Source organism: Pseudomonas sp. TWP3-1 (assembly GCF_049896625.1).
GTDB lineage: Bacteria > Pseudomonadota > Gammaproteobacteria > Pseudomonadales > Pseudomonadaceae > Aquipseudomonas.
This window is the reverse complement of record NZ_JAFCUQ010000006.1, coordinates 114,327-170,317: the sequence shown is the minus strand read 5'-3', so window position 1 is coordinate 170,317 and position 55,991 is coordinate 114,327. Positions and strand designations below refer to the sequence as shown.

Genomic DNA, 55,991 nt, shown 5'->3' with positions numbered 1-55,991 from the left:
GGCTCGCGAGCGGACGTTCATCTCCGGCGCCGTAGGGCCCGACCTGAAGCAGCGGCATGGCCACCTTGTCGAGAGCCTGAGCGACCTTCAGGACGATATTCGACTGTTGGTCATCGGGCGAGTGGGTGAAGACAGCACGCACAACGCTCACACTCTTGGCAGCCAGATTGAAGCAGTTGTCCGAACTATCCATCGGCCCATTCTGATTACAAGCAGAAAGTTTAAACAACCCGAGAAGGTCATGCTTGCATTTGACGGCAGTCCTACTGCCCATAAAACCGTGCAGATGCTTGCCTCCAGCCCACTGTGCGAAGGCCTGCCGATTCATATCGTTATGGTTGGAGCAGATTCTCAAAACAACCAGAACGAGCTTGAGAAAGCACGCAGCACACTTGCGTTGTCCGGCCTAGAGGTTCAGGCCGAGATCCGGTCAGGCGAGGTAGAGTCAGTTCTGCATGCTTATCAAGCCGAGCACGCCATCGACCTCCTGGTCATGGGGGCGTACGGGCACTCACGCATTAGGCAGTTTTTGGTAGGCAGCACCACTACGACGATGCTGCGAACAGCTTCTCTCCCCGTATTGCTGCTCCGCTGAACCAGCGTCCCGACCACAGTATTTCCAAACTCCAGAAATACTGTGGTTACCCTGGGCGATGATTACCTGATCGAGTCGTAACGAGACCCCATGCAACTCATAACCGAAATTATTCATCCAGAGCTGAAGTCCACACAGGGCAGAGTATTCCGTCGTCATGCTGCGCGCGGCATCGTGTTGCGTGATGAAAGGATCCTGCTGCTGTTCACTGAACGTTATAACGATTTTAGCTTTCCTGGCGGCGGCCTTGATGCTGGCGAGGACATTGTCACAGGCCTGAAGCGTGAGCTTGAGGAAGAGACCGGTGCCCGTGAGATTCAGGTACTCCAGCACTACGGTTATATCGAAGAATACCGGCCTTACTGGAAGCCACAATATGACCTGATGCACATGACGTCGCATTTTTATCTATGCGAAGTAGCGTCCCAGCTAGAGCCCGTCAGAATGGAAAGCCACGAAATCGCTAATGGAATGCGGCCTGTCTGGATCAACCTGCATGAGGCCATATCGCACAACGAAGCCGTGATGCAGCGTCAGGAGTCATCGATGGGGCAGTCAATTCAGCGCGAAACGTTCATGCTGAAAAAAGTCGCGTCCGAGTTGATGCCGCCAATCAGCCGTTGAGGGGAATATCTCAGCAGCTTATGGCGTAAAGCACGATGACAACACTTCGCGAGACGATGTTCCGGCCACAGAATTTCTGTCAGGTAGAAACTCCGTGGCCGGCTCGCTTACGCTTATTTAGAAACGGTGGCTGCGACAATGGCAGGCGCAGCGCTGCGGCGCAAAATCAGGACACCACCTATCGCAGCCAATGTCGAACCGATCAACACACCGACTTTTACCTCGTCAATCAGGTGAGCTGATCCAGCAAACGCCAGGTTGCCGATGAACAGGCTCATGGTGAAGCCGATGCCACACAAGAGCGCAACGCCGTAAAGCTGTGCCCAATTGCTGCCTTCCGGCAGTTTGGCCAAGCCCATACGAATGGCCAGAGCAGCCAATAGGAAAATGCCAATCTGCTTGCCCACCAACAAGCCGAGCGCTACACCCAGCGGAACCGGATCGACTAGGTTTTCCATAGAAATGCCTGCCAGTGAAACACCGGCATTGGCGAAGCCGAAAATTGGCACCACAGCAAACGCTACCCACATGTGCAGCTTTTCTTCTAGGAACAGCAGTGGAGACCGAGCTTCCTCTTCAGGTTTACCCATTGGAACGCACAGTGCTACAGCGACACCCGCAAGGGTGGCATGCACCCCCGACTGCAGTACGAAGAACCACAGCACACCACCGACCATCAGATACGGGAACAATCTTCTGACGCCCAGTCGATTCATTGCGATCAGAATGACCAGGGTTGCAAGCGATGCCAGCAACATCGGCATGGAAAGACCAGTGCTGTAGAAAAAGGCGATGATGACTACAGCACCCAGGTCGTCAATGATCGCCAAGGCGGCGAGGAAGACCTTCAGCGACGTAGGGACTCGCTTACCTAGGAGCGACAAGACGCCCAAGGCGAACGCGATGTCGGTAGCGGCTGGGATAGCCCACCCCTTCAAGGTCTCAGAATTACCCCAGTTGATTGCGATGTAGATCAGCGCAGGCACAACCATGCCACCTATGGCACCAAATCCCGGTAGTGCGCGCTGGCCCCAAGTGGAAAGCCCGCCTGCCAGAACCTCTCTTTTGATCTCAAGGCCGACCATCAGGAAGAAGATCGCCATCAGGCCATCATTGACCCAATGCTCCACAGACATGCCCAACCAGACACTGTGCAGCGCTGCAAAGTAGCCTTCGGACAGAGGCGAGTTAGCCACAATCAGAGCTGCCAAAGCGGCGCCCATCAAAACCAGACCTCCAGCGGATTCCGATGACAGGAAACGGGCTAAAATTGCAGCCGCTCTAGGCGTTTCTAAGGGAATTCTGTGGTTGGTCATTGATGCCCTTGTAGTTGATCGAAAAGGGGATATTTTAGCATCTGAGCGGCTCGGTTACGGGCAAACAAACAGCCTGAAACAGTTCACCACTTGAATCCGCAACTCATCATCACAGCTCGTCAGCGGAAAGTAATTTCAGTCCCACTATGCCCGCCAAGATGAGGAAGAAACAAAGGATTCGCAGCATGCTCCGATCTTCGCCGAGCATCGTAATCCCATATATCGCAGTACCCAATGCACCAATCCCCACCCACACCGCATAGGCCGTACCTACCGGGATAGTGCGGGTAGCAAGCGACAGTAGGTACATGCTCAGGCAAATAAAAGCTGCGCAAAAAATGCTTGGCCACAATTTAGTGAAGCCATCAGTACGTGGTATGGCAGCCGCGTAAAAAATCTCACAACCACCGGCGAGCAACAAAAATATCCATCCCACAAGACCATCCTTACTGAAAAATTGCGCTATCGGTTATCCAGTTAATACATGCCCCATAGAGGCGCTAGAACCGAATGCTATTTTCGTGCCCGCCGCCCCAAAACTGTGAGAGCCAAAAGCCTAGGGCTTCTTGGCTATGACCAGCAGCCCCGCCACGATCAGGCCCGCGCCTGCAATCATGCGCAACGTGATGACCTCTTTGAGCACTAGGGCTGCGAGCAGCATGGCAACGACCACGCTACCTTTATCGATCAGTGCAACCGTGGCGACATCCCCTACTTTCAGTGCCTTGTAGTAGAAGATCCATGACAAGGCAGTGGTGACGCCAGACAGTCCTAGCCAATACAGATTTCGGCTTGTGATGTTGGCCACTTCCTGTGTCGGAACAGCCCAGGCCGCGAATACGAGTACAAAGGTACACACGAACAGGGTGCGAACTGTTAGACCAAGCTCAGCTGAAATGCCTGCGAGTCCCATCTTGGCGATCACAGAAGTAAACCCGGCAAAAAACATTGAGATGAAGGCATAAGCCACCCATTTTTCCATGCGTGTATTTCCCTGAACATTTGATGTTGCAAGCGACTGAGAGGCCAATCACAAGTCACATGCCCCTCAGCACCTACTCCCGGCTGACGCAGTCAATCTTGCGGATGACTTATTTCGGTATGTACGCCGCTACCGACTTGCGAATCTCTTCCCGCGCTTCATCTGCGCTCCCCCAACGGCCCATCTTCACCCACTTACCCGGCTCCAATGCCTTGTAGTTTTCGAAGAAGTGCTGGATCTGTGCGAGGAGTAATGCAGGGAGGTCAGAGCATTCCTTTATGCTGCTGTACATAGAGCTGAGTTTTTCATGAGGCACCGCGATCACCTTGGCATCCGCCCCAGCTTCGTCCGTCATGTACATCACACCAACCGGGCGACTACGAATGACAACGCCAGGTGATACTGGGTAAGGACAAATCACCAAGACGTCGAGAGGATCGCCGTCATCGCTGAGCGTATTTGGTATGAACCCGTAGTTAGCCGGGTAGAACATCGGCGTGCTGAGGAAGCGGTCAACGAAGATCTGTCCGCTTGGCTTGTCCACCTCGTACTTGATCGGCGAGTGGTTTGCAGGAATCTCGATAACAGTGAAGAAGTCATCGGGAATCGCGTTACCAGCTGGAATGTCCGCGTAGCTCATGCTCATATCTCCAAGCGTCTATGAAAGGCTAAGGCCGCTGACTTTTTGCCAACGGATACACGTGATTCGATTTTTACGCTGACCAAGCCAACAGATTTCCCGGCTACAGGACGAATGATTTCCTGATCGCATCCAAGTCAGTCCATGGTCGCGGAGATTTCGAGCTGTCCTCATCACAGTCAAAGTGGTGTGCGAACGGTTGATCACTCAATGTCTCGGGCTGCTGCGCCGCGCACTTTCTACAAATGACAATGCCGCCCTGGATTCTCCATCTCCTGTTCCAGTCGACTAGCCTCTCTGACGGAGTCATTACGTCTCTCTCGTTTCAATCTGGTTGGACTCAAACCGGTGGACATCACCGCACGAATGCATCATGTCCTGCATAAAACGCACGGCTTCCCAGGTGCTCTTCTATTCGCAGAAACTGATTGTATTTCTCGACCCGCTCCCCCCGGCATGGAGCACCTGTCTTGAGATGGCCAGTGCCCATGGCGACTGTCAGATCAGCGATGAAGCTGTCCACGGTCTCCCCACTGCGATGAGAAACCATTGCTCCCCAATTTGCCCCGTAGGCCATTTCAATGGCGGCTTTGGTCTCAGTCAGGGTTCCGATTTGATTGGGTTTGATCAGTACGGCATTGGCGACGTTTTCTGTGATACCTCGCTGAATCCGTTCGACATTGGTGACAAATAGGTCATCTCCAACCAACTCGATCCGGTCACCCAGCGCAGTATTCAATAGCTTCCAGCCCGACCAATCGTCTTCCGCGAGGCCATCTTCCAGCACCGCAATCGGGTACTGGTCGACCCAGGAGGAATAGAGGCTAATCAGCTCTTGGGCGTCGACCTTACGACCTTCCGAACGCAGATGGTAAAGACCGTTTTCATAGAAGCCGCTGGATGCTGGATCGATAGCGATCTCGATCTGAGATCCAGGGGTATAACCGGCCCTTTCAATTGCCTTAATGATCAGCTCAACGGCATCTGAGTTCTTCTTCAGTGCCGGCGCAAAGCCGCCCTCATCTCCGACCGCTGTTGAGTAACCGGCGTCCTTTAGCACCGCTTTCAGCTCGTGATACACCTCAGCGCCCCACCGCAAGGCTTCCTTGAAACTGCCAGCCCCTGTAGGTGCAATCATGAATTCCTGAAAGTCAGGGCCTTGCCAATTGGCGTGAACACCGCCATTGAGAATATTGAACATCGGGACGGGCATTCTTGCTGCTTGCTCGGCGCCCAGATATTGGAACAAGGGCACGTTCATCGCAAAAGCCGCCGCTCTGGCAACGGCGAGGCTTACGCCCAAGATAGCGTTTCCTCCAAGCCTGGATTTACCAGAGGTTCCATCCAGCTTAATCATCAGATGATCAATCTGTTCCTGGTCAACCGCATCCAGGCTCCTCAAAGATTCATGTATTTCGGTATTCACATTGCTAACGGCCTTTAACACTCCTTTGCCGGAATACCGCTGTGTATCTTTGTCACGTAATTCAACTGCTTCGTGAGCGCCTGTAGAGGCACCGGACGGTACTGAAGCCCGGCCCATGGCGCCGCCCTCCAAGGTGACGTCGACTTCAACGGTAGGGTTACCGCGTGAATCGAGAATTTCACGTGCATGAATGGCCTGGATTTGCGTTTTCATTGATCTTCTCCAAGTAACGATTCGGGAACGTCATTAACCATTTGAATCCGTTGAGAGGCCTCTATGTCGGACGTCAGCTCTCCATGAGTATCCTGAACAGCTGCACTGACGACACCGCAATTGCGGGAACTAGAAAGCCTCCAATAATTAGTTCAGGAATCTCTCCCACCAAGGGCATGAACTGCCCTCCCTTGGCCATCTGGAAAAGCTCCAGCATTTGGTTCGACGCAACCATCACAGAGCAGCAGTACGCAGTCTGGGCTTGCAGCCTAGCCCGCCTTTGATCTAGCAGATGAAAAGTCAGCAACGACACTCCAATGCTTACGATGAAAAGCACGGCGAACTCATACACGGATCCTGTAAGAAACCTGCCCATCACAAGCCCGAATACGATGCTCAGCATCACAGCGATCATGGGGTCTCCCAATTCTCTAAAGTTGTTTTAATGAGCTGACGTCGGTGAGCTCCATTTCGCAATCTCATCTTTGGATTGCCCACCTCCATTGCGCTCATCACGCTCAATGTTGCTGTGCTCTCAGCTCGTAGCCCGGTACGCAGGTGCGGGCTACGTCTGCCTTGCAGGACTTCTCACTGGGCATGCGCATCGTGACCAAGCCGCCTTCGAGCGACGTGACGATGTACCAGCCCTCGCTTGATACCTTTTGGCTGCCTGCGATGCCCGCCAGAAAAAGCGACCAAAAAACCAGTCCTATGAGGAGCGGCCTGTTGTCACAAGCCCAGTTAGCGGGGGCTGGCTGTGGACGTAGGTTATAAACTCGGTACATGGCGTTTATCCTTTTTTTGTTAGTTGTCCAAAACGATTTGTTTTTAGTTTTCCGCCTGGCCCACTCGACCGTACTCGATGGGCAATTTGATATAACTCAGCGAAAACGCCTCCCTGGCCAATGCCTCTAGCAACTTGTCGCATCCAGGCTCATCAGTGGATATCGTCACCGTGACCGGATGATCGGCACCGCTGAGGAAATGTGCGGTATGCAAATGCCCCAAATGATCTAACCCCTCTGTACCGCTCACCAACGTCGCACCCAGCGCGCCCTCTCGCTTGGCGAACTCGACCAACCACTCGCCCAGTGGAAGGTGCTGGTAGTTGGTACTCTGTTCAGTGAAAAACGTCAGTTGAAAGCCTTTCATGGCAACATCCTCTAAGGTGGTAAGAGCGACCGATGCTGCGGTCGACCATGCCCTTTCATTTACGAGCTGTTTCCTCAGGATGAATTACGACGCGTCACTGAGCGGTAATTCGCATAAGAGAAGAACTGCTCGCACCCTGCGTAATTCGTCAGCGTGATCGCGCAGGAAGGCGCGCAGCTTGTCCTCTGTATCTAGCAATTCCAGGCATTGGGGATGACGCATATCACCCAGCTCCGGGTGATGATGCGAGATGCGATGCCCCGGCAAATAACCTGCAGAAATCGTCTTGAGCATGACCTGCTCGATTTTTGCTTTTTGAGCAACTTTAAGGAGGCGCTGGGCTAGCGCAGGTGCGCTTAGGTGGTGCCAGAAGCTGGTAACCCGAGCCCGACTAGCGCCAGGGAAATAGAGTTGCAAAGCTGTCAGGCGATCTTGACGATCCTCGGTCATTTCTCTTCTCCCTCAAGAGCCATTTTCCGCTCGTTTTCAGATTTGGTTTGTGCGTGGAACTGCTTGATATCGGAGAGCCGGATTTCCTCCGGCAGCGGACGGTGATGCTTGCTGTGACCAACGCGCTGTGCGTGATAGATCCCGGTGTGTCCGGATACGAGGTAACTGGCGATACAAGCAATGGCCGCGAGGGGGGCGATTTCAGGCCCGAACAGTTCCATTGCCATGACAATGGTTGCCAGCGGCGTATTAGCTGCACCAGCGAAGACGGCGACAAAACCGATACCAGCCAGCATGCCGAAGGGAAGATGTAACAGGGGCGCTAGTGCGTTCCCCAGGGTGGCGCCAATGTAGAACAGCGGTGTGACTTCGCCGCCTTTGAAACCAGTGCCCAGTGATACGACGGTGAACACCATCTTTCCAAACCAATCCCAAGGAGCCATTGGCATTTGAAAGGATTGGATGATGCTTGGAATGCCTAAACCGATGTACTTATCGACGTCGATGTAATGATTGTCAGTGAGCGCCCACACAGCGATTGCGATCAGCAGGCCGCCAGCAAAGGGTCTTAACGGTGAATAGGTGATAAGCCGTTTAACGACCGCACCGAGCTTATGGGTGGCCGTCGCGAATAGCAGGCCAGTGAGGCCAAAGATAATCCCCGCTGCTACCACAGCCATGACGCTCCAGAGCTGCACCGGAACCACTTCGCCAATGACGTAATGCGTGTGAACCACTCCCCAGGCTTGCCCCACCTGGTCAGCAACGATTGCCGCAACCACACAAGGGAAAAGCGCGTCGTAACGCATACGTCCGATGGCCAACACTTCAAGTCCGAACAAAGCCCCCGCGAGAGGTGTTCCGAATACGGACGCAAAGCCAGCGCTGATGCCGGCCATGAGAATTACCCGGCGATCTTCGCGACGTAGCCGGAATACATGCGTCAGTTGGTCGGCAAGGGCTCCACCCATTTGCACTGCCGTTCCCTCACGTCCCACAGATGCACCGAAGAGGTGGGAAACCACGGTTCCGATTAGCACCATCGGCACCATGCGCAAAGGGATAATCTTTTTAGGATCGTGGATCTCATCAATGATCAGGTTGTTTCCGGCATCAACCGGTTTACCCATCAAATGGTAAGCGAGCCCCACGGCGAAGCCAGCAACTGGAAGTAGCCAGATCGCCCAGCGGCGAGTTTCCCGCCATTGGGTAGCGTGATCTAAAGAGAAGAGGAATAGCGCTGAGGCAGAACCCGCCAACAGAGCGACGAGACCTGCAAGCGCAAGCCATTTTGCTATGTAAGGCAGTAAGTCGAGTTGTTCAGGTCGTCGGAGTTTAGACATTTGGCCAGCCACAAAAAAGTAAGTGGGCCTGACCAAAAAGGGAATCTGAGCGCGAACGCCTACGGACCTGATTGATCAGGTTTCTGTAGGCATCATCAGCTGCTACGGGCGCAGCGGTTGGTTAATGGAGGAATGCCATCTCCAATGAATCGATCTTATCTAGCCGCGATGAAAATGTAAAATCTTGTTACAGATGCCGCAGACTTGGTCAGGGAAGATGCTGTGTCGGCGGGCATTTCCCTGAAGAGCGTTGAGGTAGCTCACCCCAAATCTTTAGCAGGTTTTGGTTGGTTTGACTCAATCTCGCCCTGGCCGACAAAGCCTATCTCAATGGGTGACTTGATGTAGAACAGGCTAATCTGCTCTGCCTCTAATCTCTGAAAAAGGCTGTCGCACTCGTCCTGCGTGATGGCGAGCTGAATTTCCACCGGTTCATCAGCCATCTCAAAAAAATGCGCGGAATGTAACTTACCTGTGTGGCCGAAACCCTCAATTCCTGTTGAAAGAGTCGCACCCCGAAGCCCCAGATCTTTCGCCAGATCAACAACCCAATCCCCCAACATTTTTCCTTTATAACGGCGATTTTGTTGAGTAAAGAAAACGACTAGAAAGCCTTTCATGATTAGCACCTCAGCTTGAGCTCAAATATTGATATGTCAGCAGTCCGAGCGCAGTCATAGCCAGCGATCCCATGACATGGACACCGATGGCACCCAACGCCCAAACAATCCTACCTTCCTGAATCAGCGTCAGCGTTTCTGCGGAAAACGTAGAGAAGGTTGTAAGACCACCGCAAAAGCCAGCCATGATCAGTAGGCGCCACTCTTGGCTGATCGAAGGATTCGAAGCGAAGAATGCCAATGCGAGACCGATGATGTAACCGCCGACAAGATTGGCTACGACTGTCCCAGGAGGAATTGTCGGGAACAGCGCATTCAGGCGTATACCTAATCCCCAGCGTATCCAAGCGCCGAGGGACGCTCCTATGGCTATCGCAAACAGTGATTTCAGCATCGCTTCAGTCCTTACCAATAAATTGCGATAGAACGGAAAACACAAGGAAGCTTGGGATGCGGAAAAATATAGGATGGGGAATCATGTCCTGTCCTCGATTGGGACAGGAGCGCACCTACGCACCCTGTCCAGGGTTCACGTAGGCATCATCAGCACGAAGGCGGTTTAAGGAGGAATGCCATCTCCTGATCTGATCCTATAGCATCCTTACCCAAGGCATCAATAACCTCATTAAGCGTCAAGACAAGCTCGGCAGACGCCTAAGTTCAAAGTACATGGTTTAGCAACCATCCAATTAATCCACAACTCAAGACGACCAACCACGGAGGAGCCCTCCAAAACATCAGAGCGACGAGGGCTATCAGCGCCAATCCAAAGTCTTGGGTTTCTAATATCGCACTCGTCCAGAACAGGCTATACAACGCCGCCAGAAGAAGCCCGACCACTCCCGCATTAACCCCAGCAAGTGCCGCCTGGGTGCGCAAGCTATGCCGTAGTTTTTCCCAAAATGGCAACACTCCAATCACGAGCAGGAATGAAGGCGCAAAGATAGCGATGAGGCACACCGTAGCGCCGAGCCAACCAGATGGCTGGCCGCTCATGGACGCTCCGAGAAAGGCTGCGAAGGTAGAGAGTGGCCCAGGTACAGATCATTTTGTGCATTTCGACCTGACCAACCACCTAGATAGGCATCTACTCAGAACGCATGCTAAATGACTGAATCGGTGCTCTAATCCCGCCCATGCTGTTTCATTCCCGTTTTCGAGCTCGACTACGAATTTACAATCAGGATCATCGGCATGCGCTTGTCAGACTTCATTATTAAAAACCTAGAGCCCATTCTGCAGGCTTGGGAAGACTTCGCCAGAACCATTGAAGTGCCTGGCCAAGAATTGGACTCAAAGGGTCTGCGCGATCACGCAGAACAGATGTTGCGCGCAATAGCCCTAGACCTTCGCACAACCCCGCCCCCGCAAGAGCGAATTGCCCAATCCCAAGGCAATGATCCTGTGGAGCAGTTGGAAACGGCTGCCGAAGTCCATGCGGTAACGCGTTTACTGGTGGGCTTCACACTGGATCAAATGGTATCGGAGTATCGGGCCTTGAGGGCGAGCGTGCTCAGTCAATGGCTGGGGCAGATGAAGGCAGGAACGTTCTTGGATGTGGACGATATGATCCGCTTCAACGGAGCAATTGATCAAGCGCTGGCCGAGTCTATCGCTAGTTATTCGCGTGCAGTGGAAGCCTCACGCAACGTTTTTTTAGGCATTCTGGGGCACGATTTGCGTACCCCACTGGGAGCCATTTTACTGGGAGCCGACGTGTTGCGGCGCTCGAAAAAGGTTGAGGGGCGAGAGGCTAAAGTTGCATTGGGAATATTCACCAGCGTAAAGCGAGCCAGCCGAATTGTTAGCGACTTGTTGGATCTAACACGTTGCCAAATGGGCCCTGGAATTCCTGTCAAGAAGGTCGAGATTGACTTAAAGCCGCTATGCATACGTATCGTGGAAGAGATCCGCACATTTCACCCAAGCGCGGACATCATCTTTAGGGCAGAAGCGTCAGCTCTTGGTGAGTTTGATGGCGCTCGAATGGAGCAAGTGTTTTCCAACCTACTCAGCAATGCTGTGCAACATGGCGACCATGAATTCCCTATCGAAGTATCGCTCGATAGTTCTGATGGGAGCGTTTTATTCGTCGTCCACAATCGCGGCGAGCCAATACCGGAGCATGTTTTACCGTTTATCTTCAGTCCCATGGGCCGCTTCTCTCAGCAAGCTACGCTCGATGCAGGCCATAGCGCTGGCTTGGGATTGGGCCTCTACATCGCTTCCGAAATCGTTACCGCACACTCCGGCTCTATAGATGTGACCTCCGACAAGCTGCACGGAACCACTTTTCTGGTAAAAGTACCTGCCGGTAAACGCTGAATTTGTGTTTGGTAGCCAGACTTCACTATGGCTGCGGCATCAAATGATAACTTTCACCCTATAAAAAATGGGCCTGCAAGGAGAGCTTCTAAACTACAGGGCCTCTACATTGATTTGACTGATACTACCTCAACATATTTGTACTTCTTCCTAGCAGCCTTCACAGCCTCTTGCTCAGCAAGCAACGAGCTCAACGTATCAGCCTCGTGAATCAACTCGATCATTTTCCCTTCAAACTCGTTACCAACGCGTAACGTGACCCTCAGCCTGGGCGTGAATGCTTTTGCCACTTTCTTCTTCGCTGCTGGAGTGACCACCGGTTTGGCGAGCACAACTTCTTCCACAGGCTCCTCTACTAGAGGAACAGACACCTGATCTTCGGGACGTGGCGTACCGAATAACGCACGACGCATTTCTTCTTCAGTTAGTTCAGAGTTCATAGAACATCTCAAAGGGGGTGGTAATCAGCTCGACGAATTCTACTAGGATGGCTGCTCCAGCGTGTCCACTGGAAGCATGTATGAATCATGTTGTGTGCTTCCCTGCTGGCCGATGCGCGAATTTTGCCGCAGGCCAGAGAGGGGAACTACTTTTTCAACATGATCAGCCAATACCGGTCTTTCACCAACATTGGATCCCAGCCGAATATCGCGGCAATTCCAAAAAATTAGAGGAGCAGAATTCGCAGAACAATCGACAGTCTATCCTTCAAGACTTGACCTCATTGATCAGGGCGCTGATGCATGAACTCACTCTGGATCGCACTGGCCATTTTCACGTGCCTAGTGGCTTCATCGCTTCTAATGATGTATTGGTATCCTAGGCTGGCGGCCCACCACCGTGATGACGACACCAACACCGTCATTCGCTTGGTCGCCAACATTTTTGTAGTTATGACTTCGCTGGTCTTTGGTTTGATGATCAACTCTGCCAAAAACACCTTTGAGTCCATTGACGCAAACTTCCATGGGTATGCAACCAGCCTGATAATTTTTGACCGGACTCTGCGTGGCTACGGAGAAGCGACACAAGATACAAGGAGCCGTCTGATCACTTACCTTGAGCGTGCTATCGAGACCCCATATCGAGGTGACGAAGCATTGCAGCACCGGAATAGTGAGGCGGCCAAATACTTGGACGATATCGGGAAATCATTGACCGGTATAAAACCCCCGGATCGCTTCCATGAAACGATGCTTCAGGATATCCGTCAGCAGTACCATTCGCTCATTGAGCAACGCTGGAGGATCGTCGAACAGTCGGAGGGGGCGATTCCGGGCCCTTTGATCGGTATGCTGGTCGCTTGGTTGACACTCATTTTCGCCAGTTTTGGATACCGCGCACCACGGAACTCGATGGTAATTGGAATGTTCATCATCTCTTCATTGCTCATCGCCGCTTCTGTTTACCTTGTATTGGACATGGATGTGCCGTTCCACGGCCCTATCCAGATATCCGACGCCCCCCTGCGTAGGGCGCTCGCTGTCATGCAGCTCTAGGTGGTTCGTTGAGCACTTACACGCAAATCAAAGCTTTGACCAAAAGGCGGACGTTGGCCTTGAATCGCCGCCGCTCACTCCAGCCAGTGACTGACCGGATGGAAAAGACGTGAAGTCTAGCGCCCCTGTTCTTAAAGGGGCTCCGTTTACCAGGAGTTTTTTCTACATCCCCCTCAATTGGAGCCAAATACCCAAGTAGCTTATTCGACGTCTGAATTAATAATCCTTCTTCATTGAAGCGTATATTTTGGTGTAACTTCACAACACTAATTACTTAGGAGGCTCCCATGTCTAAGCTCGCAGAATTCCGCCAACTCGAAAAACACCTTGCCGAACAACTCCAAGCGCTTGAAGCCCTCAAGGGTGATGCCGGCCTTAAAAAAGAAATCGAATTCGAAACGAAGCTTCGCGATTTGCTCGCAAAATATAGCTACAGCCTTAAGGACGTAATCAACCTGCTAGATCCACAAGCAGGCCGTCGCGCTCCAGTAGCCGCGACGAAAGCCGGCACCCGGAAAGCTCGCCAAGTGAAGGTCTACAAGAACCCTCATACTGGCGAGGTTATTGAGACTAAGGGTGGCAATCACAAAGGCCTAAAAGAGTGGAAAGCTAAGCATGGTTCCGACACCGTCGAGTCATGGCTGACCAGCTGATTTTGAATTAAGTAAAAGGGCCCTAATCGGGCCCTTTTCTGTTTTCGTCTGCAGTACGAAAATACGTCGAGTTTTTGCCCGTTCCACGCAGGTGAAGGAAATAGGAAACGTAGGCAAGAGTTACTTAGCTATCCAGCAGGCAGGGGCCCCGCTCACCAAGCGCGACTTTGGCGGCTTGTCCGTTTCCTCTACCTATTTTCAACTGCGACGTGTCACCCGGAGCCTTCGATGCCTAACTTTCTGGATACGTGGAACGGTAAGCTGGTCTGTGATGACTTTGCCGGTTACAAGGCCAGCTTTGAGCTGGGCATCACCGAAATCGGCTGCATGGCTCATGCACGCCGCAAGTTCTTCGACCTGCACGTGGCGAATAACAGCCCGGTGGCGGAGCAGGCGCTTCACTCGATTGGCGGGCTGTACGAAGTCGAGCGACACACCAGAGAAATGAGCGACGAAGACCGTTTGCGATTACGCCAGGAAATGGCGGTACCCATCGCTGAAAAACTGCATGAATGGATGCTGGCCCAGCGTGAACTTGTGCCCGAGGGCTCGGCTACGGCCAAGGCCTTGGATTACAGCCTTAAGCGCGGGGTAGCGCTGACGCGCTACCTGGAAGATGGGGCTGTACCCATCGACAACAACCAGATCGATAACTTGATCCGGCCGTGGGCGCTTGGGCGATCGAACTGGTTGTTTGCTGGGTCGCTGCGCAGTGGCAAACGGGCGGCAGCGATCATGAGTCTGTTCCAGTCAGCACGCAGCAATGGGCATGATCCGTATGCTTATCTCAAGGATGTGCTCACGCGGCTGCCCACGCAGCGGGCCAGCGAAATCACTGATTTGTTGCCGCATAAGTGGGTAAATAGTCTGGGATAATCCTACAGCTGCTTCTCCATAACGATGGTGCGCTCCGCCCCATGAAACTCGTCGCGGATTTTCTGATAACCCAACGCGGTATAAAACCTTTCAGCTGTAATCGACGATGGCACACGTACAGCTCCAACTCCTGCACTGGCAGCAGTTGTATGAATGACATCCATCAAATGCCGCCCGATACCGCCTTTCTGGTGCGCCGGGTCAACGAAAACACTTCTGACCACATCACCGTCGAGACCGGCAGTGCCAATAATGTTTTCGCCCAATAAGTCTACGAAGACCCTACGCTTCGTAAGCTGTGTGGTGATGGCCTCAGGAGAAAAGCTCTGCTCAACCTGAGCGATCACGTCAGGCGGATAGTCCTGTGAATTTGACTCACGCAGGGCGGCTATAACTACGCGGCTTATCGCTGCTGCATCTCTGCTCGTGGCGGGACGAACGTGACATTCCATGCTGAGACCTCAATCCTAAAGGATTACATCTTAGCGCATCGCAATGTGCCTTCCCCGGACGCTTACTATGGGGCGGAAGATACCCCATTTCCTTTTTCGATCTCACATTCATCTGCGCCCGGTGTGTGGCCGGTTAGGAGCTTTGTTAGTGCATGGAAGTCCTAGCGATAGAGGCTATCGCATCCACAAATAGGCGGACACCATCGCCCATGGCGCTGGGATTATGAAGGTGTGTTTGCTGGCCGCTTACCGACTAACACTGCTTCGTATCAGAGCACCTTGAGGTCGAAGGAAATACGATGTTTAGAACGAACGACACCAGCATGGTAACCGTTCGGCGAACCCACCTAAGCAGTTAGTAATCAGCCAGATGTAGTGTCACTAGACGTTCCTAATTCATTTCGCTGGCAGGCTTCGTCAACACGGCGCTTTCATGGTTCGTCGTCCCAATAATTAAGCGTAGTCCCGGGCCGCTGCACAGCGGTGAACGCGCGCGCTCCATTGATTGTGACCATCGCCTGATATTTCCCGGAATCCGGGTATTGGCAGACTTCGGGGGTTTCTCGGGTGCCAATGGACAGGTACTTCAGCGGCGCATCCGAGGTGTTGATGATCTGATGCGGATACTCGGGGCCGGCCGGAATGAAGATGACATCGCCGCTTCTGATCGGCAACATTTCGCCCGCTACACGCAGGGTGCCAAACCCTTCCAGGATGACGAACATCTCTTCCTGAGCATAATGAAAGTGGTAGGGGCAAGAACGCTTGCCTGGCGCGACGATGTCCACCGACGCACCTAGTTTCTGCGCGACAGTGTCAGTGCCGAGGCGCGCGCCATGGCTCTCGTAAAGAGGGTCGCGGCGCTCGTATTGCAGCGGCACATCATTGAAATTGCGAATCATGCGCGCAGTTAGAACACAGGCGGTATTGCTCATTACTCACTCCCGAAATTATCTGTCCGGGCATCCCGCCTCGCGTAGCTAACCGGGTTGCCATTTATGCGGCAGCAGCTCTTCAATTTCACATGCCAGATACGTAAGCATGCACCGAAGTCACTATGCATGACCCAGGTTGATACCCACTGAGGGTGGTCAGTGCCATTGGCACTGAAAATACAACAGCCCTCACCAGCCAAACTGCTGACTAACCTCCATCCGATATGTCACGCGAGGATGATTAGTGGTCTTCAGTAGGTTAGAGACCTGGCCATTCTTGTGATGCTGTCCTGCACCCACTGCTCTGCCATGGCGGGCGTAGCAGGGATAAAAAGGCGCGATTCACTGACCGCCTTGTCACGATGCATTGGCATCGAGTAACTGGTGGGCATAGTCGCTGGGGGCTCTTCTATCTTCGCCATCTCTAGGTTTCTCAGCGTGATGCGATACCAACCGCTTCCAAATGCGGCCACTTGGAAGCATGAAAGGAGCAGTTTAGAAAAATGAGTGGGAGACACGAAGTAGAGGCCAGCCGGACGACCTTCCACAGGCGCGCTCGCATCAGCCTCAATGAAAAGTAACCCGTCGTCGAAAACCCGCCATGTTGTATCCCCCGACTTCAAACCAGTGAACGATTTGTCGTCCAAATCTTCATAGCCCTGCTTAAATTTCGCGAGCCCCAGATTATGAAATTTTTGAAAAATCTCATCACGGCGCTGCGACGCTTCGTGCACAGCATGACTCTCGATAGGCTGCGGTAAGAATGCGAACTCAAAGCGTGGTGCGTATGAATGGCTTCCGTAAGCACGGGAGTTTGAAGCCCCATTTAGGCGTTCTAGAAACTCCTTTTCGGGCACAGAGCTTTTGGACTTTTCCATCCTGGTAAGGCCTTGGATGATCGCCGTTAATAGCTCCTGCGGCCCGGAGAATGAGGCGCGAAAGAAACCTAGCTTGTAGTCAGATACTTCGCTGACGAACACGGCCTGCTTTTCATCAAATTCCGTCTGCTGAATGAAGACTAAGATCGGTTTCCGTCTGCTGACTGCCTGGCGAAATTCCTGTTGGGTTACTGACAGACTCGGCTGAGGCTCGTAGCCGTAGTTAGCGCCCAAAATGAGAACGAAGAGGTCGCACTGATCAACCTCTGTCAGGCATGCATGCTCGGAGGAATAAGTACGGGCTCCAAAGTGCTCGCTCATGATCGGCTTCATATCCAGAGCTTCCACGGCATCCTTGGCAGCCGCTCTAAATTGCTCAAACCCCCTCACTACCGAGCTTATGAATACCTTCATCTGTTCCTCCTCAAAGTGCCGACCTATGTGCCGTTTGGACTACTGTCTGGTGGGATGGTTTCTACTAGCCAAGGCGTGGGTGCCTATGAACGACGTAGCAGCATGATTGCATCCGTAATTCCTTGAGCATTTGTGTCCAGCGTTTCCATTGCTGCAACTGCGTTGGCAGGGGCATCTACCGCACCGTTTTCTAAGAGCCAATTAGTGACCTCTTCAATAGCCGCACATATCGCATGTTGGTTGTGCAGCAGCAGTGTGAGCGCATCGGCTGCAGCTATATTCGCTTGAGAACTATCTGGCATCGGTATCTTCCTTGAGTAATTGGTGCGGAAGGCGGTAAGCAATCACATCAGCGATCATTGAGCGCAACAGCAAGGTCATTGGTGGGGGAGACAGATTTGCTGTCGTTGTGAGGAGGCGGAGTGAGCTATAACACGTTCATACTCAATCCGGTTGAGCGTGCCCTCCTAGAATTTTGAATGCATTGTCTAGGTCAACGGGAGCCCCATGCCAATGCCGGCGATTAAAGACTGCGCGTCCCAGGGTAATTTGATCCGCAAGTTCGGTCTCCTGCGCAAAGAGTTGGAGGGCAGCACGCTCGTAATGTTTGACATGTCCAGTGGCGGAAAATCGCGAATGTCCCGCTGCCCCGAGTTGAACACTTCAGCGTCGTGATCGACTTCGTGCCGTATTGGTCTGCCTCTCCCGACGCTCAGCCGTTTAGACGGTTGGGGGGAAGTGCGCAACTTCTTGCGCACTCGAATGTGGATAACCATGTGGACACATCCTTACAGCCCACGTAATCCGTTCTGTACAGACGAGTGCGCAACTTCTTGCGCACTACTGCGCAAGAAGTTGCGCACTTCAGACCTAAAATCCGAGCAAAAAACGTGCAAAAACGCGATCCATTGCGGCTTCATCCCCGGCTCCCGGGGACTTTACCAAAGCTGGCACGTTCCTTGATTGAAGCGCAAGCACCCACCGGGCGATTTCGCCTCAGGGCACTCTGAATTTCCAGCAAGGAGCACACTCATGGCTACACCAGCGTATATGTCGGTTACCGGCGAAAAACAAGGTCTGATCACTGCCGGCGCGTTCACCGCTGACTCCGTTGGCAACACCTACCAGGAAGGTCACGAAGACCAGGTCATGGTTCAGGCGTTCAGCCACGACGTGATTATCCCGCGTGACCCGCAATCCGGTCAGCCAACTGGTCAGCGCGTTCACAAACCAGTTGTGATCACCAAGGTCTACGACAAGGCTTCGCCGCTGCTGCAAGCCGCTCTGACTTCCGGCGAGCGTATGAGCGAAATCGTTATCCAGTGGTTCCGTACCTCGGCTCAAGGCACCCAAGAGCACTACTACACCACCAAACTGGAAGACGCGATCATCGTCGCCATCAACAACAAAATGCACAACTGCCAGGATCCAGGCAATTCGCACTTCACCCACCTGGAAGAAGTGCAGTTCACCTACCGCAAAATCACCTGGACTCACGAAGTATCCGGTACTTCGGGTTCCGATGACTGGCGTGCTCCAGTCGTTTAATTACGGCTGATTGATGCACTTGCCTGGGCTGGCGCTGCTGGCCCAGGCGTTCAACCAATAAAGAATTTTTCACCAATAGCCCACCAACGGGCTGTTGCGCGTCGCAGCATTGTGCGAGGAACAAGGGATGTTCTCACCGGCTAACCAGCCTCATTTCAACCTGACTGTCGATGGCGTGGAAAACGATTTCCAGGTCTTGTCGTTTACCGGCCGGGAGGCACTCAACACCCCCTTCGAATTCGAGCTGGAACTGGTCAGCGAAAAGGCTGCGATCAACCTCGAAAGCGTGCTGCATAAACTGGCGTTTCTTCAGCTGTCGCCGACCGGTACTGGCATTCACGGGCTGGTCTACAGCATCGCCCAAGGCGAGGCGGGCAAGCGTCTGACCCGCTACAAGATCATCCTGCGCCCGCAACTGGCCTACCTCGCGCACCGGGTCAATCAGCGGATTTTCCAGCAGATGACCGTGCAGCAGATCATCAGTCAGGTGCTGGAAGAACACGGCATCCTTGCCAGCGATTATCACTTCCAGCTCAGCGCGATTTACCCCGAGCGCATCTACTGCGTGCAGTACGACGAGTCGGATCTGCATTTCATCCAGCGCCTGTGCGAGGAAGAAGGTATTCACTACCACTTCCAGCACACCGCCAGCGGCCACAAACTGACTTTCGGCGATGACCAGACGGTGTTCCCGAAACTGGCGCCCGTGGCCTATCAGCAAGACTCCGGACTGGTCGCGGACAAACCGGTGGTCAAGCGTTTCGGCCTGCGTCTGGCCACCCGCACCAGTCGCACGACGCGGCGTGATTACGACTTCATCAAACCGAAGATCGAGCTGGAAAGTGATGCCAAAAGCAGCGCCCAACCGGACTTGGAAGATTACGATTACCCGGGTCGATTCGTTGATCGCGAGCGTGGCAAGCATCTCGCCAATCGGGCACTGGAACGGCATCGCAGCGACTATCGTTTGGCCGAAGGCAACAGCGACCAACCAATCCTTGTCACCGGGCATTTCCTCGCCCTGACCGAGCACGCCAACCCGACATGGAACGACCTGTGGCTACTCACTGAGATCTTCCACGAAGGCAAGCAGCCACAGGTGCTGGAAGAGTCGGTCACCAGCGACACCACGGACAACAAGGACGATTTCCACCAGGGCTACCGCAACCGCTTCAGCGCGATCCCTTGGGACGTGCCGTACCGTCCGCCGCTGGATCACCCGAAACCGAAAGTCCTCGGCGCGCAAAGTGCGGTGGTGACCGGCCCCGAAGGCGAAGAGATTTATTGCGACCAGTACGGCCGGGTCAAGGTGCAGTTCTTCTGGGATCGTGAAGGCAAGCACGACGACATGACCACCTGCTGGATGCGCGTGGCGTCGAACTGGGCAGCGCAAACCTTCGGCTCGATCAACATTCCACGGGTTGGCATGGAAGTGCTGATCAGCTTCCTCGAAGGTGATCCTGACCAGCCGCTGATCACCGGTTGCCTGTACCACGGCGCGAATCTTCCGCCGTACAAGCTGCCGGATTTCAAGACCCTGGCCACGGTCAAGAGCAAGGAATACAAGGGCAGCCGCGCCAACGAACTGAGGATCGACGACACCACCAGCGAGATCAGCATCGCGCTGCGCAGTGACCACGGCGCCAGTGCGATCAACCTCGGCTACCTGACGCATCCACGCCCAAGTGGTGGTCAGCCGCGTGGCGAGGGTTTCGAGTTGCGCACCGACCGCCACGGCGCAGTGCGTGCCGGTGCCGGTCTGCTGATCACCACCGAACCGCGTCCAAACGAATCCAAACATCACAAGGATCTGCCGGAAACCGCCGAACGCCTCGCCACCGCGAGCGATCAGCAAGACGGTTTTGCGGTGCAGGCCAAGGAATTGCAAGCGCAGGAAGCGGGCGATCAGGACGACGTGGCCAAAGCCTTACACGCCCAGCATCAAGGCGTGCTCGGCAGTGGCCCGGCGAACATGACCGCCAATGAGTTTCCGGAATTCACCGAGCCGCATCTGGTACTGGCCAGCCCGGCGGGCATCGCGCTGACCACGCCACGCTCCAGCCACATCGCCACCGGCGAACACCTGGCGTTGAGCAGCACCGGTCACACCAGTCTTTCCATCGGCAAGCGTCTGCTGGCCAGTGCCAGTCGCGGCATGCGCCTGTTCGTGCAAAGCATGGGCTGGCGTCTGGTGGCGGCGTCCGGTGACATCGATGTGCGTGCGCTGAAGGACAGCATCAATTTGCTGGCCAAACTCAACATCACCGCCAATGCCGACCGCATCACCATCACCGCCAAGACCGAATTGGTAATACAGGGCGGTGGCAGCGCCACGACCTACAACGCCGGCGGCATTACCCACGCCACCAGTGGCCCGTACACCGCGCATGCGGCGAACTTCGCCTACACCGGTGCCAAGAGCTTGGCCGGCGTGTTCCCGGAACCGCCGAAACCGGGCAAGGGCAACCTCGAACTGTTCAATCAGTACGCCGGGCGCCAAGGCATCAAGGAAGGCGATTACGAAGTCATCGACGCCTTGGGCAAAAGCATCAAGGGCAAGCTCGATGCCAAGGGTTTCGCCAGCGTCTCTGGTGCCGCACCGGGGCCAGCGCGGGTGTTGTTCGGCAAGGATCCGGCGGACACTTGGAGCGACGGCAGTTATATCGGCAAGCCGGAATGGCCGTTGAATCCGCCAGGCGCGAAAGACGTGCCGAGTCAGGTGCAAGCAATGGTTGCGCAGGTATTGCCAACGAAGAACTGGGACATGCTGGATAAGGGCAAGGAAATGGCACAAACAGGGATGAGTGCGATGCAGACGGCAAAAGGCGCGATGCAAACGGCGCAGCAAGTGAAAGGCGTTGTGCAGGGTGGAGTGGCTGGATTGCCGAAACTTGCGAGTGCCGCCATGCCGAGTGCGTCGAGCATCCTTGGCGCCGCCAGCAAGGGCGGCCAACTGCCGACGCTTCCCGCGCCAACGCTTCCAAAACCTTCCTTGAAAACCCCGGGCCTGTTGGCGGGTGAGATGCTGTCATGACCACTGAAATCGTAAAACGTGAAGCTCAGGTTGCCATCGTTCCACTGAACGCCATCGACATCAAGGACGTTGCCAGAAGCGCGGCGACCTTCGATGCATGGCTGCAATCGGCCAGTGGTGGTGTGGTCACCCTCGACCGGATCAAGAACGTCGCCGGCGCCTTGCCGGTGGTCGGCAACATCATGGCGTTGGTCGATGCGCTGGGTGATATCGTTACCCTGTCCAACGCGCAGAAACGCGACCTACTGGCGTGGGCCAGTCTGGGCATCAACCTGATCGGTGTGTTGCCACTGCCACCGGCCATGGCGGCGGCACGCATGACCTTGCGTCCGACCCTGTTTCTGGTGCGCCAGGAGATGAAGGCCAGCAGCAAGATGTTGCTCAGTGCATCTGTGATCGAGGTTCTGGTCGGTCACCTGAACGCCTCTATCATCGGCACCCTCGACGACTTTGTTGAACAGGCCAAAGGCAAGTTGCCCGGGATTCTCGCGGACGCCGGCAAGCTGGGTGAGGACGCGATCAAAGAGATAGCCAAAGGCCTTGAAGCGGTCGCCAATGGCAAGCTTGATGCCAAGGGCGATCTGAATGCGGCCAGCGCACAAACGAGTGCGGCGGTCGATCAATTTAAGAATGATCCGCTTGCCTCAATCGGCAATATTTTCTCGGCTGCCAACAACACCTTAAAGGCCGCCGGCAAAGGTTTGGCCAATAGCGCGGCCGACAATTTACTGCCCGATGACGTAAAAAAAAGGGTGTCCGCCGAGACTGCCAAGCTGCGCGCAATGGGCCCGGAACTGCGCACCCAGTTGAGTAAGCTTGACGATGAGTCAGTGCAGAACTCCATCGGTTGGTTGCTGCTGATCCTGTCGAGCGCCGTCACCCTCTGGCGCAAACGCAACGCCCATGGCCAAAGTGCTGGGGTCAAACCTAACAAGACCAGTCAGGCCAAGCACACGGCCTCTGAGGGTGGCCTGGGTGCAAACAGTCAACAGGCCCCGGCAACTCACGCCCCCCAGCCGAAGAAAAACTGCGCCTGCTCCAGCACCCGACACAGCATCAATTTTGCTCTGGGTTCAGAAAGTCTCAGCCACACCGACATCAGCCTGCCGGGGCCGTTCCCGCTGGAGTGGACACGCACCTACAACTCACGCCTCGACGCCTACGATCAGAGCGAGATGGGCGCCCGCTGGATCAGCGAATTCACCACACGGTTTGACTGCGTGGACGATGGCTTGACGTTCTACGGCTCCGATGGCCGCGACCACAGCTATCCGCTGCCCAAACTCGGTCTGTTTCACTACGACGCCATCGAAAACATCACACTGGTTCGTAGTGGCGAAGACCAGTTGCTGTTGTGCCGTGGCTTCGAACGTAAGGAAACCTACGTCCGCCATGGCCAGCGCTTTGTGCTGACCAATATTTCGCTGCGCAACGGCGCCGGAATCATGCTGCATTACGAGCATCGGCACGGCGAGCACTCGGTGCTCTCCGACCTGATCACCTACCAAGAAAACGACATCAGCAAGGTGCACTTGCATCTCGGCACGATGATCGACGATCACGGCCGGCTGATAGGCCTTTGGCAAATCGTTGACGGTGCTCCACTGCGACAACTTTGCGCTTACCAGTACGGAACTGATGGCGACCTGATTCAGGCGCGGGATGAGAATGGCGCAGTCTGGTCGTATCAGTACCAACATCACCTGATTACGCGTTATACCGACCGCACTGGTCGCGGCATGAACCTTGAGTGGGACGGCCAGGGTGCCAAGGCCAAAGCCGTGCGCGAATGGGCGGACGACGGCAGCTTTGACACGAGTCTGGAATGGGATGAAAACATTCGCCTGACCTATGTCACCGACGCGCTCGGCAACGAGACCTGGCACTACTACGACATCCTTGGCTACACCTACCGCATTCGCTACGCGGATGAGCGATCTGAATGGTTTTTCCGCGACGATGCCAAGAATGTCGTGCGTCGCGTGAATGCCGATGGCAGCACGGATCGCTACTTCTACGATGAGCGCAGCAACCTACTCGAACATATTCGCGCCGATCACACCGTACTGCATTACGCCTACGACGATCAGGACATGCTGATAAAGATCAGTGATGCCGAGGGCGGGCAGTGGCAGCGCACCTATGACGACCAAGGCAATCTGGTCGAAGCTGTCGATCCGCTGGGCAATAAGACCGAATACGCCTACAACAAGGCTGGTAAACCTACCGCAATTAAGGACGCCAACGGCAATGAAAAGACGTTGGATTACAACGACGCCGGGCAACTGGTGGAGTACGTCGACTGTTCGGGCAAAACCAGTGCTTGGGAGTACAACGAACGGGGGCAGATGATCTCCTTCACCGACGCCGCTGGGAACGCCACCGAGTACGAATACAAAGCCGGGCAGTTGTTGCTGATCAAGCACCCGGACAAAACCGAAGAGCGCTTCGAGCGTGACGCCGAAGGTCGTTTGCTGGCGCATGTCGATGGGCTGGATCGCTGCACCACTTGGAGCTATACCGCTGCTGGGTTTATTGCCGAGCGTGTGGATGCGGCAGAGCAGACGCTACGTTATCGCTGGGATCGCTTGGGACGGTTGCAGGCACTGGAAAACGAAAACGAACAACACGCGCACTTCCGCTACGACCCGGTAGGTCGTCTGCTGGAAGAGTCCGATTTTGATGGGCGCACCACCCGTTATCAGTATGATCCACTCACTGGTCGTTTGGCCCAGTCCGCCAATGGCGAGCGCGTGATCGCGCTGAGCTTCGACCCAATGGGACGATTGACCGAGCGTCGCGCGACCTTAGGCGATCAGTCACAAAGCGAGACCTTCGCCTACGATGGCAACGGTAACATGCTGCTGGCCAGCAACGCCGACAGCCGCCTGCAATGGTTCCACGACCCGGCTGGCAACCTTCTGCGCGAACACCAATACTACCTCAGTCTGGAAAAATCCAAGGTTGCGATCTGGCAGCACGAGTACGACGTGCTCAATCAGCGTGTTGCCACTATTCGCCCAGATGGTCACCGCGTCAGTTGGTTGACCTATGGCAGCGGCCACCTGCTCGGCATGCGTCTGGACGAGCATGAACTGATCGGCTACGAGCGCGACGACTTGCACCGCGAAGTCGCCCGTCATCAAGGCAATCGTCTGATGCAAACCCAAAGCTGGGATCCGGGTGGACGTTTGAAGGAGCAGCTACTAGGGCGTGGCGATGACAAATCGACACTGCTGAAGCGCGAGTACAAATACGATGCTGCCGGCCAACTGACCGACATCAACGACAGCCGTCGCGGCGCCCTGGCCTATCGCTACGATCCCGTCGGCCGACTGCTCAGCGCGGTGACACGCCAAGGGGTAGAAACCTTCGCCTTCGACCCGGCGAGCAACCTGCTCGACGACAACGCGACAGAAATTCGCCGCCCGCTGGAGCTGACACCACCGCGCAGCAAACTGCTCGATAACCTGCTTCGTGAGTACGCCGGCACTCACTACGACTATGACGAACGTGGCAACCAGATCCAGCGCTGGCACAACGGTCAGCGTAGCGATCTGAAGTGGGACTTGTTTGACCGGCTCGTGCATTTCGAAGATCCACGCCTTGCGGTCGATTTCGCTTATGACGCACTGGGGCGACGCCTGCGCAAAAACTCTCGCGCTCACTACAAACAGCGTCCTGAAGCCGGCTCCCTGTGGAACCGCAACGAACACGCACGCAAGCAACGAGAGCTGGGCTGCGGTTTCACGCTCTACGGTTGGGATGGCGACAACCTTGCGTGGGAAAGCAGTCCCGCGCAGGCCGATGGCGAGCCTGGGCGCACTGTTCACTATATCTTCGAACCAGGCACCTTTGTTCCTGTGGCTCAGGCATTGACGCACAGCACTATCAACTTGATGGGAGTGCCGAGCTCTGACGACGACTACAGCCTGGATGATGATCCGCTGTGGAGTCACTCACCGGTGCCCTCGCCGATTGATATGCTGACGTGGTATCAGTGCGACCACCTAGGCACGCCTCAGGAACTGACGGATCAGAAGGGTGAGGTTGCGTGGAGTGCCCAGTACAAGGCTTGGGGGGGTATTCGGGAGCAGCGTTCCGTATTAGCGCAGCAGCAAGGATTGACCAACCCTGTTCGGTTCCAAGGGCAATACCATGACCATGAGACACATCTGTATTACAACAGACATCGATACTATGATCCGAACATAGGGCGTTTTGTCAGTAAGGATCCTATCCGCTACGCAGGTGGTTTGAATTTTTATTCATATGCTCCAAATCCAATACAGTGGGTCGATCCGCTCGGGCTGGCTCGAGTTAAAGGAATAACTCCGAACAATAAAGGAACTCGTACTGATATTGGAGGGGGGAAGCTTCCGGATCCAGCTGTAGGTTTAAGCACATCCGCAGGAGGAGGTGGTGCTCACCACCACGTCGTAGCTGAGCTTTACGAGGATCATAAAAAACCGCGTTCTATCTATCATGGACAATGTGGAGAGGCTGACGCACTCAGCAACATTGCGAAGAAACACAATGTTCAAACGGTTGATGAGTTAAAAGACCTTATGGAGGGCTCTACATCAACCACTACAAGAAATGATGGTAAAATGATGCCGTTTTGTCCCTCGTGCTCAGGGGTTATGAGCAGGCTTAAAGTAAAAGATGGAGCAGTATGATGATTGATAGCCTTGAAGTTAAAGAGTTTGATCGTCTTGAGGATGCGTTAATCGAAGCGAACGTATCTTTCGGCGAAATGACACGCCAGTACGCTCGCTATTTACTGAGTCTGATTGATAGTGGTGTGCTAGCTACCATTTCGGACTCTAAGTTAAAGACGCTGATCCCATATATCGAAGAAGGTATTCTGCGAGAGCGTATAGAGAACGATGGTGATCTCCGAGAAAAGCTTGCGATAGAACTCTGGGAGATAGAGGCGCAGCACGGTAAATCAGATCAGAATTTTGCAAATCTCATACGTTGTGTAATTTTTTGTTTTGGAACAGAAGATGGCTGGATTGAGGAGGGAAGCGATACAACACCAATCTATCTTTATTTTCTGGTTCTTAAAAAAATTCTGCCTGATATAAGGCAAGGCTTTATTAAAAGCTTCAAAGACTTTATAGCAGACCGAAGGAAAATCGATTGAGGAGTGGCTTGATGAAACCGGACACCATTTAGGCGAGAATTCTGGCCAAATAGAGGTATCTGATGACCGGTCAACGCTGTTCTTTTTTCGATGAGTTCGAATGCGAGGCTATCTACAAGAATCTCGATGACGATGATGATGACGAAAGGTTGTTGAGCTGGTGGCTCGAAAACTGACGATCCCGATTCACCATCGAAGGGTATCGGATCGATAAGCAAGGAGTGGCTGTGAGCGAACAAGAGCAGAGATATCCCAGCGCTGTCCAGAACGCGGTATGCGAAAAATACGGGATGTCAGTGCTTCCGCCAGAGGACATGGTCGCTATCGCCATCGGGTCGCTGGGAAATACACCCATTTACGGCACACGCATTCGATTGCCGGATGGGGGGAATGTCAGCTGGTTCATTCACTGCGGCACGCATTCGACAGCGATAGATTTTTACCAGCCTATTTGTATTGAGCATTTACCCGACATGCTACCGCTGGTTATGAAGTATCTATGTTTGCCCACGGGCGCAAAATTCATCATCGATATCCAAGGGTACGAAGACGTTTGGATGGCTGAGTAACTTGGTCAAAGGAGTGACAACATGAAAGACGCAATCCGCTTGGGCGACTCCACCACACACGGTGGCAAGGTGCTCGAAGCTTTCTCCCATACCGACCTCAACGGCAAACCGATTGCCGGGGTTGGTCACAAGGTCAGCTGCCCGTTGTGCAAGGGAATTTTCCCGATTGCCGAGGGCAGTAGCACCTACACCATCGATGGTGTACCCATCGCGCTGGACGGTATGAAAACCGCCTGTGGTGCTGCGCTGATTGCCAGCGGCCCGAAAGGGGCGGTTGTCAGCTGAATCAATATTTTTTGCATTGATTGCCTATCTCCATGGCGCGGGCTCCCGTCGTCCGTTCCATGGCTGAAGCGCGAATGAAGTCGTTCTTTCGGCATTGTCTGAATGTAGATGCTTACTACCCAATCATGAGCTTTATATGCTGAATTCGAATTATGTTTTTAAACGCCTGTGGATTGCATGTGTCGCAGGTGTTTGCTTCTGTAGCACGAACGTAGCGCAAGCGCAGCCAGTTGACGCCTATCAGAAATTGGATACTGCTGTGCTTCAATACGCGTATTCAAAAGAACAGAAAGACCTGGATAGCGTAAACAAACTGCTTGCAAGCGGCGCGAAGCCTGACGCGCTTATTCTATGGCATGCAGCTTATTACAGGAGCCCAGTGCTGGTAGATCGGCTTCTCGAGTTTCCTATCGATGTCAATCAACCAATCAGCGATAACGGTGAAACAATATTGTTATCCGTATTGGGGCATATGGGTGATACAGAAGACATGAAGGACTCAATGCCCATTGTGCAGAGCCTGATCAAAGCGGGTGCCGACATCAATGTGATTGCTCAAGGCGGAACTAATACCCCGCTTATTGCGGCCGTGGGCATAGAAAATTCGTCTTCGGTCGAAGTGACTAGGTTACTTCTGCAGGCAGGTGCCGACGCCCGGATGCTGACGCCTCAGGGGTTTTCTCCATTGATCGGCAAAGGTGCGAACAATCTGGAATTGATCAAGCTATTGATCGCTGCCGGTACCGATCCCTATGGGGTCAGCAAGGTCGGTTCAACCCCGTTACATTACGTTTGCGAGCGCGCCTATGCGTTGAACGATCAACCGGATCCACAAGCTGCACAGCGGATTGCCCTGCTACACAAGGCTGGCACTTCCGTTGATGCTTTTGCACCTCAACAACAGGCATGGCCTGTTGGAACTCCATTGCTGGAAAGTGCAATTCGTAGGAACCCTGATTGTACGGAGGCTTTGCTGGCTGCCGGCGCTAATAAGGATGCACCGGCGTACCCTCCAGAGTATGTGGCACAAGATCCAGATGCGAAGGGGCAGACCGTCCGTCAAAACATACTCAAATCAGTAAAAGATGTACCGGATTTGTATTCTGAATCCATTATCAAGTTGTTCCAGTAAAAACAATCAAGCCAAACAGAGCTCAATGCTCTTTGAAATTTAAAGGAATAAATATGAAGATCGCTTCTTTGATTCTCGCCATGGCAGCAGCTTTCGGCGCCTGCTCCCTCGCCCACGCAGAAGGACAGGATGCCGCCACCCTGAAAGGTGTGTACGACAACGGTCGCAACATGTCAGGCCTGATCAAAGGCTGTGTCGACAAGGGGATCCTGAAAGCAGACAGCGCCGAGAGCGCCAACAAGATGGTCGCTTTTGTTGACAAGATGCCAGGTGATTTCGATAAGCGTGACGGCGACAGGAACGAAGATTTTGGCCGTAAGGGGAAAGCGCTGGTCAACGGGGAATACAAGAACCTGGAAGGCAATTTGCCGCCGAACATCACTCTCAAGCAATGGTGTGAGCAGGCTGATCAGGGCATGCGTCAAGGACTGAAGCGTATGGGGCTCTGACCTAGACAGTTCTGAAGTCCAGCTTTGAATGACGCCCGCTGATCGCGGGCGTTTTTCGCTAGCCCACAAGCGTAGAGTTTTTTGTCGTTTGGCGTCTTAAAAAATTGCGGCAGGGGAGATGGCATCGTTTCTTCGGGCAGCGCCCGGCTGATTATTTGACGGTAGGATAGCTTCTGAAGTAAACGTCTGGGGTGCCTGAGGTATTACTGGCATAACGCTGAGGAATGTGGCGTTACTCCAGCTGGTTATAATCAAAATATGAGCCTTTTGAGGGGGTATGCAAGCAACGTTAGCTGACATCGATAGAGATGGCTGGGAGTTGGACGACGCCGAAGCCATCCACAATGAGTTCCCTACAAGCTTTTGGCTCCCACCGAGAGATGCTAGAAATAGTCTCCAAGCACAACAGCTTGTTAAGCTGATTTTTAGAATCGTTGCCACCGATGAGCGCGGAGCAGAAGAAGTCTGCGTCGAGCGCATGTGGGTTATCGTCAAGGGTCGAGTCGGAAATCTGTATGTAGGGCAGCTCGATAACGCCCCTTATTGCACTGATAGGATTCAGGCTGGTATGGAGGTCTGCTTTCTGCCAAATCACGTTATCTATATTTATGAAGAGCGGTAACCGTAGGGAGGGCTCGTAGGGAGTACGCTGACCCAGGTAGGCATACCCACTTAACCCGCTGGAGTGGCCACACTCCTTGTTCACTGTAGCCTACAATTTTGTTTCAGTTTCAAGTCAGCGCACTCAACGCAGTGCGCTGTTTCAATCCCCCCAACTAACCTCACTAAGGGTAGTGGACGATGCAGATAACCCTAGACGCAGTCCGTGAACAGATGCGTGATGCAGAGTCCATATTGCAGCAGCTTGACCTAACGCTAGAGGCGATTCGCTTTGACCCGTCTGTTCCCGCCAGTGTCGCAGCGGCTGCCAAGCAAACATCGGCGGTAATCGATTCGCACTTAGCTGGATTTAGGGGCATCCCGGTTCTTGCTCCGTTGGCAGATCAACTAAAGATCCAATACCTGGAAAACATCGACAAGGTCGTTGCGCCCAAGAGCGCTCAGCTTCAGGCGGCCAATCCGCCTGCCAGAGTTTGGAGTATTCTTCAGGGAAGCAGCAAAGCCGAATACTAAACTCGGCCCTTGCCATGCTTGAGCAGTAGGCGGCAACGCGAAGTGCGATATTGCAAAGGGCAGCGTCGAGAAGCCAATGCTTTGTTAAGCTCAAGTGCGCCGTGGCCAGAGGCGCTTGAGTATCAATATCAAAAAATCCTCCATAAGGGATCGATAGCGACCCTGATTGGTAGTCTGGGATCGGGATAAAAAATCAGTGGGCAGCCCAATACAAAATTAGGAGCTATTCTTGATTCGATACTACACTGCGCTACAGCGCACCGAAGGGGGCGCCGGAATTACGAGGCAGTGGAAGAGGATCCCAAGGTTAAATTGGCAAACAGCCTTAAGTTCTACAAGATAATTTTCGATTACTGACATGTCAGCATTGAATGCTAAGAGGGAAGGGTGTTCATTACAGTGCGGCTAGGTGGAAAACGCCAAGCCGGGATGTGCTCAAATTAATATTTTACTTCGCGAGTGAACAGGAAAATGAATCTTACATTCGAAGAAGCATCGATACAGGCATTATTGGCCGCACCTGACCGACTGGATACTCTAGACTTCGGTGTTATTGGCTTTAATGGCAGCTCAGAAGTGGTAGTGTACAATGCTTATGAGGCCTCAAGTGCGGCTTTAAGGCAGGCGCGTGTTTTAGGTAAGAACTTATTTCTGGAAATTGCTCCCTGCTTAAATAATGTTATGGTCGCTCAAAGATTTGAAAATGAATCTGAGTTGGATGTGATCATTTCTTATGTCCTAGCACTTAGAATGCGACCAATCCCCGTTAGGTTAAGATTGCTGAAAGAAAGTGATTCGAGCACCCGTTTCCTATTGGTTGATCGGGCGATTTCAAAATGATTACTGATGAGCACGATAATGATTCAATTGAGTCTGAGTATGAAGCGCTACTGTCATTTATGTATCTCTCGCCCGTAGGGTTGGTAAGAATCGACCCAGGCGGCAAGATTGATATGCTTAATCCGATGGCAACTCAATTGTTGATGCCGCTAGTTAAGTCTCTAGGGCTTGAAAACTTATTTGAGACTCTTTCTTCTGTCGCACCTGAATTACGTAACCTCGTAACGAGCTTTAGAGAGTCGTGCGGATCAATATGTGTAAACCATAGAGTTCACGTGTCGTCAGCAGCCGACGGAGGTATTATCCTCGCATGTACAATCGTAAAGGTCAACGAAGATGTCCTGATAACGGTTTTGACTGATATCTCTTGCCAAGTCGCAACAGAAAGGAGATTAAGACAGACGGACTCGTGGTTGGACGCCATCTATACGATTGTTAACGACTTCGCAGTTCTCGGTTTGACTAAGCACGGGGTAATCAATAGCTGGAGTCCTTCGGCAGAGCGTCTAACAGGTTACACAGAATCCGAGGCTATTGGTGAGAAGCTGGGTCGTTTCTGTAATTTGTCCGCCTTGGAAGTTAATATTTTGGATGAGCAACTCACATTTGCTCGTGAAGAAGGTTGGCACTCACGAGACTATCTATGCCAACACAAGTCAGGACACAATTTTTTTGCTCAAACAATGATCGCCGTTCTGCGTGACGAAGATGACGACTTTTCTGGCTATACCGTTGTATTTCGAGATATAACCGAGCGAAAGGTGTCGAGTGATAATCTGGCTAGTTTACTCACTAAAGACCACCTCACAGGCGCAGTTAATCGCGCTCATTTTTTCAACTTGGCAGAGAAAGAGTTTGCTAGGGCAAATCGATATCAACACTCAATATCTATAGTCATGCTAGACGCCGATCACTTCAAGCGTGTTAATGATAGCTGGGGGCATTCAGTTGGCGACGAAGTTCTTAAGTCGATAGTGAAAATTGCTGAGGGAGTTCTTCGTCCCGGAGATACTATAGCTAGGTTTGGGGGCGAAGAGTTTGTAGTTATGCTGCCTAAGATCAATAGTGTCGAGGCGTCAGATATTGCGGAGCGACTTAGGAGCAGCATTGAAGCGTCTAGTATAGATGCTGGTGGTGAGGAAATAAAAATCACTGTCAGTATTGGCTATGCTTCAATGAATGAGTCGAGATCCACTCTCAAGCAGTTGTTGGTTTCCGCAGATAGTGCACTCTATTATGCAAAATCCAAGGGTAGAAACTGTATAGTTGGTATTGATGATTTCTAATTAAAGGCGTCCGGAGGGGCAGCGTGAAACAGGCGAGAAAATCACCTATATCTTCATTTTTTCTAGAGGGTGTTGTAATTATTGACTTCAAGATGGTCATTATTTTCTTATATGGTAGTTTCATCTGCATGTGCTCTGCGATATGCAAGAACTCTACTGAATCGGTGCCAAAAGACTTCCCGATTTCAGAGCTGTAATGCTCTTGGTATGCGATCTTCAGTCCTCGCAACAAGGCGGCGTCTCTCTGTCACCAGACACCGCAAGATGCCAGTCGTCAACCTTTATTGTCATGCGTTAATATAAATGTCGCTCCATGACCGGTTTCGAACTTTTTGAATTATGGTGTGCCGAGAAGTTTTCCTTCAGTGCCCGACACACCTGTGATGGTGCGTTGGAAAGTTGCTTTCGATTTGTTAAGTGTCCGAGCCATAGCTTAGTCATGGCTAGGCTATGGTGTGAGACTATTTTTCAATAACGAGCGGTGGTTTACCGCTCGGAAACTAAATAGACTAGCTTTTGCAAGCGCAAACCATAGATTGACTAAGAAATTTAAGCCTCATATTTTTAGGGAGTTCGTCGTAGTTCATTCAGTTGAGTCTTCAAGTGCTCGACTTCGGCTTCTAATTGGCGCAGACGCTCGCCAGCCTCAACCTGGACACTAACGTCCTTCTGAATACCGATGTAATAGGTGAGTTGATCTGCGTCGTTGAATACAGGGGTAATCGACAGCTCATTCCAGAACGCAGTACCGTCTTTGCGATAGTTCCGAATGATTTGCCGGCAAGGCTGAAACTTCTTTATTGCCTCGCGGATAGCTGCGAGGCCGGCTTGGTCTCGGTCATCTCCCTGTAGGAAGCGGCAATCCTGATACAGGGTTTCATCAACACTATAGCCCGTCAGGCGCTGGAAGGCTTGGTTGGCGTAGATAAGGATGTTCTCATCGCCCTCCTGCTCTGCCACAACGATGCCATCGTTGGATGTCTCGATCATCAGTTTCAGCAATTCTGCATTGATCATTTTCAGAGCCCCAGTGAATACCACATCATTCTAGGACAACTTGTGCAATAACTCCCGCAGGTGGCTGATGAGGCGAAGGTACATAGGCTTCGCCGTATCGTCCCGCAGCTTGAACTGGCCGTGATCTAGCCTGACCCGCGCCAGATAAAAACCGCCTTCCAGAGACAGCAGCTCCAGCTCTCGTACTTCGCCATTCGCGGCCCGTTCGGTCAACGCTTGCAGATTCAAGGTGCACTCCCGGCCTACCACGGTAGGCGTTCTCCGCTATAAGCAAAAAAATTGCCGCTGTCGGCAGGCGCCAATCGGTCAATCAGTGATAACAATTCGCGGGCAGCGAGGCTTGCAGGCCTGGCGGCAGAAGCGCCTTTAAAGGGCTGGGACAGGCCCGAGATCACCGTACCTGGATGAAGAGTCAGCAAGCGGGTCTGAGGGCGTGTTCGTGCTAGTTCGATCCCAGCCGTTTTAATCAACATGTTCAACGCTGCCTTGGAGGCGCGATAGGCATACCAGCCGCCCAAACGGTTATCACCGATGCTGCCCACCTTGGCGGAGAGCACTGCCATCGCACCACAAGGGTCAAGCAAGGGCAGGAAGTGACGCAAAACCAATGCAGGCCCGAGTGTGTTGACTTGGAATATCGCCTGAAGCGCATCCGCTTCAATAGAGGTGTAACTTTTTTCAGGCTTGATGTCTTCGCGATGAAGCAGACCGGCAGCATGTAAAATCAACTGGTACGGGGCTTCTTCGGCTAATTCGGTGGCCGCCCTGGCGATACTGTCGGGCTTTTCGAGATCCAATCCTGGAGCACTGTTGCGCCCCAGCTCACGAACAACCGAGCATCTTGGATCTTCGTTGAGCAACTCACAAAAGGCCGCGCCGAGCGCTCCACTGGAGCCTATCACCAAAGCACGGTAGCCGTAGCCGAGTGAGTTCATCTCAAAGGAGCTGTTCATTTCGCCTCTCCCACGCCTTGTGCGGATTTTGGGCCTTAACTGCGTCGCCCAATCAGTTGCAGGAACTCGAGACGAGTAGCGGATGACTCGCGAAAGGCCCCGAGCATCACTGAGGTCGTCATCACCGAGTTTTGCTTCTCCACGCCTCGCATCATCATGCACATGTGCTTTGCCTCAATAACCACAGCCACACCGGCGGCATCGGTGATGTGCTGAATGGCGTCGGCAATTTGTTTTGTGAGGTTTTCCTGAATCTGTAAGCGGCGGGCAAACATATCGACCACTCGTGCGACCTTGGACAGGCCCAGTACCCTCCCTGTGGGGATGTACGCGACATGAGCCTTGCCGATGAAGGGCAGCAGGTGATGCTCACACAATGAATACAGTTCGATATCGCGCACGATGACCATTTCATCGTTTTGCGATTCGAACAGGGCACCGTTGGTCACGTCTTCCAAACTCATCGTGTAGCCGTTGCAAAGGTATTGCATCGCTTTGGCTGCGCGCTTGGGCGTGTCCAGCAGTCCTTCACGCTCAGGGTTCTCGCCTACGGCGACAAGAATTTCACGGTAATGCTTGGCTATTGATGGGTTCATTTAGATTCCTGGCAGCCATGCTGCGCTTAATGTGGCGGCAATACTTGGCAGTAGGGGAGTGCCTGCTGCGCACCAGAAAACACGTTGTTCACCAGATCAGCTATGACCCAGGTTCTTCGTCGGGCCAATGACAAAGCGAAGCTTTCTAGGTCTGCTTTGTTTTCAAAGTGGGCCGCTTGTCTTGTGCAGGTTTTGACTCCGGCACCCCGCAACGGTCATCGACACAGCGACGGCGGCCATCAGGGTGAGGAAGCCACGCCAAATGGGGGCGTAAGCGGCAGAAGAGGCGATAACCTAAAGCAAGAAGCGGTCGGATGGCACGCAATGTCAGTGGCGCTGCCCAAAACCCCAAACCGGCGGCTCGCCAGCTCCACAGGGTGGCGTCCAGACCGGTTACCCAGCGGCCATCGGCGAAACGGGCGTGCAGCGAGGACTGCATTTGCTCGAACGTGAACCCGAGTGCCTTGGCGTCGAACGCACAGCTGCTGATGTCAATAAACAGCAGTCGACTCTCTGCGGCGTGTCGATGCAGGATCTTGATTTCGCGCGCACAAAGCGGACATTGACCATCAAAGTACAGCGTTAGTGGCCAATCCTTTTTATTGTACATATCTAGCGACCCTGTATAGGTTTTGCACAAGATATGCTGAAAGAAAAGGACTGACAATGGGCCTGCCCTAAGCCACGCTGAAAAATGCCACCTTCTGGGTAAGACGATCAGCAAGCTGCGCTAACTCCTGGCTGGCCGTTGCAACTTCGCGAGAGCCAGTTGCCGATTGCACCGTTGAGCTATGGATGCGCGTGATATTTTGCGCAACGTCTTCGGCCACGACACTTTGCTGGATAGATGCGCTGGCGATTTGGGCATTCATGTGGTTTATAGCCCCGACCTGCTGGCTAATTTTAGCTAACGCCGTCTGGGCGCTGCGGGTTTGCGCAACGGTGTGGCTTACCAGTTCGCAGCTATTACGCATAGTTTGTGCAGCAGTTTCAGTTCCGCTCTGCAGGGTGCCGATCATTTCGCGAATTTCCCGGGTCGACTCCTGAGTTCGATTAGCTAGAGAGCGCACCTCGTCGGCAACAACTGCAAACCCTCGGCCATGCTCACCTGCTCGGGCCGCTTCGATGGCCGCGTTCAGCGCCAACAGGTTAGTTTGCGTGGCAATTGAATTGATTACCTCGATCACTATTTCAATCTCTTCGCTACGCTTGGACACCTGCTCTACCGTATTGGTGGTTTCAACCAGTGTGTTCGCTAATTGTTCGATAGCGAGAGTGGTGTCCGCAACGACGCGATTACCGCTTACAACTTCAGTATCGGCTAGACGCGTTGCGTCCGCTGCTTGAGATGCATAGCCCGAAACTTCATTGACCGTTGCCGCCATTTGCGTAATTGCAGTTGCCACCTGCTCGGCTTCGCGGGTCTGCAGGCTGATTTGATTGTTATTGGTGGACGATGTGGTCAACAGCAGCCTAGATGAATTGTTGACCTCTTGGGCCGCAATACGTACTTCACTAATGGTATCAGCCAAACGGCTAAGGGTAGTTTTCAGAACGCCCATCACGCTGTTCGGATAATCGGTAACGATCACTTGTTGCAAATCGCCTGCGGCCAAACGCTGGATTGCCTGTGCAACCTGTGTCGGATCAGCACCCAGCGTTGATTTGACGAAGCGTATAATAGAGATCGCCAAAATTATGCTCAGCAGCAGCGCTATCCCTGTGGCCATGAGCATCAGTCCTCGAAACTCACTAGCGGTGGCTTGTACCGCACTGAGTTGTTTTTTGATCGAGGCTTCTTCATAGTCAATCAGTGCATTCACGCGTTTCAACCACTCACTGTATTCACCGGAGGTTTGGCGCAGCAGCAAAGCCTGTGCACCTGAAATATCTCCGGCGCGACGCAAAGCAATTACCGACTTAGTGGAAGCTAGCGTTTGCTTTTCAATGTCTTTAATCGCGAGTAACAGCTGTTGCTCCTGCGATGTTACCCCCGCAGTTGCGAATAGCTGATCCATTGGTATGGCTGAATCGGAGTACGCCTGTTCTAGATTGATAACTTCATTGAGGTGGACGGTTAAGTCTTGATCACTATCCACCAACACTGCGTCCCGAATAGCAATGGCTCGGTTGTGTACACTTCCGCGAAAGTTAATAGCGTAGCGTTGAATCTTGGCCGCATTTTCGCTTACGTGTTCCAGGGTGGAGTCGATAAAGCCCACACGTTGGATGCCCACGGCGGTGATTAGTATGAGCAGCGACACAATTACTGCGAAACCAAGGCCTATGCGCGAGGCTAGTGAGATGGAGTTTTTCATCGGCTGAACTCTTAGATAGACCCTGTACGGGCAAGACGTGGTGGTTCTGTTTTGCTATCCATGTCAAGGGCTACTTGTGTGCCTCTACCGCCCATTTGAAAGTGACGAGAGCCAGGCGACGCACGAGCACGAGCAGCTGGTGATAGCTGACTGATGGCAGAATGGCACACATTGCAGAAAACCTATACATGAGTTTATGTTTGTATAGGTTTTATCGCTTCTCGCAAAATCAATTCACTGCTGGCAGTCGCAGGCTGGTTTCGGTGATGCACCAAAATGGCGAGCGGATCGGCTCGTAAAAAGCTACGTGGCCCGATGAGGGAACTGGGATTGGTCAGCGAGAACCTGGGCTCGTATGCTTAAAAGCGACGGTGAAACGACCAGATATTTCCGAACATTTGGAGTCGTGATTTCCATGTTCTAGCGCCAACAGGCTGACGATCAAAATTCTAGTCAACCGTTGGTCGACAATAGGGATTGAACATCGACTAACCGGTGTCGATGGGTGAGAGGTATAAAGATTCGTAATTTCGAATCAGGCCTATCTTGGCGGAACAAAATGCATAGCATTGATGATTTTAGATTTAAATCTCATCAACTCCTGCTGAGCTCGATGCGGCAGTCACCGAGTTGATGATGTAGCTTTCGATTCGTGAGACAAACGGAGAGCGCTGGACTATGGCAAGCCAGAGACATTCTGCGGCGTATGCCGAGTGGAGCTCCTTCATGTAGGGTTCAAAGCTACGCTCGCCGAATAACATAGTTTCCTAGGCCTGGCTCAAATAGGCAGTCAGGCGAGCGTTTCTTTGTCCAGCGGAAGCAAGGAGCAAGATCCAAGAAAGCCGCTAGGGACTCGTTCATCAACGTCGGATAGGCTTTATTTTGGCTGCACTTGATCGAGCGCACACACCTTTGAGAATCGTCCGAAGGTTTATCAATTAGGCTCAGGCGTAGCTCATTGATTCAAACGCCGTAGCGCTTATTCCCGCCTGATGTGATGCAGTACATGCCACCTCTAGGCCTATGCAGACGTTCCCAGACAAACATAGACAGGAAGAACTGTATTTAGTGGCAGGTCTATAAACAGGTTGTGATGCGGGCCTCACTGGTTTTGGCTGGGAATTGACGTAGCAGTTCGATCCGCTGCAAAGATTTTTGGACGATAGCCATTTAGCAGGTTGGCCGTCGATGCTAATGCGCACTCATCACTCGTTTTTTCGTAGACCTGAACCTTCTCTCCACGCTGCAGTTTGGATATGACCTTTCCGTTTGGTTGATCCCTGACGTTGAGCATGTCCGCGCTTACCCGCGAGCCTGTCCCTGCAACTGGGGTGCAAGAAGATATTGCACAGGAGAAGCCCACGGCTGAAGAGCAGAGGCATCAAGCTGAGCCAACCAGCTTACTGAAATGTAATCACCCCACTTGCTGGCTTATGGCATCTTCCGATACATCAAGCGCATTAGCTCGTCTAGCGTTAGCCCTCGGGAGCACGCCCAGTGCGCACATCTAACATCCGACTGACGGGACATGAATCGGTATGCAAGCCAAAACCTCTCGGCGCACCTTTGTGAAAGGACTCACCGCAGGCGGCATTCTCGGTGGTCTGGGCCTCTGGCATACCCCTATCTGGGCCGCCCCTAAAGTAGGCGAGACCAATGTCTTGTCAGGTACAGAGTTTGACCTCTTCATCGGAGAAACACCGGTAAATATCACCGGGAATTCCCGGACAGCCATGACCATAAACGGCGGCATTCCTGGGCCTCAGCTGCGCTGGCGTGAGGGCGATACCGTGACCTTGCGGGTCAAGAACCGCCTCAAGGATATGACTTCTATTCACTGGCACGGAATTATCCTTCCTGCAAACATGGACGGTGTGCCAGGCCTAAGCTTCCATGGGATTGAGCCTGATGGCACCTACGTCTATCAGTTCAAGGTCAAACAGAACGGAACGTACTGGTATCACAGTCACTCCGGCTTCCAAGAACAGGTTGGCGTGTACGGCCCACTGGTCATCGATGCCAAAGAGCCTGAGCCTTTTGAGTATGACCGCGACCTCGTGGTGATGCTTAGCGACTGGACTGATGAAAATCCTGCTTCTCTGATGAAAACACTGAAGAAACAGGCGGACTACTACAACACCCATAAGCGAACAGTGGGTGACTTCATCAATGACGTGGCTGACAAAGGTTGGTCAGCGACCGTCGCTGATCGCAAGATGTGGGCCAAGATGAAGATGAATCCTACGGACATTGCGGACGTCAGTGGTGCGACGTACACCTACTTGATGAACGGACAGGCTCCGGACTCCAATTGGACTGGCACCTTCAAACCTGGCGAAAAGCTCAGGTTGAGGTTCATCAATGGTTCAGCCATGTCCTACTTTGATGTACGAATTCCAGGTTTGAAGATGACTGTTGTGGCCGCTGATGGCCAATACGTCAAACCTGTCAGCGTGGATGAGTTCAGGATCGCCACTGCCGAGACTTTCGACGTGATCGTCGAACCCACGCAAGAGGCCTACACACTGTTTGCGCAGTCGATGGATCGGTCGGGTTACGCCCGAGGCACCTTGGCTGTCCGGTCTGGCATGACTGCTCCAGTACCTGCGCTAGACCCTCGTCCTCTAGTCACCATGGCCGACATGGGTATGGCCGGTATGGATCACGGTGCGATGGCCGGTATGGGCGATATGGCTGGAATGGATCACAGCAAAATGGCCGGTATGGGAGACGACTCGATGCAGGGTATGTCAGGTATGGACGGCGGAGCCATGAAAGATAGCTCTAGTGCTATGCAAGATATATCCAGCATGCAGGGAATGGATCACAGCAATATGTCCATGTGCGGCATGAGTGGTATGGGAGAAATGCAGTCGCATCCAGCCACAGAGTCCAACAATCCTCTCGTCGACATGCAGGCAATGTCGACTTCGCCAAAGCTTGATGATCCTGGCATGGGCCTTCGCGAGAATGGTCGAAAGGTGCTGACGTATTCCGACTTAAAGAGCACGTTCGAGGATCCAGATGGCCGTGAGCCAAGTCGAACTATCGAACTGCACTTGACCGGGCATATGGAGAAATTTTCTTGGTCTTTCAACGGTGTGAAGTTTTCGGACGCCGAGCCTTTAAAACTGAAATACGGCGAGCGAGTCCGGATCGTTCTCGTCAACGACACCATGATGACTCATCCCATCCACTTGCATGGCATGTGGAGCGACCTTGAAGATGAAAACGGACAATTCCTTGTCCGCAAACACACCATTGACATGCCGCCAGGGTCGAAGCGCAGCTACCGAGTAACAGCCGATGCGCTAGGGCGCTGGGCCTATCACTGTCATCTCCTGTACCACATGGAAATGGGGATGTTCCGCGAAGTGCGTGTAGAAGAATGAGGAGTCGACTTATGAGCAATTATTTTTGCGGGACTCGCATGCACTCAGCAATATTTACGTTTGCTCTAACTGCTGGTTTTGTCTTGCCGGCAGCCGCTGAAACAAGCCACGGTACCGAAGACGGGCAGATGCAGACCATGGATCACAGCCGAATGCCAGGCATGGATCACGGCAAGATGGAAGGTATGGATCACAGCCAGATGCAGGGCATGGATCACAGCAAAATGGAAGGCATGCAGCCCGCCAAGCACCCACAAACTCAAAGCCGGACTCCGATACCACCACTTACCGATGCTGACAGAGCCGCAGTCTATAAGTCCCCAGGCGGCCACCAAGTTCATGACACAGCCCTCAACTCATTTTTTATATTTGAGCAATTGGAATGGCAGGATGCTGACGATGGAAGCGCACTGAACTGGGAAGCCCAAGGTTGGATAGGGGGCGATGTTGATCGTCTATGGTTGCGCTCCGAAGGCGAGCGCACCAATGGGAAGACTGAAGAAGCTGAGGTTCAAGCTTTATGGGGACACGCCATCAGCCCTTGGTGGGATCTAGTCGGCGGCGTTCGTCAAGACTTCAAACCAGGCGACCCTCAAACGTGGGCTGCTCTCGGTATCCAAGGCTTGGCGCTCTACAATTTCGAGGCTCAGGCTACTGCTTACCTAGGTGAAGGTGGCCAGACCGCAGCGCGTCTGGAAGGGAATTACGACATTCTCTTAACTAATAAGCTGATTCTGCAACCGACGGCAGAATTCAATTTCTATGGCAAAAGCGATCCTCAACGCGGGGTTGGTTCAGGACTGTCTGAAAGTGAGGTTGGTTTGCGGCTTCGGTACGAAATCCGCCCGCAATTCGCACCTTACGTAGGTGTGACTTGGAATCGGGCTTATGGAAAGACCGTAGACTATGCCCGCGAGGAAGGCGAAGACAACAACGAAGCACGCCTAGTGCTCGGCGTCCGAGTGTGGTTCTAAATCGAAGTTAGCGGCACCAAATATTACCTAACCTCATTACAACAGCTACGCGCTGTGAGGAGCCTTGCATGTCTGTTTTCAAATCTTGTGTTGTGGCCGTCGCTCTTTCATCCAGCCTACTGCTCAGTGCAGTTGCCCAAGCTCACCCGAAGCTGCTGTCTTCAACTCCGGCTGAGGGCGAGAGCGGGCTAGCTCCTGCGAAGATTGAGCTGCATTTTTCCGAAAACCTGGTGACCAAGTTTTCCGGAGCCAAGTTGGTCATGACGGAAATGCCTGGTATGTCACACGCCCCAATGGCTGTGAAAGCCAGCGTGGCCGGCAGTAGCGATCCTAAAACTATGATCTTGACTCCGGCAGCGCCTCTCACCGCTGGCACCTACAAAGTGGAATGGCGAGCGGTCTCCTCCGATACCCATCCAATTACTGGCGCCGTAACTTTCAAAGTGAAGTAAGCATGAGCGACCCGCTGAATGTGGTGCTGCGCGTAGCGCTTTATCTGGATTTGATGCTCCTGTTCGGCCTAGCGGTCTTTGGGTTGTACAGCTTTCGGGGAAAAGAACGCGTATCAGGCACCGTGTTGCATTTCGGGTCGCTACTGCCTGGTACGGCTGCTGTGGGTATGCTTTTGTCCATAGCATTTTTCGTCGTTATGACGCGCAATATGAGCGGTGCCGCCGACTGGGACGAGCTGCGACCTCACATGGAAATGATGCTGTACGAGACTGAGATCGGCTATAGCTGGGTGACGCGTATGATCTCGCTGGCAGTGGTGATTTTTGTCGCAAGTCAGAGCAAGCGATGGCCAACAGGGAGTCTCTGGGTTGCTACCTTGGCAGGCAGCATCGCCCTGTCCACGCTTGCGTGGACAGGTCATGGGGCGATGGACGAAGGTACTCAGCGATTCTGGCACTTTGCAGCTGATATTCTGCACCTCCTCGCCGCTGGGGGCTGGATCGGAGCTCTTGCGGCGTTTGGCCTGATGTTGAGGATTAAAGGGGCTAATCCGGAGCAACTCGTAAGAGTGCTGTCACGAGCGCTTAAAGGATTCGAAACAGCGGGTGGATTCATTGTTGGCACAATCATAATTACTGGCGTCGCTAATTATCTCTTCATTGTCGGGCCGACAGTAATCGAACTCGTAACTAGCACCTACGGCATTCTCCTGCTGATGAAAGTCCTGCTTTTCGCCGGGATGATTGGGCTTGCTGCCCTCAATCGTTTCTACCTGAGTCCCTCACTTGAACGTTCTTTGAAGGCTGGGGATTATTCTCTGGCAGCAACTGCCTTGAGAAAAAGTGTGATGCTCGAATCGACCTGTGCTGTTGTCATCGTTTTCTTGGTGGCGTGGCTTGGAACGTTGAGCCCTACCATGGAGATGGCACCAGGGTGATCAAGGAGCAAGATCCGAGCGACCCTCAGGGTGCTCAGATCTTGGCATCGACTATCGACTGATCGGGTAGTCAGCGAGCACCTCTTGCGCACCTGTCTTGGTGACCCCGAGGACTTTATATGGCTGAGATGCTTGGCCGTATTCCATACCTGGAGAACCTGCGGGCATGCCTGGGACTGCAATTCCCACTAGATCTGAACGACCACTCAGCTTCTTAATTTCATCGGCTGGGACATGACCTTCTACGAATTTGCCGCCAATCACTGCCGTATGGCATGAGGCGAGTTCCTGTGGCACCGCCAAGTTCTGCTTGATAGCGCTCATATCGCTTTCGACGTGGTCGACCACCTTGAATCCATTCGATTCAAGGTGCTTGACCCACTCCTTGCAGCACCCGCAGTTCGCGTCACGATGCACATCAATTGTGAGCGGCTCAGCTGCCTGCACGACACCACAAATCATCAAGGCTACGGTCAGTGATAGCTTTCGTTTGAACATTCGATGCACCTCGTCACATTTTAGTATGCGGTTGCCCTGCATGCCCTAGCCGTGGGCCGGGAGTTGTGGTTCCGCAGTTGGTTGGAATGTAGGTTAAGCGCAAAAACCTCAGATCGCTGATTACATTTTTGTAAGCTGCCTATCAGCTCACTTCATCCACCCGCCACGCGCCGATCTGTCGCGCCAAGGCGATCTGTTGGCTGTTGAGGTAATTACATTTACGTAAGCTTGCGCAGAGATGTCAGATTGGTAGCACACTAGAAAAACCGCAAACCGGAGCTCGTGCATGAAACTCTTGGTCGCAGAAGACGAACCCAAAATCGGAATGTATCTACAGCAGGGTCTTGTGGAGGCCGGCTTCACTGTCGACCGGGTTGTGACGGGAACAGAAGCGTTGCACCAAGCGCTAAGTGAGACCTACGATCTTCTGATCCTAGACGTAATGATGCCGGGGCTGGATGGCTGGGAGGTCATTCGATCTGTCCGCACAGCCGGGAGCTTAGTTCCTGTGCTGTTTCTGACGGCAAAGGATGGGGTTGATGACCGAGTCAAAGGTTTGGAACTAGGTGCGGACGATTATTTAGTCAAACCCTTCGCATTTTCCGAGCTGCTTGCTCGCGTTAGAAGCTTGCTTCGCCGTGGTGCCGCCGTGCCCAACCAGACCTCTATCAAGATCGGGGATCTGGAGGTCGACCTTCTGAAGCGACGGGCCTCGCGTTCAGGTCGGCGCATTGACCTTACCGCCAAGGAATTCTCGCTCTTAGAGCTCCTCATGCGCCGCAGAGGGGAGGTTTTGCCAAAATCACTGATCGCATCGCAGGTTTGGGATATGAACTTCGACAGTGATACCAACGTGATCGAAGTCGCAATTCGCCGGCTTCGGGCCAAAATCGATGATGATTTCGACACCAAACTGATTCAGACCACTAGGGGGATGGGCTACATGCTAGACGCTCCGGATACAGAGTGAAGCGTGTATCTCTTACCTTCCGTTTGAGCATGATGTTCGTTTGTGCGGTGGTAGCCGTGCTGGTTGTAGCAGGCTTCACCTTCGATGCGTTTAGCAGGCATCACTTCAAAGCGCTTGACCGCCAAGCGATGACAGAAAAGCTCGAATCCATTCGGCAAATCATGGATGGCGAGGCCGGCTCCGTAGAATCTTCAGAAGTTGTGTTGCAACTGCAAGCCCTGCTAGGCGCCCATCATGAGCTTTCAGCATCGATTGTCACCAAAGGCGGAAGGACGATCTTCGCTACCTCCAACGGAGCTGCACAACCTGCCGCTGCCGTCCATGCGGCTGGGGAAGATATGTTGGAGTGGGCGGCTGGAGGCCATATGTACCGAGGCATGAAGGCCCAAGTTCATTTAGTGAATGAAGCTGAGCCGCTGACCGCGTGGCTTAGTCTAGACGTCACAAGCCACATGCATTTCGTTGAAACTTTGCGCTGGTGGTTGGTGATCGGGCTGGCAATTAGCGCCTTGATCAGCGCAGGTTTAGGGTGGCTGGTGGCGCGCAGCGGGCTGAAGCCGGTGGCACAAGTGACGCAAGTCGCGGCCTCAATGTCAGCGGGATCGCTGAAAGAGCGGATTCCCATGGACTCAGTGCCTCGCGAGCTTGAGCTCCTCGTAACTTCGTTCAACGCTATGCTTGCCCGCCTTCAAGAGTCATTCGCTCGGTTATCTAACTTTTCAGCAGATATTGCCCACGAGTTACGTACTCCTATTAGCAATCTGCGGACACATACCGAGGTTATCCTCTCTAGGAAACGCCCTCCAGATGTCTATGAAGAGAATCTCTATTCTAATCTTGAAGACCTCAGCCGACTCTCCAACATTATTGATGGCATGCTTTTTTTAGCAAAGTCGGACAACGGCCTGGTTCTACCTGCCAAAGAGAAAATCGAGTTGCGTTCGGTGGTAGAAAAGCTCTTTGAGTATTACCAGTTGCTGGCAGAAGACACCGGAGTAAAACTACAAGTATCAGGACACGGCGCGGTCTACGGTGACGGCACGATGTTGGATAGGATGATCTCGAACTTACTGTCAAATGCGCTCAGGTATACCCCTCCTGACTGTACGATCTCCGTGATAATCGAGCCGTTTGGCAGCTTGACGAGCTTGTCAGTGAAGAACCCCGGAGAGGAGATAGCAGTAGAACATCTGCCCCGGTTGTTTGACCGTTTTTACAGAGTAGATCCTGCACGAAGAGAGGGTGCTACGAATAATGCGGGGTTAGGTTTGGCAATCGTCAGGTCGCTGGTTGACGCCCATGATGGCACCGTAGAGTGTGTCTCCGGAGGAGGCTATACGACCTTTGAGATCTGCTTACCCGCGTGGTCTGCTCACCACGAGTGAAAGCAAAGAGATCGCCCGGCCCTGTCCACAAACATGGCGAGAATAAGTGCGCGCATCTCCGTCATTGCGAGTGTTCTGCTGAACATGGCGTTCGGGTTTCGGCCCGTCCATCAGGTTTTGATACGTTTGACCTATCCCCCCAGGGGGGATAGGATGCCGACGTAATTCATCGAGACCTGAGGCTCAAGTCATGAGCGAGCAAGAACACCAACACAGCCATCCCCACACCCACCAAAGTCACGACGCGATCATCAAGCGTCTCAAGCGGGCGGATGGCCATTTACGCGGCATCATCACCATGATCGAAGAGGGGCGTGAGTGCGTGGACATCGCTCAGCAACTGCATGCCGTTGAGAAAGCAATTTGCCAAGCAAAGCGCACGCTCATCCAGGATCACATCGATCATTGCCTAGAGGACACAGTCTCGGCCTTGAACGATGGCGAGCGGGCGCCGCTGGAAGCATTCAAAAAAATCACCAAGTACCTCTAGGTCGGATATGCCCAATTTCGCTGAACTGCTGCAACAAGGTGGAGCTCATGCCTGGCTGTATTTCCCTAGTGCCATTCTGCTCGGTGCCCTGCATGGTCTGGAGCCCGGTCATTCAAAGACCATGATGGCGGCGTTCATCGTGGCCATTCGTGGCTCGGTTAAACAGGCCGTGTTGTTGGGCTTGGCCGCTACGCTTTCGCACACTGCCGTAGTGTGGCTTGTCGCTATTGGGGGGATGTATCTCGGCAAAGGCTTGGACGCACAAACCACTGAGCCATACTTCCAGCTCGCGTCTTCTGCGCTGATCATCGCAATTGCGCTCTGGATGCTTTGGCGTACCTGGCACGGTGAGCAGATGTTCAAGTTCGAGCAAGGTGATGACCACCATCACAGCGAACATGAGCATGGACATCATGACGAAACCCACCGATTCGATACCGGCCATGGCCGCGTTGAGCTGTCGATCTTCGAAGAAGGTATGCCACCGCGCTGGCGCTTGAAGGCATTGACTGGACAGGCCTGGGCTGCCTCAGACGTTCGTCTGATGACTACTCGTCCGGACGGAAGCACTCAGTCTTTCTCTTTCCTAGAGCGCAAAGGTTTCCTGGAGTCGGCAGTTGATATCCCGGAGCCTCATGAGTTCAGTGCCCGCCTGAGTCTGGGGCATTCAGATCATTTGCATGATTATGAATTGGCATACCAAGAGCATGACCACGGGCACGCGCATTCCGAACGGGAAGGCCTGGAGTTGTCCATTGATGGTTACCAGGATGCGCATGAACGTGCCCATGCCAAAGATATCCGCAATCGCTTTACCAATCGCGAGGTAACCACGGGACAGATCATTATATTTGGTCTCACGGGCGGACTCATTCCTTGCCCAGCGGCTATTACCGTTCTGCTGCTCTGCCTTCAGGTCAAAGAAGTCGCCTTGGGTGGCGTCCTCGTCCTCTGCTTCAGCATTGGTCTGGCACTTACACTGGTAACGGTAGGTGCAGCCGCCGCTATTGGCGCGAAACAGGCTTCTAGCCGCTTGCCATGGCTGGGCACCGTTGCTCGACGTGCGCCCTACCTATCCAGCGTGCTGATTATCGCTGTAGGCCTTTATGTTGGCTTCCATGGCTGGATCGGTTTGAGCGCACAAGGCGGCGTATGAGTGTTTGAACTCGCCAGCTATTGATTTCGGATCACCTTCGTCTGGGAGGTATACGTCGCGGCAATGCATTGGAGATCTGACGCGAGGACGCACCTGCCGTTGATTTCCATAGCGACCGCTTCTTCGGGCAGCGCCCGGCTCATCAGATATTTTTGAGCCGGGCTAATCCTTGCTTTATATGTCCTGCATTTTCTCCAATGGCCCATAAAGCACCACGAACGTTATCTCCGACTTCAGTGCCACCTTGGGCTTCGACATGAAGAGTAAGCTCCATCAAGGCAGCCTCTAGGGCAAGCTGGTTCTGATACATCCTTTCCAACACGTCTGACAACGAATATTCGGTAGACATTTACGTGGATTCCTTCCAGGGCGGGGCAGCATAGCGCCGCATAAAAATGACCAGGTGTCTGTAGACGCATCCTGAGCTCTTATGACTTTGAACTAATCATATCTCCCATCTCCCTAACGCTGTGCAAAGCGCTCATAGCTTAGGTCGATCCTAAGCTGACCACTTACACACGAAGGTCTGAAAAATCATGAAGAGTGAACAGGTAGAAGGTGTAGCAGAAAAGCTGGCCGGCAAAGCGCAGAGTGCAGTTGGGAAACTGATTGGTGATTCGAAGCTGGAAGCTGAAGGCGCTGGACACCAGGCGGCTGGTCAGTTGACTAAAACCTACGGCGATGCGCTTGATAACGTATCTACGTTCGTTAAAGATAGACCAGTCGCTGCACTTGCAATAGGTGCTGCCGCGTTGATCCTGATAAACCGCATTTTTCGTCGCTAATCAAGTTGGAGGTGTCTCGAACCTGGTGATGCCTCCAGCTACCGACGCAGGCTTTATTGCGAGCTGATCCAAGCTTCCATTTTGTGTAGTCTGCCCATCGCGAGAAGCTTCGGTGTTCCCGCCTGTAGAAGCATGAGGAGCCTTTGTCTGTCCTCGAGTGCGGGGAACCACTCCGCTACTTCGACATTGCAGTGCCGGGACTCACTCAGTAACCACTTCACGATCATGTCCGCTGCAGCCCTGCAGTGATCCGCCATGAACAGCCGCCGTCCTTTAACAGACCAGCCACGCTCAGCTAACTGATCAGTGACGTCAGTGATACCAAGGTAGCCAAAGTAATCAGTGGTGTCGGGATAATGAATGCCTGCCAATGACACCTTGGCGACGCCGGATTCGCGATCAAAATAGGAAAGGAAATGCCATCCACCCGTGGTGCTTCCAAGGAGAGGGAAATTGATGGCGGCTTTCCCTGTTATGTAGTGCTGGCGAGAGACGCGTTTGAGATCAAAATCAAATAGCGGGAGAGTCATGGCAGATTTTTGAGGCGGGCTAGATCTTGCTTGATGTGTCCTGCGTTTTCTCCGATCGTTTCGAGGGCTCCACGGACGTTATTTCCGACATCTGCATGTCCGTGGGCCTCTACGTGGAGGGTCAACTCCATCAGGGCTGCCTCCAGGGCGAGCTGGTTGTGGTACATCCTTTCTAGGACATCAGCTAGCGAATATTGCGATGGCATGAGCTCGATCCTTCCTCGTAAAAACGTGAGATTGGCAGTGTAGGAACTGAAGGCCGCGCTTTGAGTTTCAGGTCATCCCATACTGAACATTAAACGCGGTGACGGTGCTTCGATCTTGGTAGGCTGAGGTATGAGCATTTCCGCTGGTCTATCAAGCTTTTGACAAAAGCCTACCGATCTCGAACACCGCTGCTTTGCGTGGGTCGGAAATGCTTCCAACCAAATCACCGCTATCGATTCGGAAAAAAGAATGCCCATCGCACCTTAGAGTGTCGAGTAGGTGACTCATGTCGAACACGCTGTCCGGAATAACCTCTCCCTCACCTGCTAGGACTCCCGCAGCGATAGAGTGATTTCCACCGTGGACAAAGGCAATCTTCCAAGGTAGCCACATTTCAACACGATGATTGTCGTCTTGCTGCCAAGGGCCTTGATAGTCGCTGCTCCTATATCCCCGCGCATCCATGTTTCCCTTTGCCTTAGTCGAGCCAATTGTCGCCAGCGCGGAGATATATCTGTTTAAGCTCCAGGGGGAGGGGAAGACGATATCGCGCGATAAATGAAGCACAAACATCTCTTTTGGCTGAGGGATGCCCAGCCATTTCGTACCGTCTTCAGAAAAAAGATGGTCTCGTACTGCAGAGCCAAAAAAATGGCCGGCTTCGATTAAAGGAACGGCATCCTGACCACGCTCGGCTACGCCTAGCAATTGCTCTGCCTGCAATGGCCTGAGAATCGCTCGAATTAGATCGTGAAGCCCGTTTGAGTTAATCTCCGCGATTTTTTTTGCCACATTCATTAGGTGATTGAACTTAGCTAATGAGTCTGTGCTTCGCGGTGTTACAGCTGCTTGGCCCATGTCTTAATCACCCAGTAGAATGTTCCGCCCATGCTGTTCGGCCGGGCTCATCTTGTATGAAATTTTTTGGAAGTCTCAATGAGCTCTGGTACCACTGACGAAAACGCCTTCTTGTCACCTGAGTCTAGCTCTATTCAGAATCAGGAGAGTTTCGGCCCGCTTGATCACCTTTCCGCTGAGCAGGTTGAAAGTATTTATCAACGGTACCTGCAGGGTGAGAAGGTGAGCGATCTCTTTACGGCGTATGAGATCAAAACGAATACGAATAGCCTCCTGCCACTCCTCCCTAATCTTGAGCGAAACGATCTCCTTTGTCCCTATTGCACTGCTCCTGCTACCCAGAAGCGAGCCGCAAGAAACAGACCTTCAAATCGACCGCTTTGCACGCAGTGCGATCATACCTTCCCAATTTACCGCGAAGATGTCTGTGGATGCATTGGTTGCAAAGGCGAGTACCTTAGCCTGCTTAATGGTGAGGGCGTGCAATATAGGGTTGTTTATGATCAGTTGACGCTTCGAGAAAAGATCCTTTTGCTTGCAGCCCTGACAATGGCGTCCCCTTCAGAGCTGACCTATTTCTCCTGTACGATGCAAAAGAGTTGGCATTCCCGATTAGCGCCTACGGCCCAGTACCACGATCAATGCATAAGTGCGCTTTTCAGCAGGCGTATAATTATCGTGTCGTCGCATACATCCGCAGATGCTCTCGCTATATTTCGCGAATACGAAAGTTATAATTTTTTATGGTGGGTTCCAAACGTTAGTGCTAATGACGCTGACGAATTAGCTTTCGACATCCCCTCTCTGCGAACGCTCCTCGCTCACGATCTTTTGCTAGATAGGGCAGGGCTAAGTTCCGTACTGATTGAATTGATGTATGAGCTTGCTGAAGAAGAGCTTATTGAATACGTGTATTACAGAGTAGGAAAATCGACTGTGAAATTCAACGCCGAGCGCGCCACGCGTGCAGCCTTGAGGCCTTTGCTTGCATCTAGCTCAGTCAGCAACGTATTTAGTTTCATCTGGAAGGCGGTGAAACAAGCCGAGCGCTCTCTTGAGAAAGGGGTCTTTAAAGGGGGCGCAGTCCACGCCGGCAACTGGATTCCGACTGCAGTTGTCGGGATAGCGGAGGAAGAAAAACAGGATGAATATGAGCGGTTAAAAGGAGCGAAAATCTGTCAAATTTCTAAGGTGATTTACTCTTTCATTTTGGATGATCCGGATGGCAGCTTCAAGATACCGTTACCCCGTTACACTGCCGAGGTTATGCGACCGGTGTTAGAGGGGATTAGCAACGCAAAACAAGCAAAGTTTGCTCGGTCTTGGGTTAATTGACGATCAGGAGGCGCTGAATTTCATGTCCAAAAAATGCTTCTCTGATGATTTCAGTAAATGCATTACGTCCTCGCATGCGCAACTCAGTAGAGGGCATTCGTCCTCTACCGAGTTGATGGAACGTCACTTGCGGGTTTTCCCCGCATCACTTCGCTTGTCTCGAATCTGTCCATCCTGATTCCGAGAGCGAGGCTGCTCACCACCGCCTTTTTTAGGGACGTTGACGTCTTTGTTGATGGGGCGACGATCTGTCATGGGAAATCTCCTTCATGCGTTAAGAATCTTACGAGAATACACTCTTGGGTAGCAGGCAAATTAAAAGTAAGACACACCATATGGTGTTATTTGTTTCGCCTAGGCACAGCATAGTGTGGCTTTTCGATTTCGCAAATTTATGGATCCTGCTTACGAGGCTTGGAGCGATGAGTGCGTTAAGTGGAGAAAATGCCAGCTCGACCATCGCCCGCTTGTCCGCACGGCCACCGTTAATGGCACATGGACTTCTGTCGATAAAGGCTCCGGTTCTATCGGGAAGACGCACCTGAATCACGACGAGGCGATTGGGCCTACAAAGCTCGTGGAAGGGTGACGTGGGGTCAATAGCAAGCGGAGCGCGCAGGCGGGAGGATGGAAGCCCACAGGGCCAAGACTCCGCAACGGCGAGACTTGGTTCACGACAGCCGTCCTCGGAGAGGCCCGCTCGACCTTGGCTTCCCTAGAGCGCCTTCAGGAGACGCTCAAGCGTCTGATGCTCCCATGTGCTGAGCAACGCGATGGGATCTGTTCCAAATCGATCCCCTGCGTCAAACGACCATCGCTGTCCCTCCGGACTCACGCATTCTTCGCAGTAGTCGAGCGAATCACAATCATTGTAGATCGATATCCGCCAACCCTCGACGCTCACCACGAAATGGCCCGCATAAATCTCATCCCAAGAGGCTTGGCTCACCTTGGTCATCGTCCGTCGCTCGAAGGTAACCTCTCGCAATATTTGGCATACCTCTCTTGCTGAGAGCTCAGAGTTATCTGCACCTACTTTCCAGCCAGCGCCGCCCGGGGGCTTGGTCAGCTTGTAGCCAGAGCAGTTAGGCACGTGGTTGGTGATCTCGTACTCTCGCCATTCAGCCATAGCTTGACCATCAATCTTCTGTGGCGTGCACGCAATCAGCCAAGCCACCGCATTGATGAATTGCCCATGTGAGAATACGGCGATGTCTTGTGCAGGATGATCTGCAAGTCGATCAAGGAAAGACCGAGCTCTAGATGTAAAGTCCAGGAAAGACTCTGCGCCTTCACCATCCCTGAAAGCTGGATCTGCCTTGGCCCAATATGCCTCGACCCAGTCTCGTCTCTGGGTAACGGTCGTGTTGGCACACCGTGCGGGCTCAAGGTAAGTAAATTCGTGAATGGGCCAGGTTTCAAACGGTGTAGCGGGGAAGACGGCAACGGTCACCATTGCCGTTGCTTGAGCTCTGGAAAACGGAGAAGCAACAATCAGATTTGGGGCCTGGGTGAATGACCCGGCCACCAAGTGTGCTTGTTCAACACCCTTGGGTGTAAGAGGGATGGTCGCGTGATCGAAGCTTGCCTCGCCAGCGTTCGCGGCACTTTCTCCGTGTCGGATTAGCCTGACATGCTTCATCGAATACTCTCACGGACTGGGGCGTATAGCGTTCCATCCATTGCTGATCTTCAGGACTGACGTAGAGCTAATGGATTGTTGCTCCAACGATACCAGAACGCTCTGATCAGTAATGCTGCCGGGTAAATCAGGAAAGGGTGGCGTGCAAGGCCGCTGCGGATCTTACCAGTGCCGTGGAGAGGGGATTATTCTTTGTGCCAGTACATCCTTTCCATCACGTCTGACAATGAGTATTCGCCAGACATTTATGTAGACTCCTTCAGGGATGATCAGCATAGCGCAGTATAAATAATGAGCATGTTTCTAAGGTGCAAGCTCCCTACCGCCAATAAGTGAATTGTCAAACGGCTTTCCGTTATCCCAGCTTTCAAGGGGCAAAATTGTGTAATTCCCGGCAGAAGTCACTTCGATGAGCTTACCTCAGTGGCGGAAGGAGTTTCACTATGAGGTTCTGATCGGGATTTGGGGAAAGAGCGATGCCAGTGATTTTGCAAGGCTCGACATGGAAAAAATGGGATCTTCACGTCCACACCCCAGAGTCATTGGTTCATCACTACCCCGGTGAAAAGGAGGCTGCGTGGGAGGCTTTTCTATCCGATCTAGAGGCATTGCCAGCCGAGTTCAAAGTTCTGGGAATCAATGACTATCTGTTCGTCGATGGTTACGCCCGCGTTTTAGATGAGCGGCGGAAGGGGCGTCTCGCGAATATCGAGCTTGTTCTTCCTGTAGTGGAGCTAAGACTAGATAAATTTGGCGGAATTCTAGAGCAAAGCGACGAGGGATACAGACCCTCAAATTGGAGTCGTATCAACCTCCATGTTGTTTTCGATCAGGTCGACCCACAGCTCATTCGTGAGCAATTTATGCCTGCCATTTCTCAGGGGTACTCCCTCGTACCAGGATCCCCTGGCGACCGTTGGGCCGGAGTCATTACTAGGGATAATCTGATTGAGCTTGGGGAGCGTGTCGTTGCCTCAATGCCAGAGGCTATGCGGGGCCGGGCTCCCTCACCATTAAAGGTCGGCTTCAATAACCTCAATGTGAGCTTTGAAGCTGTTCGGGCAGCTCTCAAGACGCAGCACTTTGATGGTAAGCACATCATTGCGATGGGCAAGAGCGAGTGGGACAGTCTGCGATGGAACGATCATACGATCGCGGACAAGAAAACGATTATTAATGAAGCCGATCTGGTATTCACTGCGGCAGCCAACCCTGAGGCCTACGTGAGAGCTCGTGATGGGTTGAAGGCTGCTCAGGTCAATGCGCGCCTTCTTGATTGCTCAGACGCGCACTCGCTCAGCACCTCAAACGACAAAGACCGTGTTGGAAACTGTTTCACTTGGATCAAGGCCGACTCAACATTCCAAGGTCTCCTTCAAGCGATCCACGAGTTCGATGATCGCGTGTATGTAGGCGATACTCCTCCCAAACGAAGGAAGGTCGAGCAGAACAAAACCAAATTTATAAGCTCAATCAAGGTGGAGAAGGTCGCTGACTCGGGGCTTTCCGAACCTTGGTTCGATTTGGACATCCCGCTCAACCCTGATCTGGTGGCAATCATCGGCAACAAAGGCAGTGGTAAAAGCGCTCTTTCCGATGTCATCGCGTTGGTCGGCAACACAAAGCACTACGCGAAGTTTTCATTCCTCAAAAACACGCGGTTCCGTAGCCCGAAGCGCAAGTTCGCAGAACATTTTTTGGGCTCATTGACCTGGCTCGATGGCTCTGTGATGGAGAAAACCTTGCAGGAGGATCCTGAGCCAAGCAGCGTCGAGCGGGTCAAATATCTCCCGCAAAGCTATTTGGAAGATCTGTGCAATGAACTGGGTGAGGGCGGATCCTCAACTTTTGATGCAGAGCTACGAAAAATTATCTACTCCCACGTGCCCGAGGAGGAGCGGCTCGGCAAGGCGTCTATGGACGAACTCCTAGATTTCAAGGTCGCAGAAATTGAGCAGGCTCGCAAAGGTGTGAGGGAGAGTATCACCAAGATTAACGCGGAAATTATTGAGGTGGAACGCCGGGCGACAAATGATTTTCTGAGATCGTTGCAAGAATTAATGGCGGCTAAGCAGGGGGAAATCGCCGCGCTGGAGGATGCCCAGCCACAACCGGTACTCGACCCAAGTGCTTCACCTGAAGCTTTGGCTGAGTCAAAGCAGGCGGCTGAACAGGTGGATATTCTCGAGAGCGAGGGCCGTAAGATTGAAGCTGAGGAGGCTGCGCTCAAGAGCACAAGAGCGACGGCGCTTAAAAGAGAAGCGGTTGCCAAAAGAATTTCTACCGCACTGACGAATTACGGTAATCAACATGCGACCTTCGTTGCGGAGCTGAAAGATTTACTCGCTGATCTGGATGTAGAGTTGCCGATCGATTCCCTAGTGCAATTGAAGGTCGATGCCGGGCCGGTCGATGCCATCGCAGCAACGGCTCAAGCGCAGGTGGCTGCGATTGACGCTGACTTAAAAAACGAAGATCAGGGCAGCATTTCACAGCGAAGGTTGCTCGCTGCGGCCCAGCTTGTTGAAGCCAAAAGCCAGCTCGGAGAGGCGCAACGACTTTATGTTCTCTACAAAGAAAATTTAGCGAGCTGGGAGCGTGCCAAAGCGGAGCTGATTGGATCACCAGATAAGCCAAGTAGCCTTTTGCAGCTGCAAGATGAAATTGCTTCCTTGG

At 53.0% G+C, this 55,991-nt stretch carries 56 protein-coding genes, 4 pseudogenes and 2 riboswitches (2 of these 62 cut by a window edge); of the genes and pseudogenes, 29 read left to right on the top strand and 31 right to left on the bottom strand.

Annotation, left to right across the window (positions count from 1 at the left end; genetic code table 11):
* Positions 1 to 595, top strand: partial view of a universal stress protein gene (locus tag ACP7BN_RS11015; RefSeq protein WP_426203989.1) — the 3' portion only. 257 nt of this gene lie to the left of the window's left edge; only the last 595 of its 852 coding nucleotides appear in the window; its start codon lies off the left edge, out of view; it ends in the stop codon at positions 593 to 595.
* A 90-nt stretch (positions 596 to 685) separates the two neighbouring features.
* Positions 686 to 1,219, top strand: a complete 534-nt coding sequence (locus ACP7BN_RS11010; protein WP_426203987.1) for an NUDIX hydrolase — start codon at positions 686 to 688, stop codon at positions 1,217 to 1,219.
* Positions 1,220 to 1,332: 113 nt separating this feature from the next.
* On the opposite strand, the gene nhaA is transcribed toward ACP7BN_RS11010, so the two are convergent.
* From nhaA to ACP7BN_RS10945, 13 genes and pseudogenes are all read right to left on the bottom strand, one after another.
* Complete coding sequence (gene nhaA / locus ACP7BN_RS11005) at positions 1,333 to 2,535, bottom strand: Na+/H+ antiporter NhaA (RefSeq protein WP_426203985.1); 1,203 nt, start codon at positions 2,533 to 2,535, stop codon at positions 1,333 to 1,335.
* 109 nt (positions 2,536 to 2,644) lie between these two features.
* Positions 2,645 to 2,971 carry a DMT family transporter gene (locus ACP7BN_RS11000; protein ID WP_426203984.1) on the bottom strand — a complete coding sequence of 109 codons (327 nt, stop codon included), beginning with the start codon at positions 2,969 to 2,971 and terminating at the stop codon, positions 2,645 to 2,647.
* Positions 2,972 to 3,091: 120 nt separating this feature from the next.
* On the bottom strand, positions 3,092 to 3,517 hold the full coding sequence (locus tag ACP7BN_RS10995; RefSeq protein WP_426203982.1) for an EamA family transporter: 426 nt from the start codon (positions 3,515 to 3,517) through the stop codon (positions 3,092 to 3,094).
* A gap of 109 nt (positions 3,518 to 3,626) precedes the next feature.
* The gene (ppa, locus tag ACP7BN_RS10990) at positions 3,627 to 4,157 is read right to left on the bottom strand and encodes an inorganic diphosphatase (RefSeq protein ID WP_426203980.1); all 531 of its coding nucleotides are present in this window, start codon (positions 4,155 to 4,157) and stop codon (positions 3,627 to 3,629) included.
* Positions 4,158 to 4,512: 355 nt separating this feature from the next.
* On the bottom strand, positions 4,513 to 5,796 hold the full coding sequence (eno, locus tag ACP7BN_RS10985) for a phosphopyruvate hydratase (protein ID WP_426203977.1): 1,284 nt from the start codon (positions 5,794 to 5,796) through the stop codon (positions 4,513 to 4,515).
* A gap of 73 nt (positions 5,797 to 5,869) precedes the next feature.
* Positions 5,870 to 6,211, bottom strand: a complete 342-nt coding sequence (locus ACP7BN_RS10980; protein ID WP_426203975.1) for a hypothetical protein — start codon at positions 6,209 to 6,211, stop codon at positions 5,870 to 5,872.
* A gap of 103 nt (positions 6,212 to 6,314) precedes the next feature.
* Positions 6,315 to 6,581 carry a hypothetical protein gene (locus ACP7BN_RS10975; protein WP_426203974.1) on the bottom strand — a complete coding sequence of 89 codons (267 nt, stop codon included), beginning with the start codon at positions 6,579 to 6,581 and terminating at the stop codon, positions 6,315 to 6,317.
* A 43-nt stretch (positions 6,582 to 6,624) separates the two neighbouring features.
* Positions 6,625 to 6,948, bottom strand: a complete 324-nt coding sequence (locus ACP7BN_RS10970; protein ID WP_426203973.1) for a DUF190 domain-containing protein — start codon at positions 6,946 to 6,948, stop codon at positions 6,625 to 6,627.
* 84 nt (positions 6,949 to 7,032) lie between these two features.
* Complete coding sequence (locus ACP7BN_RS10965) at positions 7,033 to 7,398, bottom strand: hypothetical protein (protein ID WP_426203971.1); 366 nt, start codon at positions 7,396 to 7,398, stop codon at positions 7,033 to 7,035.
* Positions 7,395 to 8,741, bottom strand: coding sequence for a voltage-gated chloride channel family protein (locus ACP7BN_RS10960; RefSeq protein WP_426203969.1), 1,347 nt, complete (start codon positions 8,739 to 8,741; stop codon positions 7,395 to 7,397). Before ACP7BN_RS10960 ends, ACP7BN_RS10965 begins: the two co-directional genes overlap by 4 nt.
* A 79-nt stretch (positions 8,742 to 8,820) precedes the next feature.
* Positions 8,821 to 8,893: riboswitch (Fluoride riboswitch) on the bottom strand.
* A gap of 108 nt (positions 8,894 to 9,001) precedes the next feature.
* The gene (locus ACP7BN_RS10955; RefSeq protein WP_426203968.1) at positions 9,002 to 9,361 is read right to left on the bottom strand and encodes a DUF190 domain-containing protein; all 360 of its coding nucleotides are present in this window, start codon (positions 9,359 to 9,361) and stop codon (positions 9,002 to 9,004) included.
* A 10-nt stretch (positions 9,362 to 9,371) separates the two neighbouring features.
* Positions 9,372 to 9,755 (bottom strand): fluoride efflux transporter CrcB, encoded by a 384-nt coding sequence (gene crcB / locus ACP7BN_RS10950; RefSeq protein WP_426203966.1) that lies wholly within the window; start codon positions 9,753 to 9,755, stop codon positions 9,372 to 9,374.
* 133 nt (positions 9,756 to 9,888) lie between these two features.
* A riboswitch (Fluoride riboswitch) is annotated at positions 9,889 to 9,950 on the bottom strand.
* A gap of 71 nt (positions 9,951 to 10,021) precedes the next feature.
* Positions 10,022 to 10,405 (bottom strand): annotated as a pseudogene (locus ACP7BN_RS10945) (chromate transporter); the annotation flags it as partial.
* Positions 10,406 to 10,555: 150 nt separating this feature from the next.
* Here ACP7BN_RS10945 and ACP7BN_RS10940 point away from each other — a divergent pair.
* Positions 10,556 to 11,686, top strand: coding sequence for an ATP-binding protein (locus ACP7BN_RS10940; RefSeq protein ID WP_426203964.1), 1,131 nt, complete (start codon positions 10,556 to 10,558; stop codon positions 11,684 to 11,686).
* A gap of 104 nt (positions 11,687 to 11,790) precedes the next feature.
* Here the strand turns inward: ACP7BN_RS10940 and ACP7BN_RS10935 are convergent, their stop codons facing one another.
* Positions 11,791 to 12,126 (bottom strand): hypothetical protein, encoded by a 336-nt coding sequence (locus ACP7BN_RS10935; protein ID WP_426203962.1) that lies wholly within the window; start codon positions 12,124 to 12,126, stop codon positions 11,791 to 11,793.
* A 303-nt stretch (positions 12,127 to 12,429) separates the two neighbouring features.
* Between ACP7BN_RS10935 and ACP7BN_RS10930 the strand changes: the two genes are divergently transcribed.
* The 3 genes and pseudogenes from ACP7BN_RS10930 to tnpC all read left to right on the top strand — a co-directional run.
* Entirely contained in the window at positions 12,430 to 13,185 is a 756-nt protein-coding gene (locus tag ACP7BN_RS10930; protein ID WP_426203960.1) for a hypothetical protein, read from the top strand.
* Positions 13,186 to 13,472: 287 nt separating this feature from the next.
* The gene (locus ACP7BN_RS10925) at positions 13,473 to 13,838 is read left to right on the top strand and encodes a histone-like nucleoid-structuring protein, MvaT/MvaU family (protein WP_426203959.1); all 366 of its coding nucleotides are present in this window, start codon (positions 13,473 to 13,475) and stop codon (positions 13,836 to 13,838) included.
* 138 nt (positions 13,839 to 13,976) lie between these two features.
* Positions 13,977 to 14,714, top strand: a pseudogene (gene tnpC / locus ACP7BN_RS10920) (IS66 family transposase); the annotation flags it as partial.
* Positions 14,715 to 14,716: 2 nt separating this feature from the next.
* Here the strand turns inward: tnpC and ACP7BN_RS10915 are convergent.
* The 4 genes from ACP7BN_RS10915 to ACP7BN_RS10900 form a co-directional block, all read right to left on the bottom strand.
* Positions 14,717 to 15,166 (bottom strand): GNAT family N-acetyltransferase, encoded by a 450-nt coding sequence (locus ACP7BN_RS10915; RefSeq protein ID WP_426203957.1) that lies wholly within the window; start codon positions 15,164 to 15,166, stop codon positions 14,717 to 14,719.
* A 431-nt stretch (positions 15,167 to 15,597) separates the two neighbouring features.
* On the bottom strand, positions 15,598 to 16,101 hold the full coding sequence (locus ACP7BN_RS10910; protein ID WP_426203955.1) for a cupin domain-containing protein: 504 nt from the start codon (positions 16,099 to 16,101) through the stop codon (positions 15,598 to 15,600).
* A 251-nt stretch (positions 16,102 to 16,352) separates the two neighbouring features.
* Positions 16,353 to 17,393 (bottom strand): DUF4062 domain-containing protein, encoded by a 1,041-nt coding sequence (locus ACP7BN_RS10905; protein ID WP_426203954.1) that lies wholly within the window; start codon positions 17,391 to 17,393, stop codon positions 16,353 to 16,355.
* Positions 17,394 to 17,476: 83 nt separating this feature from the next.
* A complete protein-coding gene (locus tag ACP7BN_RS10900) occupies positions 17,477 to 17,695 on the bottom strand; it encodes a hypothetical protein (protein ID WP_426203952.1) in 219 nt (72 codons plus the stop codon).
* A 730-nt stretch (positions 17,696 to 18,425) separates the two neighbouring features.
* Between ACP7BN_RS10900 and ACP7BN_RS10895 the strand changes: the two genes are divergently transcribed.
* From ACP7BN_RS10895 to ACP7BN_RS10840, 12 genes are all read left to right on the top strand, one after another.
* Complete coding sequence (locus ACP7BN_RS10895; protein ID WP_007919523.1) at positions 18,426 to 18,941, top strand: Hcp family type VI secretion system effector; 516 nt, start codon at positions 18,426 to 18,428, stop codon at positions 18,939 to 18,941.
* 127 nt (positions 18,942 to 19,068) lie between these two features.
* The gene (locus ACP7BN_RS10890; RefSeq protein ID WP_426203949.1) at positions 19,069 to 21,975 is read left to right on the top strand and encodes a type VI secretion system tip protein VgrG; all 2,907 of its coding nucleotides are present in this window, start codon (positions 19,069 to 19,071) and stop codon (positions 21,973 to 21,975) included.
* Positions 21,972 to 26,654, top strand: coding sequence for an RHS repeat-associated core domain-containing protein (locus ACP7BN_RS10885; protein WP_426203948.1), 4,683 nt, complete (start codon positions 21,972 to 21,974; stop codon positions 26,652 to 26,654). Before ACP7BN_RS10890 ends, ACP7BN_RS10885 begins: the two co-directional genes overlap by 4 nt.
* Positions 26,654 to 27,124, top strand: a complete 471-nt coding sequence (locus ACP7BN_RS10880) for a hypothetical protein (protein WP_426203946.1) — start codon at positions 26,654 to 26,656, stop codon at positions 27,122 to 27,124. Before ACP7BN_RS10885 ends, ACP7BN_RS10880 begins: the two co-directional genes overlap by 1 nt.
* 227 nt (positions 27,125 to 27,351) lie before the next feature.
* A complete protein-coding gene (locus ACP7BN_RS10875; RefSeq protein WP_426203944.1) occupies positions 27,352 to 27,693 on the top strand; it encodes an immunity protein Imm33 domain-containing protein in 342 nt (113 codons plus the stop codon).
* A 21-nt stretch (positions 27,694 to 27,714) separates the two neighbouring features.
* Positions 27,715 to 27,978 carry a PAAR domain-containing protein gene (locus ACP7BN_RS10870; protein ID WP_426203942.1) on the top strand — a complete coding sequence of 88 codons (264 nt, stop codon included), beginning with the start codon at positions 27,715 to 27,717 and terminating at the stop codon, positions 27,976 to 27,978.
* Between the two features lie 136 nt (positions 27,979 to 28,114).
* The gene (locus ACP7BN_RS10865; RefSeq protein WP_426203940.1) at positions 28,115 to 29,110 is read left to right on the top strand and encodes an ankyrin repeat domain-containing protein; all 996 of its coding nucleotides are present in this window, start codon (positions 28,115 to 28,117) and stop codon (positions 29,108 to 29,110) included.
* A 53-nt stretch (positions 29,111 to 29,163) separates the two neighbouring features.
* Positions 29,164 to 29,559, top strand: coding sequence for a hypothetical protein (locus ACP7BN_RS10860; protein ID WP_426203937.1), 396 nt, complete (start codon positions 29,164 to 29,166; stop codon positions 29,557 to 29,559).
* A 277-nt stretch (positions 29,560 to 29,836) separates the two neighbouring features.
* Entirely contained in the window at positions 29,837 to 30,181 is a 345-nt protein-coding gene (locus ACP7BN_RS10855) for a DUF2314 domain-containing protein (protein WP_426203935.1), read from the top strand.
* Between the two features lie 179 nt (positions 30,182 to 30,360).
* On the top strand, positions 30,361 to 30,693 hold the full coding sequence (locus tag ACP7BN_RS10850; protein ID WP_426203933.1) for a hypothetical protein: 333 nt from the start codon (positions 30,361 to 30,363) through the stop codon (positions 30,691 to 30,693).
* A gap of 471 nt (positions 30,694 to 31,164) precedes the next feature.
* Positions 31,165 to 31,533: a hypothetical protein gene (locus ACP7BN_RS10845; RefSeq protein WP_426203931.1), complete on the top strand. Its 369-nt coding sequence runs from the start codon at positions 31,165 to 31,167 to the stop codon at positions 31,531 to 31,533.
* Complete coding sequence (locus ACP7BN_RS10840; protein WP_426203929.1) at positions 31,530 to 32,819, top strand: diguanylate cyclase; 1,290 nt, start codon at positions 31,530 to 31,532, stop codon at positions 32,817 to 32,819. The genes ACP7BN_RS10845 and ACP7BN_RS10840 overlap by 4 nt, the downstream gene beginning before the upstream one ends.
* A 564-nt stretch (positions 32,820 to 33,383) precedes the next feature.
* Here the strand turns inward: ACP7BN_RS10840 and ACP7BN_RS10835 are convergent.
* The 6 genes and pseudogenes from ACP7BN_RS10835 to ACP7BN_RS10810 all read right to left on the bottom strand — a co-directional run.
* A complete protein-coding gene (locus tag ACP7BN_RS10835) occupies positions 33,384 to 33,836 on the bottom strand; it encodes a PAS domain-containing protein (protein ID WP_426203928.1) in 453 nt (150 codons plus the stop codon).
* A gap of 45 nt (positions 33,837 to 33,881) precedes the next feature.
* Positions 33,882 to 34,064 (bottom strand): annotated as a pseudogene (locus ACP7BN_RS10830) (DUF6482 family protein); the annotation flags it as partial.
* 14 nt (positions 34,065 to 34,078) lie between these two features.
* Positions 34,079 to 34,789 (bottom strand): SDR family oxidoreductase, encoded by a 711-nt coding sequence (locus tag ACP7BN_RS10825; RefSeq protein ID WP_426203926.1) that lies wholly within the window; start codon positions 34,787 to 34,789, stop codon positions 34,079 to 34,081.
* A 35-nt stretch (positions 34,790 to 34,824) separates the two neighbouring features.
* Positions 34,825 to 35,385 (bottom strand): GTP cyclohydrolase I FolE, encoded by a 561-nt coding sequence (gene folE / locus ACP7BN_RS10820; protein WP_426203924.1) that lies wholly within the window; start codon positions 35,383 to 35,385, stop codon positions 34,825 to 34,827.
* Between the two features lie 145 nt (positions 35,386 to 35,530).
* The gene (locus ACP7BN_RS10815; RefSeq protein ID WP_426203922.1) at positions 35,531 to 35,995 is read right to left on the bottom strand and encodes a thiol-disulfide oxidoreductase DCC family protein; all 465 of its coding nucleotides are present in this window, start codon (positions 35,993 to 35,995) and stop codon (positions 35,531 to 35,533) included.
* Positions 35,996 to 36,062: 67 nt separating this feature from the next.
* A pseudogene (locus ACP7BN_RS10810) lies at positions 36,063 to 36,590 on the bottom strand (methyl-accepting chemotaxis protein); the annotation flags it as partial.
* Between the two features lie 2,651 nt (positions 36,591 to 39,241).
* On the opposite strand from ACP7BN_RS10810, the gene ACP7BN_RS10805 reads away from it, so the two are divergent.
* From ACP7BN_RS10805 to copD, 4 genes are all read left to right on the top strand, one after another.
* Positions 39,242 to 41,095: a copper resistance system multicopper oxidase gene (locus ACP7BN_RS10805; protein WP_426203920.1), complete on the top strand. Its 1,854-nt coding sequence runs from the start codon at positions 39,242 to 39,244 to the stop codon at positions 41,093 to 41,095.
* A gap of 128 nt (positions 41,096 to 41,223) precedes the next feature.
* Positions 41,224 to 42,069, top strand: coding sequence for a copper resistance protein B (locus ACP7BN_RS10800; protein WP_426204154.1), 846 nt, complete (start codon positions 41,224 to 41,226; stop codon positions 42,067 to 42,069).
* A 68-nt stretch (positions 42,070 to 42,137) separates the two neighbouring features.
* The gene (gene copC, locus ACP7BN_RS10795; protein ID WP_426203918.1) at positions 42,138 to 42,521 is read left to right on the top strand and encodes a copper homeostasis periplasmic binding protein CopC; all 384 of its coding nucleotides are present in this window, start codon (positions 42,138 to 42,140) and stop codon (positions 42,519 to 42,521) included.
* Positions 42,522 to 42,523: 2 nt separating this feature from the next.
* Positions 42,524 to 43,459, top strand: coding sequence for a copper homeostasis membrane protein CopD (copD, locus tag ACP7BN_RS10790; protein WP_426203916.1), 936 nt, complete (start codon positions 42,524 to 42,526; stop codon positions 43,457 to 43,459).
* A 51-nt stretch (positions 43,460 to 43,510) separates the two neighbouring features.
* Here the strand turns inward: copD and ACP7BN_RS10785 are convergent, their stop codons facing one another.
* On the bottom strand, positions 43,511 to 43,957 hold the full coding sequence (locus tag ACP7BN_RS10785; protein ID WP_426203914.1) for a DUF411 domain-containing protein: 447 nt from the start codon (positions 43,955 to 43,957) through the stop codon (positions 43,511 to 43,513).
* A gap of 286 nt (positions 43,958 to 44,243) precedes the next feature.
* Here ACP7BN_RS10785 and ACP7BN_RS10780 point away from each other — a divergent pair, with 286 nt between their 5' ends.
* From ACP7BN_RS10780 to ACP7BN_RS10765, 4 genes are all read left to right on the top strand, one after another.
* Positions 44,244 to 44,927, top strand: coding sequence for a heavy metal response regulator transcription factor (locus ACP7BN_RS10780; RefSeq protein ID WP_426203912.1), 684 nt, complete (start codon positions 44,244 to 44,246; stop codon positions 44,925 to 44,927).
* The gene (locus ACP7BN_RS10775) at positions 44,924 to 46,312 is read left to right on the top strand and encodes a heavy metal sensor histidine kinase (protein ID WP_426203910.1); all 1,389 of its coding nucleotides are present in this window, start codon (positions 44,924 to 44,926) and stop codon (positions 46,310 to 46,312) included. Before ACP7BN_RS10780 ends, ACP7BN_RS10775 begins: the two co-directional genes overlap by 4 nt.
* 190 nt (positions 46,313 to 46,502) lie before the next feature.
* Positions 46,503 to 46,802 (top strand): metal-sensing transcriptional repressor, encoded by a 300-nt coding sequence (locus ACP7BN_RS10770; RefSeq protein ID WP_426203908.1) that lies wholly within the window; start codon positions 46,503 to 46,505, stop codon positions 46,800 to 46,802.
* Between the two features lie 7 nt (positions 46,803 to 46,809).
* Entirely contained in the window at positions 46,810 to 47,958 is a 1,149-nt protein-coding gene (locus ACP7BN_RS10765) for a nickel/cobalt efflux transporter (protein WP_426203906.1), read from the top strand.
* A 142-nt stretch (positions 47,959 to 48,100) separates the two neighbouring features.
* Here ACP7BN_RS10765 and ACP7BN_RS10760 read toward each other — a convergent pair whose 3' ends face one another.
* Positions 48,101 to 48,307, bottom strand: coding sequence for a hypothetical protein (locus ACP7BN_RS10760; RefSeq protein WP_426203904.1), 207 nt, complete (start codon positions 48,305 to 48,307; stop codon positions 48,101 to 48,103).
* A gap of 187 nt (positions 48,308 to 48,494) precedes the next feature.
* On the opposite strand from ACP7BN_RS10760, the gene ACP7BN_RS10755 reads away from it, so the two are divergent.
* Positions 48,495 to 48,743 carry a CsbD family protein gene (locus ACP7BN_RS10755; protein WP_426203902.1) on the top strand — a complete coding sequence of 83 codons (249 nt, stop codon included), beginning with the start codon at positions 48,495 to 48,497 and terminating at the stop codon, positions 48,741 to 48,743.
* Positions 48,744 to 48,796: 53 nt separating this feature from the next.
* Here ACP7BN_RS10755 and ACP7BN_RS10750 read toward each other — a convergent pair whose 3' ends face one another.
* The 3 genes from ACP7BN_RS10750 to ACP7BN_RS10740 form a co-directional block, all read right to left on the bottom strand.
* A complete protein-coding gene (locus tag ACP7BN_RS10750; RefSeq protein WP_426203900.1) occupies positions 48,797 to 49,273 on the bottom strand; it encodes a hypothetical protein in 477 nt (158 codons plus the stop codon).
* Complete coding sequence (locus tag ACP7BN_RS10745; RefSeq protein WP_426203898.1) at positions 49,270 to 49,479, bottom strand: hypothetical protein; 210 nt, start codon at positions 49,477 to 49,479, stop codon at positions 49,270 to 49,272. The genes ACP7BN_RS10750 and ACP7BN_RS10745 overlap by 4 nt, the downstream gene beginning before the upstream one ends.
* Before the next feature lie 151 nt (positions 49,480 to 49,630).
* Positions 49,631 to 50,338 (bottom strand): DUF6710 family protein, encoded by a 708-nt coding sequence (locus tag ACP7BN_RS10740; protein ID WP_426203896.1) that lies wholly within the window; start codon positions 50,336 to 50,338, stop codon positions 49,631 to 49,633.
* Between the two features lie 78 nt (positions 50,339 to 50,416).
* Between ACP7BN_RS10740 and ACP7BN_RS10735 the strand changes: the two genes are divergently transcribed.
* Positions 50,417 to 51,673 carry a hypothetical protein gene (locus ACP7BN_RS10735; RefSeq protein WP_426203894.1) on the top strand — a complete coding sequence of 419 codons (1,257 nt, stop codon included), beginning with the start codon at positions 50,417 to 50,419 and terminating at the stop codon, positions 51,671 to 51,673.
* 123 nt (positions 51,674 to 51,796) lie between these two features.
* On the opposite strand, the gene ACP7BN_RS10730 is transcribed toward ACP7BN_RS10735, so the two are convergent.
* Both ACP7BN_RS10730 and ACP7BN_RS10725 read right to left on the bottom strand, forming a co-directional pair.
* The gene (locus ACP7BN_RS10730; RefSeq protein WP_259495785.1) at positions 51,797 to 51,928 is read right to left on the bottom strand and encodes a hypothetical protein; all 132 of its coding nucleotides are present in this window, start codon (positions 51,926 to 51,928) and stop codon (positions 51,797 to 51,799) included.
* A 460-nt stretch (positions 51,929 to 52,388) separates the two neighbouring features.
* Positions 52,389 to 53,315, bottom strand: a complete 927-nt coding sequence (locus ACP7BN_RS10725; RefSeq protein ID WP_426203891.1) for a histidine phosphatase family protein — start codon at positions 53,313 to 53,315, stop codon at positions 52,389 to 52,391.
* A 476-nt stretch (positions 53,316 to 53,791) separates the two neighbouring features.
* Between ACP7BN_RS10725 and ACP7BN_RS10720 the strand changes: the two genes are divergently transcribed.
* A protein-coding gene (locus tag ACP7BN_RS10720) for a TrlF family AAA-like ATPase (RefSeq protein WP_426203889.1) crosses the window boundary here: on the top strand, positions 53,792 to 55,991 show its 5' portion. 881 nt of this gene lie beyond the right edge of the window; 2,200 of the gene's 3,081 nt are visible here — the first part of the coding sequence; the start codon lies at positions 53,792 to 53,794; its stop codon lies beyond the right edge, outside the window.

Bases quoted from the DNA above. Each gene is read 5' to 3' on its own strand.
- ACP7BN_RS10730 (WP_259495785.1), bottom strand. From the start codon at position 51,928: ATGACAGATCGTCGCCCCATCAACAAAGACGTCAACGTCCCTAAAAAA.
- ACP7BN_RS10815 (WP_426203922.1), bottom strand. From the start codon at position 35,995: ATGTACAATAAAAAGGATTGGCCACTAACGCTGTACTTTGATGGTCAA.
- ACP7BN_RS10740 (WP_426203896.1), bottom strand. From the start codon at position 50,338: ATGGGCCAAGCAGCTGTAACACCGCGAAGCACAGACTCATTAGCTAAG.
- ACP7BN_RS10940 (WP_426203964.1), top strand. From the start codon at position 10,556: ATGCGCTTGTCAGACTTCATTATTAAAAACCTAGAGCCCATTCTGCAG.
- ACP7BN_RS10750 (WP_426203900.1), bottom strand. From the start codon at position 49,273: ATGACTCTCCCGCTATTTGATTTTGATCTCAAACGCGTCTCTCGCCAG.
- ACP7BN_RS10770 (WP_426203908.1), top strand. From the start codon at position 46,503: ATGAGCGAGCAAGAACACCAACACAGCCATCCCCACACCCACCAAAGT.
- ACP7BN_RS11010 (WP_426203987.1), top strand. From the start codon at position 686: ATGCAACTCATAACCGAAATTATTCATCCAGAGCTGAAGTCCACACAG.
- ACP7BN_RS10980 (WP_426203975.1), bottom strand. From the start codon at position 6,211: ATGATCGCTGTGATGCTGAGCATCGTATTCGGGCTTGTGATGGGCAGG.
- ACP7BN_RS10965 (WP_426203971.1), bottom strand. From the start codon at position 7,398: ATGACCGAGGATCGTCAAGATCGCCTGACAGCTTTGCAACTCTATTTC.
- ACP7BN_RS10890 (WP_426203949.1), top strand. From the start codon at position 19,069: ATGTTCTCACCGGCTAACCAGCCTCATTTCAACCTGACTGTCGATGGC.
- ACP7BN_RS10905 (WP_426203954.1), bottom strand. From the start codon at position 17,393: ATGAAGGTATTCATAAGCTCGGTAGTGAGGGGGTTTGAGCAATTTAGA.
- nhaA (WP_426203985.1), bottom strand. From the start codon at position 2,535: ATGACCAACCACAGAATTCCCTTAGAAACGCCTAGAGCGGCTGCAATT.
- ACP7BN_RS10805 (WP_426203920.1), top strand. From the start codon at position 39,242: ATGCAAGCCAAAACCTCTCGGCGCACCTTTGTGAAAGGACTCACCGCA.
- ACP7BN_RS10895 (WP_007919523.1), top strand. From the start codon at position 18,426: ATGGCTACACCAGCGTATATGTCGGTTACCGGCGAAAAACAAGGTCTG.
- ACP7BN_RS10840 (WP_426203929.1), top strand. From the start codon at position 31,530: ATGATTACTGATGAGCACGATAATGATTCAATTGAGTCTGAGTATGAA.
- ACP7BN_RS10855 (WP_426203935.1), top strand. From the start codon at position 29,837: ATGCAAGCAACGTTAGCTGACATCGATAGAGATGGCTGGGAGTTGGAC.
- ACP7BN_RS10880 (WP_426203946.1), top strand. From the start codon at position 26,654: ATGATTGATAGCCTTGAAGTTAAAGAGTTTGATCGTCTTGAGGATGCG.
- ACP7BN_RS10760 (WP_426203904.1), bottom strand. From the start codon at position 48,307: ATGTCTACCGAATATTCGTTGTCAGACGTGTTGGAAAGGATGTATCAG.
- ACP7BN_RS10825 (WP_426203926.1), bottom strand. From the start codon at position 34,789: ATGAACAGCTCCTTTGAGATGAACTCACTCGGCTACGGCTACCGTGCT.
- ACP7BN_RS10915 (WP_426203957.1), bottom strand. From the start codon at position 15,166: ATGGAATGTCACGTTCGTCCCGCCACGAGCAGAGATGCAGCAGCGATA.
- ACP7BN_RS10960 (WP_426203969.1), bottom strand. From the start codon at position 8,741: ATGTCTAAACTCCGACGACCTGAACAACTCGACTTACTGCCTTACATA.
- folE (WP_426203924.1), bottom strand. From the start codon at position 35,385: ATGAACCCATCAATAGCCAAGCATTACCGTGAAATTCTTGTCGCCGTA.
- ACP7BN_RS10800 (WP_426204154.1), top strand. From the start codon at position 41,224: ATGCAGACCATGGATCACAGCCGAATGCCAGGCATGGATCACGGCAAG.
- copD (WP_426203916.1), top strand. From the start codon at position 42,524: ATGAGCGACCCGCTGAATGTGGTGCTGCGCGTAGCGCTTTATCTGGAT.
- ACP7BN_RS10735 (WP_426203894.1), top strand. From the start codon at position 50,417: ATGAGCTCTGGTACCACTGACGAAAACGCCTTCTTGTCACCTGAGTCT.
- ACP7BN_RS10780 (WP_426203912.1), top strand. From the start codon at position 44,244: ATGAAACTCTTGGTCGCAGAAGACGAACCCAAAATCGGAATGTATCTA.
- ACP7BN_RS10975 (WP_426203974.1), bottom strand. From the start codon at position 6,581: ATGTACCGAGTTTATAACCTACGTCCACAGCCAGCCCCCGCTAACTGG.
- ACP7BN_RS10970 (WP_426203973.1), bottom strand. From the start codon at position 6,948: ATGAAAGGCTTTCAACTGACGTTTTTCACTGAACAGAGTACCAACTAC.
- ACP7BN_RS10850 (WP_426203933.1), top strand. From the start codon at position 30,361: ATGCAGATAACCCTAGACGCAGTCCGTGAACAGATGCGTGATGCAGAG.
- ACP7BN_RS10860 (WP_426203937.1), top strand. From the start codon at position 29,164: ATGAAGATCGCTTCTTTGATTCTCGCCATGGCAGCAGCTTTCGGCGCC.
- ACP7BN_RS10955 (WP_426203968.1), bottom strand. From the start codon at position 9,361: ATGAAAGGCTTTCTAGTCGTTTTCTTTACTCAACAAAATCGCCGTTAT.
- ACP7BN_RS10885 (WP_426203948.1), top strand. From the start codon at position 21,972: ATGACCACTGAAATCGTAAAACGTGAAGCTCAGGTTGCCATCGTTCCA.
- ACP7BN_RS10995 (WP_426203982.1), bottom strand. From the start codon at position 3,517: ATGGAAAAATGGGTGGCTTATGCCTTCATCTCAATGTTTTTTGCCGGG.
- crcB (WP_426203966.1), bottom strand. From the start codon at position 9,755: ATGCTGAAATCACTGTTTGCGATAGCCATAGGAGCGTCCCTCGGCGCT.
- ACP7BN_RS10870 (WP_426203942.1), top strand. From the start codon at position 27,715: ATGAAAGACGCAATCCGCTTGGGCGACTCCACCACACACGGTGGCAAG.
- ACP7BN_RS10725 (WP_426203891.1), bottom strand. From the start codon at position 53,315: ATGAAGCATGTCAGGCTAATCCGACACGGAGAAAGTGCCGCGAACGCT.
- ACP7BN_RS10900 (WP_426203952.1), bottom strand. From the start codon at position 17,695: ATGCCAGATAGTTCTCAAGCGAATATAGCTGCAGCCGATGCGCTCACA.
- ppa (WP_426203980.1), bottom strand. From the start codon at position 4,157: ATGAGCTACGCGGACATTCCAGCTGGTAACGCGATTCCCGATGACTTC.
- ACP7BN_RS10755 (WP_426203902.1), top strand. From the start codon at position 48,495: ATGAAGAGTGAACAGGTAGAAGGTGTAGCAGAAAAGCTGGCCGGCAAA.
- ACP7BN_RS10765 (WP_426203906.1), top strand. From the start codon at position 46,810: ATGCCCAATTTCGCTGAACTGCTGCAACAAGGTGGAGCTCATGCCTGG.
- ACP7BN_RS10930 (WP_426203960.1), top strand. From the start codon at position 12,430: ATGAACTCACTCTGGATCGCACTGGCCATTTTCACGTGCCTAGTGGCT.
- ACP7BN_RS10845 (WP_426203931.1), top strand. From the start codon at position 31,165: ATGAATCTTACATTCGAAGAAGCATCGATACAGGCATTATTGGCCGCA.
- ACP7BN_RS10785 (WP_426203914.1), bottom strand. From the start codon at position 43,957: ATGTTCAAACGAAAGCTATCACTGACCGTAGCCTTGATGATTTGTGGT.
- ACP7BN_RS10910 (WP_426203955.1), bottom strand. From the start codon at position 16,101: ATGAGCAATACCGCCTGTGTTCTAACTGCGCGCATGATTCGCAATTTC.
- ACP7BN_RS10745 (WP_426203898.1), bottom strand. From the start codon at position 49,479: ATGCCATCGCAATATTCGCTAGCTGATGTCCTAGAAAGGATGTACCAC.
- ACP7BN_RS10935 (WP_426203962.1), bottom strand. From the start codon at position 12,126: ATGAACTCTGAACTAACTGAAGAAGAAATGCGTCGTGCGTTATTCGGT.
- ACP7BN_RS10925 (WP_426203959.1), top strand. From the start codon at position 13,473: ATGTCTAAGCTCGCAGAATTCCGCCAACTCGAAAAACACCTTGCCGAA.
- eno (WP_426203977.1), bottom strand. From the start codon at position 5,796: ATGAAAACGCAAATCCAGGCCATTCATGCACGTGAAATTCTCGATTCA.
- ACP7BN_RS10835 (WP_426203928.1), bottom strand. From the start codon at position 33,836: ATGATCAATGCAGAATTGCTGAAACTGATGATCGAGACATCCAACGAT.
- copC (WP_426203918.1), top strand. From the start codon at position 42,138: ATGTCTGTTTTCAAATCTTGTGTTGTGGCCGTCGCTCTTTCATCCAGC.
- ACP7BN_RS10865 (WP_426203940.1), top strand. From the start codon at position 28,115: ATGCTGAATTCGAATTATGTTTTTAAACGCCTGTGGATTGCATGTGTC.